This window comes from Streptomyces sp. NPDC045778 (genome assembly GCF_056431945.1).
Map to the genome: position 1 here is coordinate 225,857 of NZ_JBWKJZ010000005.1, position 57,671 is coordinate 283,527.

The 57,671-nt window shown below is 72.5% G+C and carries 41 protein-coding genes, 1 tRNA gene and 2 pseudogenes (2 of these 44 running past the window's edge); 25 read left to right on the forward strand and 19 right to left on the reverse strand.

Going from position 1 to position 57,671, the window contains the following annotated elements; translation table 11 throughout:
- The 13 genes and pseudogenes from AC07GB_RS09025 to AC07GB_RS09085 form a co-directional block, all read left to right on the forward strand.
- On the forward strand, positions 1–27 hold the 3' end of the coding sequence (locus AC07GB_RS09025; RefSeq protein WP_478843062.1) for a Gfo/Idh/MocA family protein. It extends 1,221 nt beyond the left edge of the window; 27 of the gene's 1,248 nt are visible here — the last part of the coding sequence; the start codon falls outside the window, past its left edge; its stop codon occupies positions 25–27.
- A gap of 126 nt (positions 28–153) precedes the next feature.
- Positions 154–1,152, forward strand: a complete 999-nt coding sequence (locus AC07GB_RS09030; protein ID WP_478843064.1) for a sugar phosphate isomerase/epimerase family protein — start codon at positions 154–156, stop codon at positions 1,150–1,152.
- A gap of 273 nt (positions 1,153–1,425) precedes the next feature.
- Positions 1,426–3,882: a PQQ-dependent sugar dehydrogenase gene (locus AC07GB_RS09035; RefSeq protein WP_478843066.1), complete on the forward strand. Its 2,457-nt coding sequence runs from the start codon at positions 1,426–1,428 to the stop codon at positions 3,880–3,882.
- 15 nt (positions 3,883–3,897) lie between these two features.
- The gene (locus tag AC07GB_RS09040; RefSeq protein WP_478843068.1) at positions 3,898–5,364 is read left to right on the forward strand and encodes a ThuA domain-containing protein; all 1,467 of its coding nucleotides are present in this window, start codon (positions 3,898–3,900) and stop codon (positions 5,362–5,364) included.
- Between the two features lie 133 nt (positions 5,365–5,497).
- Entirely contained in the window at positions 5,498–6,661 is a 1,164-nt protein-coding gene (locus tag AC07GB_RS09045) for an inositol-3-phosphate synthase (RefSeq protein WP_478843070.1), read from the forward strand.
- Between the two features lie 3 nt (positions 6,662–6,664).
- Positions 6,665–7,306 (forward strand): annotated as a pseudogene (locus tag AC07GB_RS09050) (UbiA family prenyltransferase); the annotation flags it as partial.
- Positions 7,307–7,957: 651 nt separating this feature from the next.
- Positions 7,958–8,110 carry a hypothetical protein gene (locus AC07GB_RS09055; RefSeq protein ID WP_478843324.1) on the forward strand — a complete coding sequence of 51 codons (153 nt, stop codon included), beginning with the start codon at positions 7,958–7,960 and terminating at the stop codon, positions 8,108–8,110.
- Positions 8,111–8,172: 62 nt separating this feature from the next.
- Positions 8,173–9,177: a sugar phosphate isomerase/epimerase family protein gene (locus tag AC07GB_RS09060; RefSeq protein WP_478843308.1), complete on the forward strand. Its 1,005-nt coding sequence runs from the start codon at positions 8,173–8,175 to the stop codon at positions 9,175–9,177.
- Positions 9,174–9,929: an EboA domain-containing protein gene (locus tag AC07GB_RS09065; RefSeq protein WP_478843072.1), complete on the forward strand. Its 756-nt coding sequence runs from the start codon at positions 9,174–9,176 to the stop codon at positions 9,927–9,929. The genes AC07GB_RS09060 and AC07GB_RS09065 overlap by 4 nt, the downstream gene beginning before the upstream one ends.
- Complete coding sequence (locus tag AC07GB_RS09070) at positions 9,929–10,777, forward strand: TatD family hydrolase (RefSeq protein ID WP_478843074.1); 849 nt, start codon at positions 9,929–9,931, stop codon at positions 10,775–10,777. The genes AC07GB_RS09065 and AC07GB_RS09070 overlap by 1 nt, the downstream gene beginning before the upstream one ends.
- Before the next feature lie 3 nt (positions 10,778–10,780).
- Complete coding sequence (gene eboE / locus AC07GB_RS09075) at positions 10,781–11,986, forward strand: metabolite traffic protein EboE (RefSeq protein WP_478843076.1); 1,206 nt, start codon at positions 10,781–10,783, stop codon at positions 11,984–11,986.
- Positions 11,983–13,383, forward strand: coding sequence for an alkaline phosphatase family protein (locus AC07GB_RS09080; RefSeq protein WP_478843078.1), 1,401 nt, complete (start codon positions 11,983–11,985; stop codon positions 13,381–13,383). Before eboE ends, AC07GB_RS09080 begins: the two co-directional genes overlap by 4 nt.
- A 198-nt stretch (positions 13,384–13,581) precedes the next feature.
- Positions 13,582–14,670 carry a sugar phosphate isomerase/epimerase family protein gene (locus AC07GB_RS09085; protein ID WP_478843080.1) on the forward strand — a complete coding sequence of 363 codons (1,089 nt, stop codon included), beginning with the start codon at positions 13,582–13,584 and terminating at the stop codon, positions 14,668–14,670.
- 152 nt (positions 14,671–14,822) lie between these two features.
- Here the strand turns inward: AC07GB_RS09085 and AC07GB_RS09090 are convergent, their stop codons facing one another.
- The 5 genes from AC07GB_RS09090 to AC07GB_RS09110 form a co-directional block, all read right to left on the reverse strand.
- Positions 14,823–16,325, reverse strand: coding sequence for an OFA family MFS transporter (locus AC07GB_RS09090; RefSeq protein WP_478843082.1), 1,503 nt, complete (start codon positions 16,323–16,325; stop codon positions 14,823–14,825).
- 1 nt (position 16,326) lies between these two features.
- Positions 16,327–17,715 carry an OFA family MFS transporter gene (locus AC07GB_RS09095; protein ID WP_478843084.1) on the reverse strand — a complete coding sequence of 463 codons (1,389 nt, stop codon included), beginning with the start codon at positions 17,713–17,715 and terminating at the stop codon, positions 16,327–16,329.
- Positions 17,716–17,835: 120 nt separating this feature from the next.
- Positions 17,836–19,992, reverse strand: a complete 2,157-nt coding sequence (locus tag AC07GB_RS09100; RefSeq protein ID WP_478843086.1) for an acetate--CoA ligase family protein — start codon at positions 19,990–19,992, stop codon at positions 17,836–17,838.
- On the reverse strand, positions 19,993–21,261 hold the full coding sequence (frc, locus tag AC07GB_RS09105; protein WP_478843088.1) for a formyl-CoA transferase: 1,269 nt from the start codon (positions 21,259–21,261) through the stop codon (positions 19,993–19,995).
- Positions 21,262–21,273: 12 nt separating this feature from the next.
- Positions 21,274–22,968, reverse strand: coding sequence for a thiamine pyrophosphate-binding protein (locus AC07GB_RS09110; RefSeq protein WP_478843090.1), 1,695 nt, complete (start codon positions 22,966–22,968; stop codon positions 21,274–21,276).
- A gap of 167 nt (positions 22,969–23,135) precedes the next feature.
- On the opposite strand from AC07GB_RS09110, the pseudogene AC07GB_RS09115 reads away from it, so the two are divergent.
- Positions 23,136–23,640: pseudogene (locus AC07GB_RS09115) on the forward strand (ATP-grasp domain-containing protein); the annotation flags it as partial.
- Between the two features lie 272 nt (positions 23,641–23,912).
- Here the strand turns inward: AC07GB_RS09115 and AC07GB_RS09120 are convergent.
- Positions 23,913–25,247 (reverse strand): DUF2254 domain-containing protein, encoded by a 1,335-nt coding sequence (locus AC07GB_RS09120; RefSeq protein WP_478843092.1) that lies wholly within the window; start codon positions 25,245–25,247, stop codon positions 23,913–23,915.
- A gap of 150 nt (positions 25,248–25,397) precedes the next feature.
- Here AC07GB_RS09120 and AC07GB_RS09125 point away from each other — a divergent pair.
- From AC07GB_RS09125 to AC07GB_RS09135, 3 genes are all read left to right on the forward strand, one after another.
- Positions 25,398–25,485, forward strand: a tRNA-Leu gene (locus tag AC07GB_RS09125).
- 471 nt (positions 25,486–25,956) lie between these two features.
- Positions 25,957–26,130, forward strand: a complete 174-nt coding sequence (locus tag AC07GB_RS09130; protein WP_478843094.1) for a hypothetical protein — start codon at positions 25,957–25,959, stop codon at positions 26,128–26,130.
- Positions 26,131–26,409: 279 nt separating this feature from the next.
- Entirely contained in the window at positions 26,410–26,958 is a 549-nt protein-coding gene (locus tag AC07GB_RS09135) for a hypothetical protein (RefSeq protein WP_478843096.1), read from the forward strand.
- A gap of 41 nt (positions 26,959–26,999) precedes the next feature.
- Here the strand turns inward: AC07GB_RS09135 and AC07GB_RS09140 are convergent, their stop codons facing one another.
- Positions 27,000–28,934 carry a glycoside hydrolase family 3 protein gene (locus AC07GB_RS09140; RefSeq protein WP_478843098.1) on the reverse strand — a complete coding sequence of 645 codons (1,935 nt, stop codon included), beginning with the start codon at positions 28,932–28,934 and terminating at the stop codon, positions 27,000–27,002.
- A 433-nt stretch (positions 28,935–29,367) separates the two neighbouring features.
- Here AC07GB_RS09140 and AC07GB_RS09145 point away from each other — a divergent pair, with 433 nt between their 5' ends.
- Complete coding sequence (locus AC07GB_RS09145; RefSeq protein WP_478843100.1) at positions 29,368–30,396, forward strand: zinc-dependent alcohol dehydrogenase; 1,029 nt, start codon at positions 29,368–29,370, stop codon at positions 30,394–30,396.
- 13 nt (positions 30,397–30,409) lie between these two features.
- Complete coding sequence (locus tag AC07GB_RS09150) at positions 30,410–31,399, forward strand: Gfo/Idh/MocA family protein (RefSeq protein WP_478843102.1); 990 nt, start codon at positions 30,410–30,412, stop codon at positions 31,397–31,399.
- A gap of 18 nt (positions 31,400–31,417) precedes the next feature.
- Here AC07GB_RS09150 and AC07GB_RS09155 read toward each other — a convergent pair whose 3' ends face one another.
- From AC07GB_RS09155 to AC07GB_RS09190, 8 genes are all read right to left on the reverse strand, one after another.
- Entirely contained in the window at positions 31,418–32,275 is an 858-nt protein-coding gene (locus tag AC07GB_RS09155; protein ID WP_478843104.1) for a phytanoyl-CoA dioxygenase family protein, read from the reverse strand.
- A gap of 180 nt (positions 32,276–32,455) precedes the next feature.
- The gene (locus tag AC07GB_RS09160) at positions 32,456–33,604 is read right to left on the reverse strand and encodes an acyl-CoA synthetase family protein (protein WP_478843106.1); all 1,149 of its coding nucleotides are present in this window, start codon (positions 33,602–33,604) and stop codon (positions 32,456–32,458) included.
- 10 nt (positions 33,605–33,614) lie between these two features.
- Entirely contained in the window at positions 33,615–34,832 is a 1,218-nt protein-coding gene (locus AC07GB_RS09165; protein ID WP_478843108.1) for a hypothetical protein, read from the reverse strand.
- Complete coding sequence (locus AC07GB_RS09170; RefSeq protein ID WP_478843110.1) at positions 34,829–36,973, reverse strand: aminotransferase class I/II-fold pyridoxal phosphate-dependent enzyme; 2,145 nt, start codon at positions 36,971–36,973, stop codon at positions 34,829–34,831. Before AC07GB_RS09170 ends, AC07GB_RS09165 begins: the two co-directional genes overlap by 4 nt.
- Before the next feature lie 164 nt (positions 36,974–37,137).
- The gene (locus tag AC07GB_RS09175; RefSeq protein WP_478843112.1) at positions 37,138–38,343 is read right to left on the reverse strand and encodes a radical SAM protein; all 1,206 of its coding nucleotides are present in this window, start codon (positions 38,341–38,343) and stop codon (positions 37,138–37,140) included.
- Positions 38,344–38,584: 241 nt separating this feature from the next.
- A complete protein-coding gene (locus AC07GB_RS09180; protein ID WP_478843114.1) occupies positions 38,585–40,186 on the reverse strand; it encodes an ABC transporter substrate-binding protein in 1,602 nt (533 codons plus the stop codon).
- 6 nt (positions 40,187–40,192) lie between these two features.
- Positions 40,193–42,349, reverse strand: a complete 2,157-nt coding sequence (locus AC07GB_RS09185; RefSeq protein ID WP_478843116.1) for an ATP-binding protein — start codon at positions 42,347–42,349, stop codon at positions 40,193–40,195.
- A gap of 291 nt (positions 42,350–42,640) precedes the next feature.
- Positions 42,641–45,865 (reverse strand): NACHT domain-containing protein, encoded by a 3,225-nt coding sequence (locus AC07GB_RS09190; RefSeq protein ID WP_478843118.1) that lies wholly within the window; start codon positions 45,863–45,865, stop codon positions 42,641–42,643.
- Between the two features lie 92 nt (positions 45,866–45,957).
- Between AC07GB_RS09190 and AC07GB_RS09195 the strand changes: the two genes are divergently transcribed.
- Positions 45,958–46,827: a metallophosphoesterase family protein gene (locus AC07GB_RS09195; protein ID WP_478843120.1), complete on the forward strand. Its 870-nt coding sequence runs from the start codon at positions 45,958–45,960 to the stop codon at positions 46,825–46,827.
- A gap of 101 nt (positions 46,828–46,928) precedes the next feature.
- The gene (gene qcrB / locus AC07GB_RS09200) at positions 46,929–48,572 is read left to right on the forward strand and encodes a cytochrome bc1 complex cytochrome b subunit (protein WP_478843122.1); all 1,644 of its coding nucleotides are present in this window, start codon (positions 46,929–46,931) and stop codon (positions 48,570–48,572) included.
- Positions 48,573–48,585: 13 nt separating this feature from the next.
- Here the strand turns inward: qcrB and AC07GB_RS09205 are convergent, their stop codons facing one another.
- Positions 48,586–50,820, reverse strand: a complete 2,235-nt coding sequence (locus tag AC07GB_RS09205) for a terpene synthase family protein (RefSeq protein ID WP_478843124.1) — start codon at positions 50,818–50,820, stop codon at positions 48,586–48,588.
- Positions 50,821–50,997: 177 nt separating this feature from the next.
- Between AC07GB_RS09205 and AC07GB_RS09210 the strand changes: the two genes are divergently transcribed.
- Together AC07GB_RS09210 and AC07GB_RS09215 are read left to right on the forward strand one after the other, a co-directional pair.
- The gene (locus AC07GB_RS09210) at positions 50,998–51,495 is read left to right on the forward strand and encodes a thioesterase family protein (RefSeq protein WP_478843126.1); all 498 of its coding nucleotides are present in this window, start codon (positions 50,998–51,000) and stop codon (positions 51,493–51,495) included.
- A 66-nt stretch (positions 51,496–51,561) separates the two neighbouring features.
- On the forward strand, positions 51,562–52,902 hold the full coding sequence (locus AC07GB_RS09215; RefSeq protein ID WP_478843128.1) for a 6-phospho-beta-glucosidase: 1,341 nt from the start codon (positions 51,562–51,564) through the stop codon (positions 52,900–52,902).
- Here AC07GB_RS09215 and AC07GB_RS09220 read toward each other — a convergent pair whose 3' ends face one another.
- The 3 genes from AC07GB_RS09220 to AC07GB_RS09230 are packed head-to-tail and all read right to left on the reverse strand — an operon-like array spanning position 52,903 to position 55,101.
- Positions 52,903–53,409 carry an FBP domain-containing protein gene (locus AC07GB_RS09220; RefSeq protein ID WP_478843129.1) on the reverse strand — a complete coding sequence of 169 codons (507 nt, stop codon included), beginning with the start codon at positions 53,407–53,409 and terminating at the stop codon, positions 52,903–52,905.
- A 13-nt stretch (positions 53,410–53,422) separates the two neighbouring features.
- Positions 53,423–54,184 carry a GNAT family N-acetyltransferase gene (locus AC07GB_RS09225; RefSeq protein WP_478843131.1) on the reverse strand — a complete coding sequence of 254 codons (762 nt, stop codon included), beginning with the start codon at positions 54,182–54,184 and terminating at the stop codon, positions 53,423–53,425.
- A complete protein-coding gene (locus tag AC07GB_RS09230) occupies positions 54,181–55,101 on the reverse strand; it encodes a quinone oxidoreductase family protein (RefSeq protein WP_478843310.1) in 921 nt (306 codons plus the stop codon). Before AC07GB_RS09230 ends, AC07GB_RS09225 begins: the two co-directional genes overlap by 4 nt.
- 233 nt (positions 55,102–55,334) lie before the next feature.
- Between AC07GB_RS09230 and AC07GB_RS09235 the strand changes: the two genes are divergently transcribed.
- A complete protein-coding gene (locus tag AC07GB_RS09235; protein WP_478843133.1) occupies positions 55,335–57,392 on the forward strand; it encodes a phosphocholine-specific phospholipase C in 2,058 nt (685 codons plus the stop codon).
- A gap of 148 nt (positions 57,393–57,540) precedes the next feature.
- Positions 57,541–57,671, forward strand: partial view of an LURP-one-related family protein gene (locus tag AC07GB_RS09240; protein WP_478843135.1) — the beginning only. It continues 736 nt past the right edge of the window; the window shows 131 of its 867 coding nt (coding positions 1–131); it begins with the start codon at positions 57,541–57,543; its stop codon lies beyond the right edge, outside the window.

Below are 57,671 nucleotides of genomic sequence, written 5' to 3' on the forward strand. Positions count from 1 at the left end.
GTGGCGGCCACGCCGGTCGCGGCCTGAGACCCGCGGCGGCGCGCGCCGCCCGGCTTTCGAGGCCCTGGGCCCCTGGACCCCCGGGCCCTTGAGGCCCCGACGCCCTACCCCTCCGACGCTCCGACCCCCTCCGACGTCAGGAAAGGACCGGTCATGCCCCGCTCGTTCACGCTCTTCACCGGCCAGTGGGCGGATCTGCCGCTCGAGGAGGTCTGCTCGCTGGCCCGCGACTTCGGCTACGACGGCCTCGAACTCGCCTGCTGGGGCGACCACTTCGAGGTCGACAAGGCCCTCGCGGACCCGGCGTACGCGGACGGCCGCCGCGCGCTGCTCGACAAGTACGGCCTGAGGTGCTGGGCCGTCTCCAACCACCTCGTCGGGCAGGCGGTGTGCGACGCCATCATCGACGAGCGCCATCAGGCGATCCTGCCCGCCCGCGTCTGGGGCGACGGCGAGGCGGAGGGCGTGCGGCGGCGGGCCGCCGCCGAGATGGCCGACACGGCGCGCGCCGCCGCGGCCTTCGGCGTGGACACGGTGGTCGGCTTCACCGGCTCGGCGATCTGGCATCTGGTGGCGATGTTCCCGCCCGCGTCGGAGTCGATGATCGAACGCGGCTACGAGGACTTCGCCGACCGCTGGAACCCGATCCTGGACGTGTTCGACGCGGAGGGCGTCCGGTTCGCCCACGAGGTCCATCCGAGCGAGATCGCGTACGACTACTGGACCACGCACAAGGCCCTGGCCGCCGTCGACCACCGCGCCGCCTTCGGCCTGAACTTCGACCCCTCGCATTTCGTGTGGCAGGACCTCGACCCGGTGTCGTTCCTCTGGGACTTCCGCGACCGCGTCTACCACGTCGACTGCAAGGAAGCCCGGCGCCGCCTCGACGGCCGCAACGGCCGCCTCGGCTCCCACCTGCCGTGGGGTGACCCGCGGCGCGGCTGGGACTTCGTCTCGGCGGGCCACGGGGACGTCCCCTGGGAGGACGTGTTCCGCATGCTGCGTGCCATCTCCTACGACGGCCCGATCTCGGTCGAGTGGGAGGACGCGGGCATGGACCGCCTCCACGGCGCCCCCGAGGCCCTGCGCCACCTGAAGGCGTACGACTACGAGCCCCCTTCGGCGTCCTTCGACGCGGCTTTCGCGAAGTAGCGCCAGCCCTGCGGCGGCGCCTCGGACCCGCCCCATCCCGATGCCCCGGTCCCCCCGGCCCGGGGAGGGACGGCTCCCGGGCGTGCCGCGTGGCCGCACCCACTTTGTCCCGCCCAAGGAAGAAGCCCCACACACCCTCCGCACAAGGGCTATCCGCCACGGACAAACCCGGCTACCGTCGCTGAGGTGTGCATGACATAACCCCCGGGGTGACGGCGCACCCCGGGCGCCAGGCATCAGCCAGCCCCACACGGCCCCCGACCGGAGGACCCCGTGCCCAGACCGCGCCCCACCACCCGCAAGGCCCTCGCCCTGCTCACCGGCTCCCTGCTCACCGCCGCCACCCTCACCGTCGCCGCCCCCCACAGCACGGCCCGCGCGCCGTCGCAGCCGCGCGCGGAGGACTTCCAGCAGGTCACCCTCGCCAAGGGCGAACCGGAGATGGGTGAGCCCATGACCCTCGCCGTGCTCCCCGACCGCTCGGTCCTGCACACCTCCCGCGACGGCACGGTACGCCTGACGGACGCCAGGGGAGAGACGAAGGTCGCCGGCAAGATCCCGGTGTACACGCATGACGAGGAAGGCCTCCAAGGCGTCGGCGTCGACCCGAACTTCCGCAAGAACAGGGCGGTCTACCTCTACTACGCCCCGCCCCTGAACACCCCCGCCGGCGACGCGCCCAACGACGGCACCGCGGCGGACTTCAAGAAGTTCGAGGGCGTGAACCGCCTGTCCCGCTTCGTGCTCAAACCCGACGGCACCCTGGACACGGCCGGCGAGAAGAAGATCCTCGACGTCCCCGCGAACCGCGGCATCTGCTGCCACGTCGGCGGCGACATCGACTTCGACAAGCAGGGCAACCTCTACCTGTCGACCGGCGACGACTCCAACCCCTTCGCCTCCGACGGCTACACCCCCATCGACGAGCGCGCCACCCGCAACCCCGCGTACGACGCCCAGCGCACCTCCGCCAACACCAACGACCTGCGCGGCAAGATCCTCCGCATCAAGGTCAGGAACGACGGCTCGTACTCCATACCCCGCGGCAACCTCTTCGCCAAGGGCACCGCCAAGACCCGCCCCGAGATCTACGCGATGGGCTTCCGCAACCCCTTCCGGATGAGCGTCGACAAGCCCACCGGCATCGTCCACCTCGGTGACTACGGCCCCGACGCGGGCAAGGCCGACCCGAAACGCGGCCCGGCGGGCCAGGTCGAGTTCACCCGCGTCACCAAGCCCGGCCACTACGGCTGGCCGTACTGCACCGGCAAGAACGACGCCTACGTCGACTACGACTTCGCCACCGGCGCCTCCGGCACGGCCTTCGACTGCGCCGCGCCGAAGAACACCTCGCCGCGCAACACGGGCCTGACCCAGCTGCCGCCCGCGCAGCCCGCCTGGATCCCGTACGACGGCGGCTCGGTCCCGGAGTTCGGCACCGGCTCGGAGTCGCCGATGGGCGGCCCGGTCTACCGCTACGACGCGAACCTGAACTCGCCGGTGAAGTTCCCGCAGGCCTACGACGGCAACTACTTCGCCGGCGAGTTCGGCCGGCGCTGGATCAAACGCGTCGACCAGGGCGCGGACGGCACCGTGAAGTCCATCAACGCCTTCCCCTGGAAGGGCACCCAGGTGATGGACATGGAGTTCGGCCCGGACGGCGCGCTGTACGTCCTCGACTACGGCACCGGCTACTTCAACGGCGACCACAACTCCGCCCTGTACCGCATCGAGAACGCCACCGGCGGCCACTCCCCGGTCGTGGAGGCCGCCGCCTCGGTGACCAGCGGCCAGGCCCCGCTGAAGACCCAGTTCACCGCCAAGGCCACGGACGCCGACGGTGACGCGCTGACCTACGCGTGGGACTTCGGCGACGGCACCACCTCCACCCAGCAGAACCCCGCGCACACGTACGACAAGAACGGCGTCTACACCGCGACCGTCACCGCCAAGGACCCGTCCGGCCGCACCGGCACCGCGAGCGCGCACATCACCGTCGGCAACACCGCGCCCACCGTGAAGCTGGAACTCCCCGGCGACGGGCAGCTGTTCACCTTCGGCGACAAGGTGCCCTTCAAGGTGACGGTGACCGATCCCGAAGACAGCGCGAACGGTTCCGTCGACTGCTCCAAGGTCAAGGTCACCCACATCCTCGGCCACGACAGCCACGGCCACCCGGTCACCTCCGCGAACGGCTGCGAAGGCACCCTCCAGACGTCCGCGGACAGCGAGCACGACCCCAACGCGAACATCTTCGGGGTCTTCGACGCCGAGTACACCGACAAGGGCGCCGCCGGCCAGCCCCCGCTGACCACCCACGACCAGAACGTCACCCAGACCCGGCACCGCCAGGCCGAGCACTACGGCGACTCCCAGGGCGTGAACGTCATCAGCCACACCCCCGCCCACGGCGGCAAGACGGTCGGCGACATCCACAACGGCGACTGGATCTCCTTCAAGCCCTACCAGCTGGGCAACGCCACCAAGCTGACCGCGCGCGTCGCCTCCGCCGGCACCGGCGGCACCTTGGAGATCCGCGCGGGCACGGCCGACGGCACCCTGCTCGGCAGCGCCAAGGTCGACCCGACCGGGTCGTGGGAGACCTACACCGACGTCAGCACGGCCCTCGCGGGCGCGCCGGCGGGCACCACGACGCTCTACCTGGTCTTCAAGGGCACGGGTACGGGCGCCCTCTACGACGTCGACGACTTCACCTTCACCACGAGCTGAGAGGGAGGCACCGCGATGCGCGCACGCGCGCGGCTCGCCGTCGCCACGGCGGCCGCCACCCTGCTGATCGGCTGCGTCTCGGGACCCGCGCAGTCCAGGCCGGGCCCCGACGACCGGCGCGAGGACGGCGAACGAGTGCTGGTCTTCTCCAAGACCGCCGGATTCCGCCACGACTCGATCCCGGACGGCGTCGCCGCCGTCCGGGACCTGGGCGCCGCCCACGGCTTCACCGTCGACGCGACGGACGACGCCCGTGCCTTCACCTCCAAGAACCTGGCCCGCTACGACGCCGTCGTCTGGCTCTCCACCACCGGCGACGTCCTCGACCCCGCCCAGCAGACCGCCTTCGAACGCTACATCCGCGCAGGCGGCGGCTACGCAGGCGTACACGCGGCCGCCGACACCGAGTACGACTGGCCCTTCTACGGCCGTCTCGTGGGCGCCCACTTCCAGTCGCACCCGGCGATCCAGCCCGCGAAGATCAAGGTCGAGGACCACGCCCACCCCGCGACGGCCCACCTCGGCGCGGACTGGGACCGCAGTGACGAGTGGTACAACTACCGCGCCAGCCCCCGCGCTCGGGCCCGGGTCCTGGCCTCCCTCGACGAATCGTCGTACAGCGGCGGCACGATGGGCGGCGACCACCCCATCGCCTGGTGCCAGAGCGCCACCGACGGCGGTGCCGGGCGCTCCTTCTACACCGGCGGCGGTCACACCAAGCAGTCGTACGCCGACCCCGCCTTCCGCCGCCACCTGCTCGGCGGCATCCAGTACGCCACCGGCGCCGCCCGGGCCGACTGCCGCCCCGAGCAGGGCTACACGCCCCTGTTCGACGGCACCGCCGCCTCCCTCACCCGGTGGAAACAAGCCGGGCCCGGCTCCTTCGCCCTCACGGACGACGGCACCCTCACCTCCGTCGGCGGCATGGGCATGCTCTGGTACGCGGACCGCTCCTTCGGCTCGTACTCGCTCAAGCTCGACTGGCGCATGTCCGGCCCCGACAAGGACGACAACTCCGGGATCTTCGTGGGCTTCCCGCCCTCCGACGACCCCTGGTCGGCCGTCGACCACGGCTACGAGGTCCAGATCGACGCCACCGACCTGCCGGAGAAGACCACCGGCGCCGTCTACGGCTTCAAGTCCGCCGACCTGGCCGCCCGCGACCGCGCCCTCAACCCGCCCGGCCAGTGGAACACCTACGAACTCCGCGTCGAGGGCGAACGCCTGCGGATCCTGCTCAACGGCACCCTCATCAACGACTACACCAACACCGACCCCGCCCGCAGCCTGCGCGACGGCCACATCGGCATCCAGAACCACGGCGCCGACGACCAGGTCGCCTTCCGCGACATCCGCGTGAAGACCCTGGCCGCAGACCGCGGCGGCGCCGCGCCCGACACCACGCCCGACACCACGCCCGACACCACGTCCAGCATCACGCCCGGCACCGCTCCCGTCGCCGGGGGAGCGGGCGCCCGATAGACGGCGGTGGGCGGAGGACGCCGGACCTCCGCCCACCGTCTCAACGTCTTGTCGCCGTCTTGCCTCTCCCGTGAGGCACGTGTGATGACTGAGCGCATACGCACCGACCGCGCGCCACGACAGGGAGGCAGCCGTGTCCACTACCGCTACCGAGGACCCCACGGGGGTGTGGCTGATCGGCGCCCGCGGGTCCGTCGCGACCACGGCCGTCGCGGGCTGCGCGGCGATGACGGCCGGCCTGCACCCGCCGATCGGCATGGTCACGGAGACCCCGCCCTTCGCCGACGCCGGGCTGCCCGCCCTGTCCTCCCTCGTCTTCGGCGGCCACGACACCGTCGAATGCCCCCTGCCCAAACGCGCCGAACACCTGACCGCCCAGGGCGTACTCCCCCACGGCCTGCCAGCCGCCGTCCGCGCCGAACTCGACGCCGCCGACGCCGAGATCCGCACCGGCGGCCCGCTCCCCGGTGACACCCGCACCGACGACGAACTCATCACTGCCTTCACCTCCGAGATCTCCGGCTTCCTCCACCGCCGCGGGCTCGCCCGCGCGGTCGTCGTGAACGTGGCCTCCACGGAACCCGCACCACCCCTGGACGAGGGGCCGCCCCGGAGCCGCCGCCTACCGGCCAGCTCCCTCTACGCCGCAGCGGCCCTGCGCGCGGGCTGCCCCTACGTGAACTTCACCCCCTCCACCGGCCTGCACCACCCGGCCCTCGCCTCCCTCGCCGCGTCCAGCGGCCTTCCGCACGCGGGACGCGACGGCAAGACGGGCCAGACCCTGCTGCGCTCCGTGCTCGGCCCGATGTTCACCCAACGGGCCCTGGACGTCCGCGCCTGGTCCGGCACCAACCTCCTCGGCGGCGGCGACGGCGCCGCCCTCGCCGACCCCGCCGCGGCCGCCGCCAAGAACGCGGGCAAGGAACGCGTCCTCGCCGACACCCTCGGCGCCGTACCCCAGGGCGAGGTCCACATCGACGACGTCCCCGCCCTCGGCGACTGGAAGACCGCCTGGGACCACATCGCCTTCGACGGCTTCCTCGGTACCCGCATGATCCTCCAGACCACCTGGCAGGGCTGCGACTCCGCCCTGGCCGCGCCCCTGGTTCTCGACCTGGCCCGCCTCCTCTCCAGTGCCCACGCTCACGGCCTCACCGGCCCCCGCCCCGAACTCGCCTTCTACTTCAAGGACCCCGACCCCGGCGCTCGCACGGCCCTCGCGGACCAGTACGCCGCGCTCACCGCCTTCGCGACCCGCCTCACCTCCGCGGCCCGTCCCCGGGGACGGGGTGAGTAGCCCGTGGTCTCCCTCCGCGCCCACGCCCGCGCCTGGGCCGAACTCCTCCGCCTGCCCGCCCTGTTCACCGTCCCCGGCGACGCCCTCGCCGGAGCCGCCGCCACCGGCCTGCGCCCCGGCCGGGGCACCGCCCTCGCCGTCACCTCCTCCCTCTGCCTCTACGAGGCGGGCATGGCCCTCAACGACTGGGCCGACCGCGCCGAAGACGCCGTGGACCGCCCACACCGCCCCATCCCCTCCGGCCGCGTCCATCCCACTGCCGCCCTCACGGCCGCCGCCGCCCTCACAGCGGCAGGCCTGGCCCTGGCCGCCCGAGCGGGCCGCCCCGCCCTCACCGTGGCCACCGCCCTCGCCGGCACCGTCTGGGCCTACGACCTGACCCTCAAGCACACCAAGGCAGGCCCCACCACCATGGCCACGGCCCGAGCCCTGGACCTCCTCCTCGGCGTGACCGCCACGGTGACGGGGGCGTACGGAGGGCGGGGGCAAGCGGGGGGAGGGCCTGGCGCGGGTTGGGCCGGGGCTGGGGTCGGGGCCACCGATTCCGGTGGGGGCGCCTCGCCGGGTGGCGGGTCCTCAAGCGCAGCCCCGCCCGGTGGCGCACCCGCAGACGCCGCCGCGCCGGGTAGCGGCCCTGGTGGTGTGGTCGGCCATACCTCGCGAGGAGGCGGCTCCGGCGGAGCGCGCAGCAAGGTCTCGGGCTTGGGGGCGGGTGGCCTCGGCGGGGAGGCCAGGGGCGCCTCTTGGGCAAGGGGGCCGATGAGGTGGCCAGCATGGCTGCCCAGGGCAGGCAACCTCGCTCGGGCCGGCGGCGGAGCCTCCGGAGTGGGCGGACCTGGTCGGGCTCCCGGCGATGCCCGCGGTGGGTGGGCTGTCCGGGAGGGGGCAGCGCGGGTCGGCTCCGCTTTGCCTGCTGCCCTGGCTCTTGGGGTACACACTCTCGCTGTCACCTCCGTCTCTCGTCATGAGACCCAAGGCGGGTCCACCAAGGCCCCACTGGGTGCTCTCGCTACGACTCTCGCGCTGGCCTACGCGGTGGCTCGACCGCAGCCTCTGCCGCAGTCCCGCCGCGGGCGCCGGCCCCGGCCCCGGCCCTGGCCCCGGTGGGCGGCGGGCGGGCCCCCTTCGCTCCCGGCAGGCCGGCCTCCGACGGTCAGGCTCGGCCTGCCGGGCACCACCCGCCTACCCCACCGGGCCGAAGGCGCCGACGCCCTGGCCCGGACAGCGTTCGCCCTGGCCTACACCACCACGGCCGGTCGGCCCTTCCTCCACGCGGCCCTCAATCCCTCACCTCCCTTGACCCAGCGCGCCGTCGGCGGCGGCATCCGTGCCCTGATCCCTCTCCAAGCCGCGCTCGCCGCGAGGTCCGGAGCCCTCGGCAGCGCCTTGGCCGCGGCGGCGCTGGCCCCGGCGGCCCGCCGCTTCGCCCGCCGGGTGAGCGTCACATGACCGCCCCGAACGAGCAGCGCCCTGCCGCCCCGGGTGCCGCCCTCCCTAACGGCGCCCCTGACATGGGCCCGGCTGCCAGGGAGGTCCCGGCCGTGGACTTGCTCGCCCACGCCGCCCCCGCCGGCCTCCGCTTCGGCTATGGCACCAACGGCCTCACCGACCTCCGTCTCGACGACGCCCTCGGTCTCCTCGCCGACCTCGGCTACTCCGGCGTCGGCCTCACCCTCGACCACATGCACCTCGACCCCCTCGCCCCCGACCTGGCCGCCCGCACCCGCAGGGTGGCCCGACGCCTGGACCGGCTGGGGCTGTCGGTCACGGTGGAGACGGGCGCCCGCTATGTGCTCGACCCCCGCCGCAAGCACGGCCCCTCCCTGCTCGACCCCGACCCGCGACTCCGTGCTGAACGCGTCCGCCTCCTCACCCGCGCCGTGCGGGTCGCCACGGACCTCGGCGCCCACGCCGTCCACTGCTTCAGTGGCATCACGCCGGAGGGCACCCCCGTGGAGACCGCCTGGTCGCGCCTCGCCGACGCGCTCCTCCCTGTCCTCGACGCCGCGTCCGAGGCCCGTCTGCCTGTAGCCGTCGAGCCCGAACCCGGGCATCTGCTCGCCACGCTCGCCGACTTCCACCACCTCCGTCATCTCCTCGGAGAACCCGAACTCCTGGGTCTGACCCTCGACATCGGCCACTGCCAGTGCCTCGAACCGCAGTCACCCGCCGACTGCGTCCGGGCCGCCGCGCCGTGGCTGCGCCATGTCCAGATCGAGGACATGCGCCGGGGCGTCCATGAACACCTCCCTTTCGGTGACGGCGAGATCGACTTCCCGCCCGTCCTGCGTGCCCTCGCGGACACCGGATACCAGGGCCTGACCGTCGTCGAGCTGCCCCGTCACTCCCACGCCGGGCCCCAACTCGCCGCCCAGTCGCTGGACTTCCTCCGCCGGGCCGTGTCTCTTGCACAGCCCGGCGCCTCCGGCACCCTCACCTCCCCTCGCGCTCTCTCCGGTCCCGCCACCGCTCCGCCGCTGCTCCGCGAGGCCTCACCCCGAGGAGGAACCCCGTGACCGACACGTCCGCCGTCGCCGACCTCCGCTCCCGTCTCGACGCCGCCCTCGGTGGTGCGGCCCGCGCCTGGCTCGACCAGGCCACCGCCGAAGCCGCCGCGCATTCCGCTGCCGAAGCCACGGCGAACCCGGCCGCTGAAGCCACGGACCCGGCCACCGAAGGCACCGCTGATGCCCTGACCGCCGCCCCTACCTGGGAGCTGCGGTTCGCCGAGGCCGGACGCCGCTGCGGGCCCGAGCACGCTGACGCCGCCCGCCTGCTGTTGCTCCACGCCGCCCGCGCTGACGTCGCCACCCTCACCCGCCTCTATGACCACGGGGCCGCCGCCGAACGCCGTGCCGTCCTGCGCTCCCTGCCCCTCCTGGTGCCGGGCCCTGAGGCGCTGCCGCTCGTCGAGGACGCCCTGCGTACCAACGACACCCGACTCCTCGCCGCCGCTCTCGGCCCCTATGCCGCCACTCACCTCCCCTCGCACGCGTGGCGGCACGCCGTCCTCAAGTGCCTGTTCACGGGTGTGCCCGTAGACGCCGTCGCCGACCTGGAGCGGCGTGCCCACGCCGACGCCGAACTGGCCCGGATGCTCGCGGACTACGCGGACGAACGCACCGCCGCCGGCCGCCCCGTCCCCGGCGATCTGCACCGCGTCCTGGCCCTGGCCGCCCCACCGGAACCTCCGGACCTCCAGGCTCCGGCAGCCTCCGTGACCGTCACGGCCCCTTCGACCCCCATCGGTGAGGAGCAGGAGTCCTGATGCGCATCTTCGACCCCCACATCCACATGACCTCCCGCACCACCGACGACTACCAGGCGATGCACGCCGCGGGCGTGCGCGCCGTCGTCGAACCCGCTTTCTGGCTGGGGCAGCCGCGCACCTCGCCCGCCTCCTTCGTCGACTACTTCGACTCCCTCCTCGGCTGGGAGCCCTTCCGCGCCGCGCAGTACGGCATGGCCCACCACTGCACGATCGCGCTCAACCCCAAGGAAGCGAACGACACGCGCTGCACGCCCGTCCTCGACCTGCTGCCCCGGTACCTGGTGAAGGACAACGTCGTCGCCGTCGGCGAGATCGGCTACGACTCCATGACCCCCGCCGAGGACGCCGCGCTCGCGGCTCAGTTGCAGCTCGCCGCCGACCATGGGCTGCCCGCGCTCGTGCACACCCCGCACCGCGACAAGCTCGCAGGCCTTCGCCGCACCCTGGACGTCGTCACGGAGTCCGCGCTGCCCATGGACCGGGTCCTGATCGACCACCTCAACGAAACCACCGTCAAGGAAGCCAAGGACGCGGGCTGCTGGCTCGGCTTCTCCATCTATCCCGACACCAAGATGGACGAGGAGCGGATGGTCGCGATCCTGCGCCGGTACGGCTCGGAGCACGTCCTCGTCAACTCGGCCGCCGACTGGGGAAAGAGCGACCCTCTCAAGACCCGCAGGGTCGGTGACGCCATGCTCGACGCCGGGTTCTCCGAGGACGAGGTCGACCGCGTGCTGTGGCGCAACCCCGTCGCCTTCTACGGACTCAGCGGCCGCCTCGCCCTGGACGTCGCGGACACCGACGCCACCCACGAGGGCAACTCTGTCCTCCGCGGTGGGGCGTGAGTCATGCGCTTCCGCCACCCCGATGGCTCCACCGTCCACCTCGCCTACTGCACGAACGTCCACCCCGCGGAGACCGTCGACGGCGTCCTCGCCCAGCTCCGCGACCACTGCGAACCCGTCCGCAAACGGCTCGGCCGTGACCGCATCGGCATCGGCCTGTGGCTCGCCAAGGACGCCGCTCGCACCCTCGTCATGGACCCGGCCGCGCTGCGCGGGCTGCGCACCGAACTCGACCGGCGCGGCCTCGAAGTGGTCACCCTCAACGGCTTCCCCTATGACGGCTTCGGCTCCGAGAAGGTCAAGTACCGCGTCTACAAGCCGGACTGGGCCGACCCCGAGCGGCTCGAGCACACCACCGCCCTGGCCCGCGTCCTCGCTCAACTGCTGCCCGATGACGTCACCGAAGGCACCATCTCCACCCTGCCACTGGCCTGGCGCACCGCCTTCGGCCCGGACCGCGCCCAGGTCGCCCGCACCGCCCTTGTCGCCCTCGCCCAGCGCCTCGACGCCCTCGCCGAACTCACCGGCCGGTCCATCCGCGTCGGCCTCGAACCCGAACCCGGCTGCACCGTGGAGACCACCCGCGACGCCATCGAGCCCCTCACCGGGGTCGGCCACGACCGCATCGGCGTCTGCGTCGACACCTGTCACCTCGCCACCTCCTTCGAAGACCCGCACACCGCCCTCGACGCCCTCGCCGCCGCAGGCATCCCCATCGTCAAGTCCCAGCTCTCCGCCGCCCTGCACGCCGAACACCCACACCTCCCCGAAGTACGCTCGGCTCTCGCCGCCTTCGACGAACCCCGCTTCCTGCACCAGACACGCACCCTGTCGCCCAGCCCCGCCTGTCCGGCGACGGCGGGAACCCCGGACACCGCCCTGTGCGGCACCGACGACCTCGGCGAGGCCCTCGCTCCCGGGGCCCTGCCCGACACGGCGCCCTGGCGCTCCCACTTCCACGTACCGCTCCACGCGGCGCCCTCGCCGCCGCTCACCTCCACGCTCTCCGTCCTCAAGGACACGCTCACCCTGATGGTGGGCGGACCCCACCCGCGCACCCACCACCTGGAAGTCGAGACCTACACCTGGGAGGCCCTCCCGCCCGAGCTGCGCCCGCGCGCCCGCCCCCAGCTCGTCGACGGCATCGCCGCCGAACTCACCCTCGCCCGCGACCTCCTGACGGACCTCGGCCTGAAGGAACTGCCATGACATTTCCTGTTCCGGGCCGACCGACCCCACTCCTCGTCCTCGATGTCGTCGGCCTCACCCCCCGTCTGCTCGCCCATATGCCGCGCCTCGCGGCCCTCGGTGAGACCGGCTCGCGAGCACCCCTCGGCACCGTCCTGCCCGCCGTCACCTGCGCCGCCCAGTCCACCTTCCTCACCGGTACCACCCCCGCCGAGCACGGCATCGTCGGCAACGGCTGGTACTTCCGTGAACTCGGTGACGTCCTGCTGTGGCGCCAGCACAACGGCCTCGTCGCGGGCGACAAGCTCTGGGACGCCGCCCGCCGCGCCCACCCCGGCTACACCGTCGCCAACATCTGCTGGTGGTACGCCATGGGCGCCGACACCGACGTCACCGTCACCCCCCGCCCCGTGTACTACGCCGACGGCCGTAAGGAGCCCGACTGCTACACGCGGCCCCCGGCCCTGCACGACGAACTCACCGAAAAGTACGGTACGTTCCCCCTCTTCCACTTCTGGGGTCCCGGAGCGGACATCGTCTCCAGCCGGTGGATCGTGGACGCCACCCGCCACATCATCGCCACCCGGCACCCTGACCTCGCCCTGTGCTACCTCCCTCACCTCGACTACGACCTACAGCGGTACGGACCTGACGACCCGCGCTCCCACCGGGCCGCCGCCGACCTGGACGCGGTGATCGCCCCGCTCCTGGCCGACGCCAGCACCGAGGGCCGTACCGTCGTCGCTCTGTCCGAGTACGGCATCACCCGGGTGAGCCGCCCCGTCGACATCAACCGCGCGCTGCGCCGCGCCGGACTCCTGGAAGTGCACACCCAGGACGGCATGGAGTATCTCGACCCGATGGCCTCCCGGGCCTTCGCCGTCGCGGACCACCAAATCGCCCACGTGTACGTGCGACGTCCGGAGGACCTGGAGGCCACCCGCGCGGCACTCGACGGCCTGGCCGGCATCGATCAGCTCCTCGACGACGAGGGCAAGAAAGCCCATCACCTGGACCACCCCCGCTCGGGGGAACTGGTCGCCGTCGCCGAACCGGACGCATGGTTCACGTACTACTACTGGCTCGACGATGCCCGCGCGCCCGACTTCGCGCAGCTCGTCGAGATCCATCGCAAACCCGGTTACGACCCGGTCGAGCTGTTCATGGACCCCGAGGACCCCTATGTCCGGCTGAAGGCCGCGGGTGCGCTCGCACGCAAGAAACTCGGCATGCGCTACCGCATGGCGGTGGTGCCCCTCGACCCGTCACCTATTCGCGGCAGCCATGGCCGCCTTCCGACGAGCGAGGATCCCGATTCCGGACCGCTCATTCTGTGCTCCACCCCCCGCGCTGTCACCGACCGCGTCGCGGCCACCGATGTGAAGTCCCTGCTGCTTCGACTCGCGGGACTGCAATGAGGACCGCGAGCGCTCACGCGGACGCGGCACCATGCGCGCCCCGCTCTGCGGCGGCGTCGTCCGAGCCACCTCGTCCGCGTGGTTTCCACTGAACCAGAGAGCGCGGGCGCTGCCATCAGGGTTCGCCCCTGACCTCACCCCGAGGCGTTCTTCGAACCCATCCCTGACACCACCCTGACCTCACCTTGGGAGGCCCGTATGAGCCGCAAGCCCACGCCCGACGATCCGGAGCTGACCCTCCGACTGAGCAGGCGAGGCATGCTCGGCGTCGCCGCGGGCGCCACCGCGGCCGCGCTCGCCGGCACTGCTGCCACGGCAGGCCCGGCCTCGGCCGCCGCCACCTCAACCTCAACCGCGGCCTCGCCCTGGGACAAGCCGTCAGGCAAGAGGCGCGGGCGCCCCGTCCTGCCCCCCGGCCGCCTCGGCGTCCAGCTCTACAGCCTCCGTGACAAGGTCTCGTCCCTCGGGTTCGCCGCTGTCTTCGCCGAGCTGGCGAGGTACGGCTACGACGAGATCGAGTTCGCCGGCTACAGCCAGGGCTCGGCGGGCGCCATCACCCTCGCTCAGCTCAAGAGACTGGTCCGCGACCACGGGCTCACCGCCATCGGCAGCCACGTCGGCTACTCCTCCGACGGCGACCCGAACGCGTACACGTTCGCGCAGAACCTCACCAAGGTCCTCGACGACGCCCAGGCCCTCGGCCTGAAGCACATCGGCACCGCCTCGGGCCCCTTCCGCCACGGCACGACCGTCGACGCCTTGAAACGCGCGGCCGAGGACTTCAACACCTACGGCGAGGCCGCCCGCGCGCGGGGCATGAAGTTCTACCAGCACAACCACGCCGAGGAGTTCTCCTTCGCCACGGACAAGCCCAGCGTGCGCCTCTACGACGTCCTGCTGGCCGAGACCGATCCCGAGCTGGTCTACCTGGAGATGGACATCTACTGGGCCTACAGCGCGCAGTTCCGCTTCGGTAAGCAGCCGGACGGCACTCCAAGGCCCTTCGACCCGATCGCCTACGTCCTGCGGAGGCCGCACCGCTATCCGTTGTTCCACGTCAAGGACGGCATCCGTGACGACTCCGCCCGTGACGGCTACCGCATGGTGGACGTCGGTGACGGTGACATCGACTACAAGAGGTTTCTGTCCAAGGTGACCTCCCGTACCCACGGAGGGCGTCGCTACCACCACTGGCAGGCGGAGCACGACTCCCCGGCCGACTCGTTCGCCTTCGCCCGCAAGTCCAGTGCCCACCTGCACGCGCTGCGAGAGCGCTGCGGGGACTGACGGGGCCGCCGAGGCCGCGGCCGTGGCCCGTGGAGAACGTACAGGCGACGACCGACCCCATGAGGGCCCACCGACGGCCAGGGCAGGCCGTCCGACGCCGGGAGCCCCGCCCGCCACAAGGGGCTGCCGGGGCTCCTCCCTCCGGCCAAGGCTCAACCAGGCTGCACCAGTTCCCCACGCGCGCGTGGGGCTCCCGGCTGGCGCAGCAGCAAGGAGAGGCCCGCCGCGAGCAGCGACACCGCCCCCGCTGTCGTGTAGGCGCCGACATAGCCCCAGGAGTGCACGACCATCGCGCCGACGCCCCCGCCGAACAGGCCGCTGACCAGCTTCGCGCTGTAGACCATGCCGTAGTTGGAGGCGTTGTTGTTCTCCCCGAAGTAGTCCGGCACCAGGGCGGCGAACAACGGGTAGAAGGCGCCGCCCGCGAAGCCCGACAGGAAGGCGAAGACGAGGAACAGGGGCTCGTTGCGGATCTCACCCGCCCACAGGACGCCGAACTGCGCCACTGAGAGGGCCAGGCACACGTACGTCAGCGTGGGGCGCCGTCCCAGCCGGTCCGAGAGCCAGCCCACGACGCCGCGCCCCGTGCCGTTGATCACCGACATGACGCCCATGGAGGACGCGGCGATCATCGGGCCGAACCCCATCTCCTTGGCGAACGGCACCTGGAACGAGATCCCGAAGATGGACACTCCCGCGCAGCAGAGCATGCACACCCACATCAGGGGCACGACACCGGTGCGTAACGCCTCTCCTGGAGTGAACTGCGCGGCGGCGGGCGGGTTCTTGACCAGTGCGACGGCCGTACGCGTGCCCGTCGCGGACCGCAGTGGATCGACGCTCTCGGGCCACCAGTTCTTCGGCGGGTCCTTGAAGTACAGGCCCGCCACAAGGGTCACGGCGAGCACATAGAAGCCGACGACATCCAGGACGGTGCGGTAGTTGGAGGTGTCGAAGCCGTAGGAGAACAGGAAGATGAACGGCACCGCTCCGTAGGCGAATCCGCCGTTGACGAAGCCTGTCTTGCCGCCGCGCCGCTCCGGATACCACTTGCCGACCATGTTGACGCACGTCGAGTAGATGAGCCCCGCGCCGACGCCGCCGAGCAGTCCGAAGCCGACCATCGCCACCGCGATGTTCGGGGCGTGGCTGAGGCTCACGAAACCGAGCAGTGACAGGACGGAACCGGTGAGCATCGCGGCTCGGCTGGTCAGGATGCCCTTCTCGCGCAGCTTCCCGGCGGGGAAGGAGACACCCGCCTGGAAGAAGATCCACACGCTCAGCACCCAGAACGTGTTGGACGACGTCCAGTGGTGCGCGTCCGACAGGGTGTCCTCGGCCGCTCCGTAGGCGTACTCGAAGACACTGATGGCGATCATGGCCACCCAGGGGAGGACGACCATCGTCCAGCGGGGGCGCCCGAGGATCTGCCGGTCGCTCTCGCCGACCCGGTAGACACGCCCACGCGCGTCCGTGAGCACCCGGTACGGCCGGTCCGGGGCGTCCCGCCCGTGCGTGTCGGCTCTGTGGGTGTCCGGCCTCTGTGAGCCGGGTCCGTGCGTGTGAGGTCCCGGGGGCTCCGGTTCCGGGGCGTCCGGTCCGTGCGGGCCGGCACGGCCGGACGCGGGGTGCTCGGCGAAGGGCTCCGCCGTCATATCAAGCCATCTCCTCACCTAAAGGGTGCGGGTTGGGTACGACGCGCCGGGCCTGGGGCCTGCCCGGTGACTTCAGGAACAGTGCGAGCACGGCCGAGCAGATGCCGATGCACCCGGCGATGACGAACGCGCCTTCGTAGTCCCACGCGTCCACGACGACGGCCCCCATGCCGGAGCCGACGAGTCCGGAGATCAGCTTCGAGCTGTAGACCATGCCGTAGTTGGTGGCGTTGTTGTTCTCGCCGAAGTAGTCGGCCGTCATCGCGGCGAACAGCGGGAAGATCGCGCCCCCGCCGAACCCGGAGACCATGGAGCAGAACAGGAAGAAGGGCATGCTGCCCATGGAGCCCGACACCAGGACGCCGAACTGGGCGGCGCCGAGGACGAGACAGACGATGATGAGGGTGTTGCGCCGGCCGCAGCGGTCCGAGATCCAGCCGATCACGCCCCGGCCCGTGCCGTTGACGAGCGCCTTCAGGGACATCGCGGTGGCCACGACGCCGCCCGCGAATCCCATGTCCTTGCCGAACGGCACCTGGAAGGCGATCCCGAAGATGTTGATCCCCGCCGTGCACAGCAGGCAGAACCACATCATCCACAGCACCGGGGTGCGCGCGGCCTCCCGGGGGGTGTACTGCTTCACGGCAGGCGGGTTCTTCTCCAGGGCCCGTCGGATGCGCGGGTCGGCGGACACCTTCAGGGGGTCGACGTGGGGCGGCCACCAGCCCTTGGGCGGGTCCTTGAAGAACCATCCGGCGAACGCCACGACCGACGCGCAGACGACGCCCACAAAGATCAGGACACCGCGGTAGTTACTCAAGTCCATGTACGACGTGAAGAGGAAGACAAACGGCACGGAGCCGTAGGCGAAGCCGCCGTTCACCAGGCCGGTCTTGCCTCCTTTGCGCTCTGGATACCACTTGCCGACCATGTTCACGCAGGTCGCGTAGACCAGGCCCGCGCCGATGCCGCTGAACATGCCGAACCCGATGTACGCGACCGTCACGTGCGGCGCGAAAGCGAGGGAGAGGTAGCCGCAGACCGTGCCGGCGGCACCGAGAAGCATCGCGTACCGGGCGGGGAGCCGGCCACTCTCGCGCAGCTGACCGGCCGGGAAGGCGACGGCGGCCTGGAAGAACACCCAGACACCCATCAGCCAGAAGATGTGCCCGCTGCTCCACAGGTGCGCGTCGTGCAGAGTGTCCTCGGCGGAGGTGAACGCGTATTCCGAGGAGCTGATGCCCAGCATGCCCATCCAGGGGAAGAGCACCATCGTCCAGCGTGGTCGCCCCATGATGTCCAGATCGGTCTCACCGATGCGGTACAGGCGGCCGTGGCGGTCCGTCACCTCCCTGAAGGGGACGGAGGTCGAGAGGTCGGTGGTAGTCATGGTCGAGTCGCACCCCTTGCGTCGAAAGAGCTGGCCAGCGCCCCCTGTCCGGTCCTTCGCGCGCGCACGGGTCCTGGGGCGGCCGACGCGCGCCGCCGTCCGCCCCGAGCGCCGGTCACCTCATCGGCCGCCCTCCAGCAACCCCGCGGCGCGGGCCCACCGGTACTTCGCCCCGAGGACCTCGACCGGCCTCTCCGTGGTGTACGGGTAGGCCACGACACCGCGTTCGAAGAGGTACTGGCTCGCTTCCTCCACCTCGACGTCGCCCGCGAGCGAGGCGACGACGGGCTTGTCGATGCCGCGTTCGTGGAACTCGGCGATCACGCGGGCCGTTAGTTCAGCGAAGACCATGGGAGGGGTGACGATGGTGTGCCAGTAGCCGAGGACCAGCGCGTGGACGCGCGGATCCTCCATGCCGAGCCGGATCGTCGCCTCGTACGTGGACGGGGGCTCGCCGCCGGTGATGTCCACCGGGTTGCCCGCGGCGCCGAACGGCGGGATGAAGGCGCGGAACGCCGCGTCCAGGTCGGGCGGGATGTCCATGAGCCGCAGGCCGTTGTCGGTCACCGCGTCGGAGAGCAGCACTCCGGAGCCCCCTGCGCCGGTGATGATGACGACGTTGTCGCCCCGGGGCGTGGGGAGGACGGGCAGGGCCCGCGCGTACTCCAGCATCTCGTGGAGGCCCGGGGCTCGGATCACCCCTGCCTGCCGCAGGACGTCGTCGTAGACGGCGTCGTCGCCCGCCAGCGCGCCCGTGTGGGACCCGGCGGCCCGGGCGCCCGCCGCGGTGCGGCCCGCCTTGAGGACCACCACGGGCTTCTTGGGCACGGTGGCGCGCGCGGCCTCCACGAACGCCCGGCCGTCCTTGAGGTCCTCCAGGTGCATGGCGACGCACTGGGTGCGCGGATCCTCGCCGAACCACGTGAGCAGGTCGTCCTCGTCGAGATCCGACTTGTTGCCGAGCCCCACGATCGCCGAGACACCGGTCTTCGTGGCGCGTGCGAAGCCGAGGACGGCCATCCCGATGCCGCCCGACTGCGAGGTGAGCGCCACCCCGCCCTTCACGTCGTACGGGGTGCAGAACGTGGCGCACAGGTTCTGCCACGTCGAGTAGTAGCCGTAGATGTTCGGCCCGAGCAGCCGCACTCCATGGTGACGCCCGATGGCCACGATCTCGTCCTGGAGGGCCTGCTGCCCGGTCTCGGCGAACCCGGAGGGGATGAGGACCGCGTTCGGGATCCCCTTGCGGCCGACCTCCTCCAGCGCCTTCGCGACGAACGCGGCGGGGATCGCGAAGACCGCCACATCCACCTCGCCAGGCACATCCGTAACGCTCTTGTAGGCCTTGCGGCCCAAGATGTCATCGGCCTTGGGGTTCACGGGGCGGATCTCACCCGGGAAGCCACCGTCGATGAGGTTGCGCATCACCGAATTGCCGATCTTCCCCGGCTCGTTGGAGGCGCCGATGACGGCGACGGAGCGGGGCCGCATCAGTCGCCGCATCGAAGCCAGCATCTCCGCACGCGTATAGGTGGGGCGCTCCTCAGGGGCCCGGTCGCCGAGGATGACACGGACGTCCGCGGCGAGCGCGCCTCGGGGAGTCGCGACCACGGGGTTGAGGTCGACCTCGGCGATCTCCGGGAAATCCGTGACGAGTTGGGAGACACAGCGGATCTGCTCCGCCAGCGCCCGGCGGTCCACGGGTTCCGCTCCGCGCACACCGCGCAGGACGTCGGCCGCACCGATCGAGTCGAGCATCGAGACCGCCTCGTCGTCGTCGACGGGCGCGAGGCGGAACGTGACGTCCTTGAGGACCTCCACGAGCACCCCACCGAGCCCGAAGGCGACGACCTTGCCGAACGTCGGGTCGGTGACCGCGCCGACGATCACCTCCCGCGCGTCCGCGCCCGACGGCAGCAGCTCCTGCACCTGTACGCCGTCGACCCGCGCGGTCGGCTTGTACGCGCGCGCGTTGTCGACGATGCGGTGGAACGCCGCACGGACGTCCTCGGCGCCTTCCACGCCCACCACGACACCGCCCGCGTCGGTCTTGTGGAGGATGTCCGGTGACACGATCTTCATGACGACGGGACCGTCGAACCGGGCCGCGTGTGCCACGGCCTCGTCGACGTCCCGGGACAGCTCCTCACCGGGCACGGCGATGCCGTACGCGTCCGCGAGGACCTTCCCCTCCGGAGCCGTCAGCGAGGTGCGCCCCTCGGCGCGTACGGAGTCCAGCAGCGCGCGCACGCGCTCCAGGCGGTCGTCGGCCGGCAATCAGATCACTCCGTTCGACTTGAGCACGCGCAGCTCGTCGTCATCCAGGCCGAGTTCGCCGACGAACACCTCTTCGTTGTGCTCCCCGAGCAGGGGCGAGGTGACGACGTCGACGGGCGAGTCGGAGAGCTTCAGCGGCGAGCCGACGGTGGTGAACGTGCCCCGCTCGGGGTGGGCGACCTCGACGACCATCTCGTTGGCGACGAGCGAGGAGTCCTCGATGATCTCCTTGGTCGACAGGATCGGGCCGCACGGGATGTTGTGGGCGTTGAGCCGCTCCAGGACCTCCCACTTGGGCAGGGTGGAGGACCACTCCTCGATCAGCTGGAACATCTTGGACAGCTGGGGGAGTCGGGCCTCCGGAGTGGCCCACTCGGGGTCGTCGGCGAGTTCGGGGCGGCCGATCAGCTCGGTCAGGGGCTTCCAGCCGACGGGCTGCACGATGACGTACACATAGTCGTTGGGCCCGCCCGGCGCGCACTTGACGGCCCAGCCGGGCTGGCCGCCGCCGGAGGCGTTGCCGGACCGGGGAACTTCGCCGCCGAAGTCGTCGTTGGGATATTCAGCGAGCGGGCCATGGGCCAGGCGCTGCTGATCGCGCAGCTTCACCCGGCAGAGGTTGAGCACGGCATGCTGCATGGCCACGTTGACCCGCTGACCGCGCCCCGTGCTCTCGCGCTGGAAAAGCGCCGCGAGAATCCCCGCCACGGCGTGGATGCCCGTGCCCGAGTCCCCGATCTGGGCCCCCGTCGCCAGCGGCGGCCCGTTCTCGAAGCCCGTGGTCGCCATCGACCCGCCCATGGCCTGCGCGACGACCTCGTACGCCTTGAAGTCGGTGTACGGGCCGTCCCCGAACCCCTTGATGGAGGCATAGACGATACGCGGATTGATCTCCTGGATGCGTTCCCAGGTGAAGCCCATGCGGTCGACCGCGCCCGGGCCGAAGTTCTCGACCATGACGTCGGAGCGCCGGATCAGCTCGGTGAGGAGTTCCTTGCCGCGCTCGGTCTTGGTGTTGAGGGTGATGCTCCGCTTGTTGCAGTTGAGCATCGTGAAGTACAGCGAGTCCACGTCCGGGAGGTCACGCAGCTGCTTGCGCGTGATGTCGCCGGTCGGTGCCTCCAGTTTGACCACGTCGGCACCGAGCCAGGCGAGCAGCTGGGTGGCGGAAGGGCCGGACTGGACGTGCGTCATGTCCAGGACGCGGATGCCGTCGAGAGCCTTGGCCGCCGACCGGGCTGGGGGAGTGGTGTGAGCCTTGTGAGCCATGGCAGGAACACCTCACTTGTACATGGTCTGGTTCATGGTTCCGGGGGCGTAGGCGTCCGGGTCGACCCACACGTTGATCAGGGAGGGCTTGCCGGACTCGCGTGCGCGGCGCAGCGCGGGGCCGATGTCGGCGGGGTCGCGGACCTCTTCGCCGTAGCCGCCGAGCATCCGCGCGAACTGGTCGTAGGGGACGTCTCCGAGGGTGTTGCCGACCCGCTCGCGCTCGGCGCCGTACTTGGCCCGCTGGCCGTAGCGGATCTGGTTCATGGAGGAGTTGTTGCCGACGATGCCGACGAAGGGGAGGTGGTAGCGCACGAGGGTCTCGAAGTCCCAGCCGGTGAGGCTGAAGGCGCCGTCCCCGAAGAGGGCCACGACCTCCTTGTCGGGCCGGGCCTGCTTGGCGGCGAGCACGAAGGGGATGCCGACGCCGAGCGTGCCGAGCGGCCCCGGGTCCATCCAGTGCCCAGGGGCCTTGGGCTGGACCACCTGGCCGGAGAAGGTGACGATGTCGCCGCCGTCGCCGATGTACAGCGAGTCCTCGGTGAGGAAGTCGTTGATCTCGCTGACCAGTCGGTAGGGGTGGATGGGCGAGGCGTCGGAGCGCAGTTGCGGCAGCCGCTTCTCGACGGCCGTCTGCTCGGCCGCCCGCAGTTCGTCCAGCCATTCCTTGCGCCGGGAGGCCCCGCCGTTGATGCGCCCGGAGGCCGCTTCGGTGACGGACTTCAGGACGAGCCCCGCGTCGCCCACGATGCCGAGGTCGATGTCGCGGTTCTTGCCGACGGTGCGGTAGTCGAGGTCGATCTGGACGACCGTGGCCTCCGGAGAGAGGCGTTTTCCATAGCCCATGCGGAAGTCGAAGGGGGTGCCGACGATCAGGATGAGGTCGGCGTTGGCAAAGGCGTAGCGTCGCGAGAGCTGGAAGTGGTGGGGGTCTCCCGGGGGCAGCGTGCCGCGGCCGGCGCCGTTCATGTACGCGGGCACGTTGAGGGCCCGGACCAGGTCGACGGCCGCCTCGGTGCCGCGTGTGGTCCACACCTGGCTGCCCAGGAGGATGGCGGGTTTCTCGGCGTGCACCAGGAGGTCGGCGAGCTTCTCGACCGCCTCGGGGTCCCCGGCCGACCGGGTGGAGGCGCGGTAGTGCCCCGCACGCGGGATGCGTGCCTCCTCCAGGGGCACCTTGGCGTCGAGTACGTCGCGCGGTATCTCCAGGAAGGACGGGCCAGGGGCGCCGTGATAACACTCGCGGAAGGCCATGGACACCATGTCGGCCGTGCGTGCCGTGTCCGGCACGGTGGCGGCGAACTTGGTGATCGGCGTCATCATGTCGACGTGCGGCAGGTCCTGAAGTGAGCCCATCTTGTGCTGGGTGTGGGCTCCTTGGCCGCCGATCAGCAGCATCGGGGACTCGGCGCGGAAGGCGTTCGCGACCCCTGTGACGGCGTCCGTCGTGCCGGGCCCGGCCGTCACCACGGCGCAGCCCGGTTTGCCGGTCACGCGTGCGTAGCCGTCGGCGGCGTGGGCGGCGACCTGTTCGTGGCGTACGTCGATGACGTCGATGCCTTCGTCGACGCACCCGTCGTAGATGTCGATGATGTGGCCGCCGCACAGGGTGTAGATGACGTCGACACCCTCCGCCTTGAGGGCTTTGGCGACCAGATGTCCACCGGAGATGAGGGTGGTACTCGTGTCGCTGCTGTCGTCGGGCATGACGAAGTCCTGTCCCTTCGTAGGGGAGTTGGAGCGCGCTCGCACGTAGCGTGGGGCGCCCTCGCAGTGCATTGCATACAGTCGACGAATACTGTATGGACCTTGTTATCCCTCATCCGGTGGAGGGTGTCCAGGGGGCGTGCGGCACTTTCGGACAGGGGCCGGACATGGGCCTGTACGAGCGCCAGGCAAGGGAACTCTTGGGAGATCACGGCATCTTGGTGCCGCGTGCCGAGGCGGGCCTTGGGCCCGGCCGCCGCAGAGCTGGTGGGACGCCAGCTCCTCGATGGACATTGAGGGCTGCACCGTACGCGCGGTGATGTTGGCCGAACTCGCCTTAGTAGAGCGAGGGTTCTACGTCTCGTACGTACTGGACTGGGCTGCGGGCCAGTTCCTCGCGACCGCCTGCGCAGAAGGCGGCGTAGACACGAGGGTGACGCGGCGACCGGCCCCGGGGCGGTGGTGCGCCTTCCTGTCGACCCCGCCGAGGGTGTGCCCCGGCGCAGGGCGGACGCGCTGCTCGTCGAGGTCAATCCGCTCGTACGCACACCCCGGAGGCGGCTGATCGCACTTGACGCGAAAGTGACCCTCGATGACGACGCGCGCTTCCGGCAGGCCTGCTGGGGTGCGCAGGACACGTACGACGACGAGCGCGAGGCGGCCGCGGTGGCCGGGTCCTGAAGCTCTGGCGCGGCACCTGGCATCTCGACGGCCGCGCCCAGCCCGCCACCAGCCCGGTCGGCGCGCGCCCGGCTCGACGCCAGCACCGCCCGCCAGGCCTGGCTTGGTGCGCCCCAGCCCGGGGCGCCGTCGGCCCGAGGGCGTCGGTCGGGTGCGCCCCCGCTCGTGGCGGCGCAGGGCGCGGGGTGTCTCAGCCCGTGTGCCCTCCGTCAGGTGTGCCCCACCCCGGGGCGGGCTCGAGGCCGAGCGCGTACGTGCTTCCCTCAGCCGATTCCCTGGCGGTCCGGCAGGAGGGCGAACTCGCGGTCCGCGGTCTCGGGTACTACCCGCTCCACCGCCTGCTCGAGCAGCGCCCGGTGCCGCAGGAGAGGCGTCCTGCGCTCCTCGGGGGCCAGGAGCAGCAGGTCGTCGATGCCGGCCAGCATGCGCCGGGTGACCTGGGGGTTGCCGGGAGCGCAGCCGCGGATCTCGGTCAGGCCGAGGTCGACCAGGTCCGTCCAGTCGGGCACGGGCTGGATGAGCCGCACCTCGCCGCGCCGGTCGCGGTGGCGCAGCGCGCCCAGGGGGTACGGGGCGAGCACGGCGAGGAACTGCACGATGCGGTCCAGGGCCTGCACGGCAGTCGTCGGGTCGTTCACGGCCGGGGACAGCGCCCGCAGCGCGATGTCGGACAGCTGCCGCAGACCGAAGCCCAGATCCTGGTGGAACGTACGTTCTACTCCGACGTACACGGTGTACCGGAGGGCGCGGCGCCCCGGCGGGAGGCCGCCGTGCACCGTGAACACGGGCGTGCCCGGCACCACGAAGTCCCCTGTGCGCGGCAGCAGCCGCAACACCACGCCCTGACGGCGCGCGGCCCGCACCGCCCGCGCGATGTGTACGTCCCGCAGCACCCCGGCCGGGCCCTCGTGCGTGATCCGCGCGGTCTCCGGGCCGAGCCGCTCGTCGTCGACCTGCCCCTCCGCCGGGTGCTTCGCGGCCACGCGGAACGCCTCCCGGGCGATCCGGTCGATGACGAAGCCGATCCGCATCATCCGCAGGGTGCCGTTCACATAGGCCACGAAGAGCAGGAGGCTCAGAAGGACCATGGCGAGGGCGAGCAGCCCCTCGACGAGCGGGACGTTCGTCACGAGCCGCGGGTCCTGCTCACTGTCGAACGACGTCAACGTCATCAGGGAGAACAGGAACGTCGCGAGGAAGACCGTCAGCGTGGCCTTGGTGATCCGGGAGCGGACGTAGAGCCGCACCACCCGGGGACTGAACTGGCCGCTGGCCATCTGCACGGCGACCAGCGAGATGCTGAAGACCACACCGATGAAGGTCATCATCGCCGAGCCGATAGTGCTGATGACCACCTTGGTGTCCTCGGCGAGCTGGTTCAGCTCCTTGATCGTGTCGTACTCCCCGTGGTCCTGGAGGATCCGCACCCACTCCGTGTCCACCTCGGCGGCGATCCACCACAGCACCAGGGACCCCACCAGGCCCGCCGTCGGCGCGAACCACATCGTGTCCCGCAGATGCTCGCGCAAGGGAGACAGCACCCGCGGCCGCCGGACCCGCACGTCACCCAGTGAACCTGTAAGCAAACCGTCACTCATGGTGAAACTCTAGGCGCGGGGCCGTGGGCCGGGGGGTGACGCGCGGCGGCGCGGCGTACCCAACGGATACGCAGGTGAAAGGCACTCCGAAACCTTGGTATTGTTGTCCTCGTCGCCGCGGGAAACACCCCGCAAGGCGGCAGACACCTAGTCCGGGTGGCGGAATGGCAGACGCGCTAGCTTGAGGTGCTAGTGCCCTTTATCGGGCGTGGGGGTTCAAGTCCCCCCTCGGACACCAGCAAGAACAGCCCCTCACCAGGGGCTTTCTTCATGTCTGGGCACTGGCGTGATCAGCCGTGTGACCAACGGCCCAGGAAGTTGTCCGGTCGGGGCGGGGGTGTGAGGCCGGTTCGGGCCGCGCTGGACGCGGTCAGCTTCGTCCGGCGGTGGGGCCCCGTCCGCCCAGTGCTGCTGGCGGACCCGTCGGCTCCCGGGGCCGGGGCGTCGTCGAGCTGCCGTTCGTCGGGTCATGAGGACCACCTCCCAGGCCCCCATGCTCGGCCCGGAACGACACCGCTGTGGATCTTGGTGGATAACGCCTGAGCTGTGGACAACTTCGTCACCCGTACGGCCCACGGGCGCCGGCTGTCGAGATGCCGGGCAGCTGCCGCGGAGTCAGCGTTGCAAGGGTGCGCCGTGAGGACTCCGGCGTTCTTCCTCGGTCTCTGCGCAGCTATGGCCGGAGGCCCGACCAGACAGGGTTCACTTCATGGCGAAGAAGCAGCAGTACAGGAACCAGCCCAGCGAGCGCGCTGCCGAGCAGCAGGAGAGGGCTCAGCAGCAGAGCGGCAAGAACCCCGCGGACTCGGCGGAGGCCGTCGGTAGCAGTGCCGGTGACTCGGGGGCGAACGCTGAGGGAAAGGGCAAGCGTAAGAAGGGTTAGGCGAGGGCGACGCGGTTTTTCCAGACTGATTTTTACGAGGGCCCCGGCACTCATTTACGGTGCCGGGGGCTTCTGCTGTCCAGAGACTTGGTGGTCAACTCCTGGGCCGTGGGCGACCTCGCCGCCCTCCTGAGGGAGCGGAGTCTCGTGTCGCCTGCCTGAACCGCTAATTCCCCGGGCGCTTGGGAGCCTTCAGGGGGCGCGTAGAGGCAAACCGAGGACAGCGCATCTGGTCTCTGCTCTATTGGGCTCCTGCGAGGCGAGGGGGGAGGCCTGTAGATGAGCAGTCAGAAATGTCCTCAGTGTCGACGCGGCGATCAGGTCGCCAAGGTGGCGGCGATCGTGTCGGCCGGCACGATGAGCACGCACGGCTCCAGGGGCTGGTCGGCAGGCTTCTCCAGCGACGGAAGCCTCTCGTTCTCACAGCCGTTCGGTGGGCACCGGCAGGTTACTGCTACAACACTGAGCTTCAGGCTGATGCTGATCGCGGAAGAAGAGGGAAGCGCGTCCGACGCATTCTGGTCGATCCTCTTCGCGGGGGCTTCAGCGGTCATCGCCTGGGTGATCGCCAACGAGCCGATTGCGGAGAATGGGCTCAGCCTGTACCTCGTTATGGGCTTCTTCGGTGCCTGCTTCCTTCTCGCCGGCCTCTCGTTCGGCAGCGATTTCCTCGGGCGCCACAAAGCGAGAGAGCGTAACCAAAGGATCCGCGCCGTATGGGAAACCCTCTACTACTGTCACCCTGACGATGTGGTGTACATCCCTGGTCGGCCCGGCACCTGTGTCCCTGCCGATCGCATGCCGGCCCTCCTGCGGGGCGAGCTGTGACACGTCTCTCTCGGACACGTGACCTGTGCTCGTGATCTCGGTCAGGTGCCTCCGCCGACGCCCGTGAAGACCCCGGGTGAGCTGGGGTTTTCTGGGGTTTGAGGGGTTGGAGCGGTTTGCGGGGTGGGGGCGCGGCCCGTGAGGCGTTCTGCTGCCGCGATTCCTGAGACTCGGGTCGCGCCGTGGGTGATCAGGTGGACGGCGTCGAGGGGGACACCCGTCGGTACGCCCATTTCCACGACGAGCGCGTCGGGGCGGGTGCGCAGCAGGCGGGCGAGGGCCTCGGTCATCCAGCGGTGGCGGGCCGCGTCGCGGACGACCACCACGAGGGCGCGGCCGAGTGCCGGAGTGAGGGCCGCGCGGTCGAGGACGTCGTCGAAGCCGTCCAGCTCGGCTTCCGTCAGGCGTACGGACGTCGTGTCGGGGCGTATGGCGCGCAGCGGGTCGGCGACGCCCCAGGGCGTGCCGCCGTCGACGGCCGGGTTCATGACGGGGGACAGCTCGACGACGTGCGAAGCGATGGTCGGGGGGAGGAGGGGCCTCGCCGCCTCCGCCGACCCCGCGGCCTCCGCCGACCCCGCCGACCCCGCGGCCTCCGCCGACCCCGCGGCCTCCGCCGACCCCGCCGACCCCGCGGCCTCCGCTGTCCCCACCGGCCCCGCGGCCTCCGCTGTCCCCACCGGCCCCGCGGCCTCCGCCGTCCCCACCGGCCCCGCCGCTCCCGCCGTCCCCACCGGCCCCGCCGCTCCCGCCGACCCCGCGGCCTCCACCGTCCCCACTGCCTCCGCGACCCCCGCCACCCCCACCGACCCTGGCGATTCCGCGGCCCCCGCCACCCCCACCGACCCCGGCAATTCCCCGCTCCGCGCCATACGCTCCCCCCTCCGCGGCCGCACCCGCACCGCCCGGCGCGCCGCGACCAGGCCGATGTCGGAGCGGAGCCCGGCGCGCGTGGCGGTCCGTGCGCGGGTCGCCGACCAGGCCGTGAAGTCCCGTACGCGGGTGGCCGCCTCGGTGAGGCGGTCCTCGGGCAGGGTGCCGTCGCGTACGGCCTGGACGAGGGCGCCCGTGAGCAGGGTGACGGTCGACTCCTCGGCGCGTTCGCCGCCCACGCACACCGCGTCGACGCCGCCGGCGACGGCCCGGACGGTGGCGCCCTCGATGCCGTAGCGGTCGGTGACCGCGCCCATCTCGATGCCGTCGGTGACGACCATGCCGTCGAAGCCGAGTTCGCCGCGGAGCAGGTCGTTCAGGATGCGGGGGCTGAGCGTCGCGGGCAGGGCGGGGTCGTAGGCGGGCACGAGCAGGTGCGCCGTCATGACGGCCCGTACGCCCGACTCCATCGCGGCGATGAACGGCGGAAGGGCGGTCCGCGCGATCTCCTCGGCGCCGCCGGTGACACGGGGCAGGCCGAAGTGCGGGTCCACCAAGGTGTCGCCGTGGCCCGGGAAGTGCTTGGCGCAGGCCGCGACCCCGGCGGACTGGAGCCCCCGGATCCAGGCGGCGGTGTGCCGGGAAACGATGTCAGTGCGGGCGCCGAAGGAGCGCACCCCGATGACGGGGTTCAGGGGGTTGGAGTTCACGTCGGCGCTCGGCGCGTAGTTGAGGGAGACGCCCGCCGCGTGCAGTTCGCGCCCGATGTCGTGGGCGACGCGCTCGGTGAGGTCGATGTCGTCGACGGCGCCGAGCGCGAGGTTGCCAGGGCGGGACGCGCCCGTCCAGGCCTCCATGCGCGTCACGTCGCCCGCTTCCTCGTCGATGGCGACGATCAGGTCGGGGTTTTCGGCGCGCAGGGCGGCGGTGAGGGCCGCGACCTGCGGCGGGTCGACGATGTTCCGGCCGAAGAGGACCACGCCCCCGAGCCCGGCGGCGATCCTGCGGCGCAGCCAGTCGGGGACCTCGGTGGTGCCGACGAAGCCCGGCTGGAGCACGGAGTTGGCGAGCTGCTCCAGCCTCGGGGGACTGCTCGAAACCATGCCGGGACCTCCGGGGGGGACAGGGGTGCGGGGGGTGGGAGAGCGGGCCGACACCGTGCTGGGCGACTTGGTATAGGCCAATCGGATGTTGGCTCAGGGCATTTGGCACTGTCAAGGCATCCGAACCACCGGGAAACGGAGGGTGAACCAGCACATGGCACAGCGGCCTGACCTCGCCCGAAGCGCGCCCGGCCCGCTGGCTGAAGCGCACCCCGCCTCCTCGGCCCAAGTGCACCCGGCCCCCTGGCCGAAGCACGCCCCGCCTCCTCGGCCCAAGTGCACCCGGCCCCCCGGGCCCAAGCACCCCCCAGAGGCCACCTTGTACGACTCGCGTTCGCGCGATGGAATTCGTGTACGAGCCAGGGAGTGGACTCTCGCCGTGCGGTGGCGGGCCGCCCCGGGCCCGAACGAGGCCGAGCTGAGGAGGAACCCCTTGCGGCGGTACGAACTTGTCGGACGGCGTGACATCAGGCTGGTCACCGACGCGCCGGTGCCGGAGCCGGGCCCGGGCCAGGTGCTCGTCCGCGTCCGCGCGTGCAGTGTCTGCAACCGCAGCGACCTCGCGTACTACCACTACTACGGCCTCAGGGAGCACTGCGCGACGGGCTGTTACGGCCACGAGATCGCCGGCGTCGTCGAGGCCGTCGGGCCCGGAGTCACCCGCGTGGCGCCGGGGCGGCGCGTGTTCGTGCGGACCCCGCTGACGTCGGGCTACGCCGAGTTCGCCCTCGCGCGGGAGATAGCCGTCGGCGCGCTGCCCGACGCCGTGCCCTTCGAGCAGGGCTCGATGTTGCAGCTGCTGCCGCTCGCTGTGCACGCCACGCGCGGGGTGGGGCTCGGCGACCGCGTCGTCATCATCGGGCAGGGGCCGGTCGGCCAGATGGCGCTGCGGATGGCCGCGCGGCGCGGCGCCGCGCACATCACCGCCGTCGACCTCGACCCGTGGCGCCTTGAGCGCTCCACCCGGGCGGGCGCCGACGCGGTGCGCCACGTCGACGGCAGCGCGTCCCGACTCGCCGCCCTCAAGGAGGAGTTCGCCCGGGGTGCGGCAGGGGAGGAGTACGACGTCGCGATCGACGCCGTCGGCACCCCCACCACCCTCAACGCCTGCGTCGGCCTGGTCCGGCAGAACGGCCTCGTCGTCATGCTCGGCACCCACCACGTGGACACGCACGTCACCGTCGACCTCGTGACGTGGGAGCGCAAGGGCCTGCGCGTGCACAGCTCCGCCGAGCCCGTGGACACCGCGCGCGCCGAGGCGCTGGCCGTCGCCGAACGTCTCGTCCACCGCGACCCCGACCGGCTCCGCCTGCCCGACCTGCACACTCATACGTACGCCCTCGACGAACTCCCCAAGGCCATGGAGCAGTTGTCCGCCAGCAGGTCGCTGCACCCCGACGCCGAACGTGCCCCGTACGACGGGCCACCGCCCGAGACCCTGAAGGTCGTCATCGTCCCGTGACGGCGGCCGGACGGTGAGGTGGGCGGTCGCCGGGTACGGCGACGTCGTGGAGCGCCGGGTGCTGCCCGCCCTGCGGGCGCTCGGCCAGGAACCCGTGTATCTGTGGGGACGCGATCCGGACCGGGCGGCGCACCTCGCCGCCCGGCACGGCGTACGGGCCTCCGGCAGTGACGAGCGCGGGCTGTTCGGCGACGAGGTCGAGGCGGTGTACGTCGCCACACCCGTGGTGCGCCATGTCCCGCTGGCGCGCGCCGCGTTGGCGGCCGGGCGCCCGGTGCTCGTCGAGAAGCCGCTCGCCGGGGGCCTTCACCGGGACGCGGCCCCGGACGCGGACCAGGACACGGCCCAGGCCCCAGACCTGACCGCGGACCTGGACGGCGGCCCGACCGCCGCCGTCGCCTACTACCGCAGACTCGCCCCGGCCGTACGCCGCCTGCGCGAGGAACTGGACGGCTGGACACCCGCGCGCGTGGACGTACGGTTCCGCTGCGCCTTCGCCCCGGGCCCCGGCCACCCGATGCGCTGGCGCACCGACCCGGCCGTCGCGGGCGGCGGGGTGCTCGCGGACGCGGGCAGCCACCGGCTCGACCTGCTCGTCATGCTGTTCGGCCGCCCGGACGGCGTGCGCGGCCGGCTCACGGACCGCTTCCCCCGGGGCGCGGAGCGGCGGGCCGACGTGGAGCTGACCTGGGCGTCCGGCGTACGGGCGCGCGTCGTCGCGGAGTGGGGCGACGCGCCGTCCGTGGACCGGATCGAGGTCGTGGGCGAGGGCCGGTCCCTGACGCTCGATCCGCTCGACGCGGGTCACCTCCGCGTGCGCACCCCGTACGGGACGAGGGAGATGACGCTGCCGCCGGTGGCCAACCCCCACCAGCCGCTGATCGCCGACTTCGTCGAGGCGGTCGCGGCCGGCCGGCCGCCCGCGTGCCCGGTGCCGGACGCCCGGATCGTGGACGAGATCATCGTGGCGGCGGGCCGCCCGGACCCCACCCGGCCCGCCTGAACGTTCCTGCCGGGTTCTTCAGGCGCCGTCATCCGCCGACCAGGGCCGCAGCCAGCGTGGGTCGGGGGTGTCGCCCGCCCGGATGAACCGCGCGTCGATGGAGAGCCGCATCGCCTCCGTCGTCGTGTCCAGGGACGCGTGGATGACGTTCGGCAGGTGCACCATCAGGTCACCGGCGGCGAAGTCCGCGTGCAGCCACCTGCGGCCCAGGGTCCGTGCGGTGAACTCCAGGTCGTGGCAGATCTGCCGCCGGTCGTCCGGCCGGTCCGTGGTGTCGCGCAGCGGCTCGTACTCCTCGGGGGTGAGCGTGTGCGAGCCCTCCAGGTACACGAGCGCGCCCGAGCGCGGCGGACAGTCGCCGACGGGGATCCACATCGTCACGACCCGGGGCGAGCCCTCGTCCATGTAGTCGAAGTCGACGTGTGCGCGGGAGGCGCGACGGGTGCCCCGGTGGAAGTGGCGCAGGATGCGGCGCGGCAGCATCCGGGCGTCGCCCTCGAGGAGGTCGGCGGCCAGCTTGGCGAGCCGGGGGTCGTCGAGGAAACGGTCGAAGGTCTCGGAGCGCACGAAGGCGTGCGCCGGGTGCCCGGCCACGCCGTGTTCGGGCAGCTCCGGCGGCACCCGGCCGGAGAACACGCCCTGCCGGGGTGTGGTGCCCGGCGCGAGGTAGCCGCGCGGAAGCAGCGAGAAGTACGCGGAACGCAGCCGGAGCACCTCCTCCGGGTCGAGGAACCCCGGCAGATACAGATAGCCGTCCGCGCGCAGCCGCTCGCGCAGGGCGGCGGGGCCCGGCAGCGGCGTCGTACCGGTGGCGCGCAGCGGGCCGAAGAAGTCGGGGGAAAAGGGTATGGGTACGCCGTTCGACGAGAGGTTCACGAGGGAGTCCTTACGCCAGGGTCGACAGAGGGAGTCCTTGGGGCAGGGTCGGCAAGAGGCAGCGGCGGTGTGCGGGCCCCTGACCCTCAAGGTGGCGCCACCCGGAGGGCCGAGGCCGGCAAGTCGGCGTAACCGGCGGCGAGGTGATGAGCCGTCAGTGACAGACGCGCCCGGAGTACGTCAGTACACGCCCTCCACGGCTTCGTCGGCCCCCGCGAGGCCGTCGTGGAAGGCCCTGACCGCGGCCACGCCGTCCCAGGGGAACCACGGGTGCGGCCCGGTCCTGATCGCGCTGTCCCGTTCGAGGAGATTGGGCAGGAAGAGGTCTTCGAGGAGGGTGGTGACGCGCACCCGGCCGCGCTCGCCCTCGGCCACCTCGCGCCAGGGATCCTGCGGGTCGACGACCTGGAGGACCGCGAAGGGGGGTGGCAGATGGTACGAGTGGCCGGTGCCCTCGGGCAGCCTGGGCGCGCCCGGCACCGCGTCGGCCTGGAGCGCGTGGCCCGCCAGCGTGTTGCCGTACGTGTCGATCCACTGCACGCCGTCGAGGTGCTCCTGGCGCAGGAAGGCGGCCTCGGCCGCGCTGCACGTGGTGCCGCCGGTGCACACCGCGCGGATGCCGTACGTGTGCAGGGGGCGCGGCAGGCGCATGGCGAGTTCGAGGAGCAGCCGCGAGGTGGTGAAGAGCAGGGCGGGACGCTCGGCGGTGAGCAGGGTCAGGGTCTGCTCCACCAGGTGGGAGGTGTAGGCATCGGCCTCGCCGCCCGCGCGCAGCGACGCCTTCACCCAGCGCGGGTCGAAGTCGATGGCGAACACGGCGCCGTGCCAGCTGTCCGCGAGGCCCTCCACGAAGTGCCCGTACGCGTGCGGGCCGCTCGGGGTCATCGCGAGCACGTCACCGCCCGCGACGCCGCGTGCCTGAAGGACCGTGCGGTAGACCTCGACGTCGTAGGCGAGGCGCGTGACGTTCACGATCCGGCAGGGCGCGCCGGTGGTGCCGCCCGTCTCGAACACGCGGAACGGGCGGTCGTGGTAGCCGCGCGGGCGCAGGTCGAGGGCGCTCGCCGCGCGCAGCTCGCCCTTGTCGAACAGGCCGAAGAGTTCGAGCGCGGCGAAGCAGTCGACGTCCTTGAGCGGGTCGAAGCCGAGCCGGGGCAGGCGGGCCACCCAGAACGGCGAGCCCGTCTCGGGCGAGAAGTGCCAGCGCATCATGCGCCGCGTCCACGTATCGAGATCCACGGCGAGCTGGGGCAGACGCCCACGCAGCGTGTCGTACAGGGTGGCGAAGGTGACCTGCGGGGTGTGCCCGTCGCGGGCCGTGGTCGTCATGGGCCTCCTCCTAGGAGTGCGGGGTCGGTGGCCGGTGGACGAAGAGGGAGTCGTCGGCGATCGCGCGGGCGGCGTCGGCGCTGGCACCGAGCACGGCGGCGAACGGGAAGGGCACCTCGTGCCCGACGAGCGGATGCGTGTCGTCGGATGCGGTGAAGTGGCCGTCGAGCAGCACGAGATGGGGGCGTACGAAGACGTCGCCGCGCGCGCTCTCGACCACGGCCGGCTCGCGGGTGAGCAGCCGGTCCCCGGCGCGCAGCAGGGCGCGGACGCGAGCGGTGGCGCGCTCGGCATCCCCGGGGTCGCGGAACGCGGTGAGGGGCCAGTCGGGGGCGGCGGGGTCCGGCGCGGGCCCCGGGTGCAGCGCGTCGAGCGCGGCGGCCAGGGCCTTCGCCACCGGCTCGGGGTCGGCGTCGAGGCAGACGACCGTGCGGACGTTGCGGCAGAACCGCCCGGAGTCGGCGGCGACCAGCGGCAACAGCCAGGCCACCGCGTCGTCGACCGGCAGCCCCGCGGGCACCAGGGCGCAGCCGCGCCCCGGCCCGTGCAGGGTGAGGGTGGGCGCGTCCCGCATCGAGGCGGCGAGCCCGGCGCCGCCGTACACGACGTGCCGGTCGGTGAGCTTCACCAGGCCGTGCAGGCCGTGCCGCTCGGTCGGGTACAGGCCGATCCGCTCCGCGGGCCAGTCCACCGCGAGCAGGGCCGCGACGAGGCGGGCCGCCGACAGCGGCTCGCGGCGGCTCGGCCGCACCCACACCGCCGCCGAGCGCTCGGCCTGGTCGAGCACGGAGTCCAGGCAGGTGAAGGTGTTGCCGGGCAGGGCCACCAAGGCGAGCGCGTCGTCGGCGTCCGGGACGGCGCGCCCGTCCAGACCCTCGGACAGCATCGCGCACCAACGCTCGACGAGCGGACCCGGAAGGCCCGCGCTTTCCCACACCGCCGCGCGGAACGCCGCCGCGCTCTGCGGGCCGAGGCCGCCCACCGTCACCGTGCCGTGCGCGAAGAGGTCCAGGGCGGCACGCAGCCGCGCGCGGCGCTCGCCCAGCGGAGCGAGGGCCGTCCGGGCCGACCGCCACCAGCGGCGGTCGGCGTGCGCCACGATCTCCGGTACGAGCGCGAGGCGGCGCGCGGGCGCACCCGGCAGGGAAGCGGTGTCCAGCGACTCCTGCCACGCGCCCCTGCGGAAGGCGGAGACCACGGGAGGGCAGCCCGGCGCGGCGGCGGTCACGACAGCTCCTCCCGCAGGGCGGCGACCACCCGTACCTGCTCGGCCCGGGTGAGCGTCGGGTACAGGGGCAGGGCGATGTGGTGGCGGGCGAACCAGCGCGCCTGCTCGTAGGGGCCCTCCGGGTCCGCGTGCGGCGCGGTGTCGGCGAAGTAGGGCTGGTCGCACAGCAGGTGGTCGTACACCTCGCCCGCGAGGGCCACGCCGTGCCGCTCGCGCAGCCGCTTCTTCAGCAGCGGCCGGTCGACGGGGGCCTGGGGGTAGGCGAGGTACTTGTAGTAGTTGCTGCGCGCCCCGGACGGCACCGCGTGCGCCCGCACGCCGGGTACGTCGGCGAGCAGCTCGTCGTAGCCGAGGGCGAGGTCGCGCCGCGTCGCCAGGGTCCGGCCGAAGCGCTCCAGGTCGACCGTGCCGACGGCGGCGTGCAGCTCGCTCATGCGCCAGTTGCCGCCGGGCCGGTCGTGCAGGGTGGAGCCCTGCGCGCTCTTGCCGTGGTCACGCCAACGCCGCACCTGCTCGGCGTCGTCGGTCGCGGCCGGCGCGGAGGCGTCGGAGGCGTCAGGGGCGCCGGGGCGCGCGCAGGTGACCAGGCCGCCCTCCCCGCTCACCGCTACCTTCGTGGGGAAGAAGGAGAACGCCCCGAACCGGCCGAAGGAACCCGCGAACCGGCCGTCCAGGGTGGCACCGAGCGCGTGCGCCGCGTCCTCCACGACCGGCACGCCCCGCTCCGCGCACAGTGCGAGCACCTCGGTCAGGGACGGCGGCACGATGCCGCCGATGTGGACGGGCAGGACCGCCGCCGTGTCCGGGTGGCGGTCGAGCGCGGCGCGCAGCGCGTCCGGGTCCAGGCCGAGGCCGTCCAGTTCGATGTCCACGAACCGCACGGCCGCGCCCGCCCGCACGGCGGCGGCAGCCGTCGCGAAGAAGGTGTTCACCGGCACGAGGACCGTGCGGCCCGCCACGCCGATGACCCGCAGGGCGATCTCCAGGGCCGCCGCACCGGACGCCACGGCCACGCCCTCGGCGCCCGTCCAGGTCCGCGAGAGTTCCTCGAAGCGGGCCAGCTCGGGACCTTGGGTGAGATGGCCCGAGGCGAGCGCCGCGTCCACACGGTCCAGGACCGCGCGCCGGTCGGCGACGTCGAAGTGGATGCGCTGCGCGGGGACGTCGGCGGGCGCCGCGGCGGGACCCGACAGGATCCGCGTGAAGAAGGCGGCGGCGTGGCCCACGTGCGTGCCGTGGCCCATCGCCAGTTCGTGGACCTCCAGATCGCCCCCGGCCGACGCGTAGGCGCGGCGCACGGCGTCGGCCGCGGCGCGCGCGTCCGCCGGTTCCAGGTAGGAGTCGGCCGTGCCGTACTGGAGCTGGAGCGGGGCCGGGGCGAGCGCGCCGTAGAGGTCGGCCAGGTCGGCGTACTCCAGGATGCCCGGCAGGACGGCGCCTTCGTAGCCGGTGAGCAGGCGGGCGAACAGGGCCGGGTAGCTGCCCAGATGGCTCGCCGCGCACACCGGCAGGTGCCGGGGCGCGAGCAGCGCGGAGTGCAGCGCGACCGCCGCGCCCAGGCTGTGCCCGAACAGCCCGACGCGGCCGGGGTCGGCCCACGGATGCCCGGCGAGGACGTCCAGGGCGCCGAGCGCGTCGCCGACGAGCGCGCCGAGGAGGGAGCGGCCCGTGAGCGCGAAGGCGTGCGCGAGCAGGGCGCCCTCGTCCCGCCCCGCGCGGCGCTCCTCGTCGAGGCCACCGCCGATGCCGTGCTCGAAGGACAGCGTGACGAACCCGGCGCGGGCGAGGTGCTCGGCGACGTTCCGGTCGGGAAAGTCCGGGGGCGTCTCGCCGGTGAGCTGTTCCATACGAGCGTTCTTTCCGCCGAGGACGAGGACCGCGGGGAGGGGCGGTGTGACGTCCGCGGGGGCGGTGACGGTGCCGTGGAAGGTGCCGCGCAGGGGGGAGGCGAAGGCCAGCCGCTCGCGGCGCAGGCCGTCCGCGGTGGTCGTGGCGGTGGTGGTCGTGGTCAGGGGCGTCCGCTCGACGCGGGCGAGGCGCTGCACGACGGCGCGGAGTTCGCGGGACCAGGGGGTGTGGGGCGGGGCGAAGCGCAGGGCCGGCCCGGTGGCGAGCAGGTGGCGCAGGTGGGTGGTCTGCATGCGGGTCTCGTTCGCTCCTGTGGGTGCGGGTGGTGGGCCGTCGCGGGGCGTTCGGCTGCGTCCGTCGGCGCGCTCCTCGCGCGGGCGCCCCTTCCCGGACCGAGGGGCCGGCCCGACCCGCCCGGCCGAGGGCGGGCGGGTCGGGTGGGGTGGCGGAGGGCGGCTCAGACGAAGTCGGCGTGCAGGGTCTCGGGCACCTCGACCGCGTACGCGTCAAGGGCCTCGTCCAGCTTGATCTGGCCGCGCTTGAGCAGTTCGAGCAGCTCGTTCTGCGGCCGGTAGAAGCAGGACTTGCACAGGTCGGTGCGGCGCGGGTTGGAGGCCTCCCACTCCGCGCGCGGACCGCCTTCGAGGACCGTCGGGTAGCCGAGGTCGACGACGTCGCCGATGCGGTAGCGGCTGTTGAGGTGCACCTGCGGGCAGGGGTACAGATGGCCGTCGGCGCCGACGGCGGTCACGAAGCGGCTGTAGTGGCAGCGCTCGAAGTCGCCCTCGACCTCCTCGACCTGGTCCATCGGGCCCCGGTCGAGCTTGGGCACCGACACCTCGAAGGAGTCCGTGGACAGGGCGGCGGCCGCGACGAGGGAGTCCGAGATCTCCGCCATGACGGTCTCGATGGTCTCGTGCCCCATCGCGCTGTAGAACTCGGGCTCGAAGCGGACGTAGTGCGCGCCGGACTCGTGGGCGATGCGGGCCGCGGACAGGATCTCGCGGTAGTTCTGCATCGTGATCACGTAGTTGAAGCCGATGCGGAAGTCCGGCGCGACGGCGTTCTGGCGCAGATGGCCGATGTTGTCGATGAACTTCGAGAACGTCTGCTCGCGGTCGCGCGTGATGTCGTTGAACGTGGCCTCCGTGCCCGCGTTCATGCCGACCCGCACCCAGGTGTGGGTGTTGATGACGGTGTCGGCGACCTTCGGGCGGCCGAGCCGGGAGCCGTTGGTGATCAGGCCGATGTGCAGGCCCACCTCGTGCCCGGCGTTGCAGATGTCCGCGTAGCCCGGGTGGATGGTGCACTCGCCGCTGCCGCAGAAGGTCACGGCACGGCCGTCGTTCTCGGCGAACTCCTTGAGCAGGTTGATCGCCTTGTCGGTGGTGATGGAGTCCTTGAACGAGAACAGGTCGTAGAACTGCTCCTCGTTCGGCGAGTGGAAGTTGCAGAAATTGCAACGCATATTGCAGGCGCCCATGATGCCGATCCGCATGTGGACCGGTTTGATCTCCTCGTCCGCCACGAATCGACGCAGCAGATCGCGGTGGGCCAGGACCTTTTGTGGGGAGTGTGCTTGATCGAGGCTGACCTCGGGGAGGCCTTCGCCGTTCCGGGGCGCGGCCATTTTGATATCGCGGGCACCTTCAGTGCTGTTCACGAACCCCTCCACGCGCTTTTGGCGGTGTTTAGCGTTGTCCGAGCGACCTTGGTGACGGTAGGAGAGCGCTTCCAGAAGTGTCAATGGGTCTAGACAACCAGGAAGTTGAGTAAACATCTACCGCGCCATCGATTCCGGCCAAATGTGCCAAGCACTTGTTCGTGTCATGTGCCAATGACGGAAGGGCTGGTGAGGCGATGTCACTTAGGCGGGCCTAAGCGCGGTGGATGAGCGGTCAACTTCAGGGGCAGGGGGAGGCGAACGTGTCCTCGAAAGTCCGGTACGCCTTCCCCGGGCCGCCGCGCCCTTGCGCCGGGTACTCGATCACCGGTATGGGCTTGCAGATCGGCCACTGGCGCGTCTCCGGCGACTGCTCGAAGGCGTACGTGCCCGCCGCTCCCTGAAGGCAGTTGACACACAGCAGGCGTCCGTCCCGCTCGACGATGCCCGCGTTGATGAGGGTGTTGTATACGTCGTCCTTCGTGGGCGTACGGGTCGGCGCGGGCGTTCCGTCGCCGCCGCCGGCCTTGTCGTTTGCTTCGGAGTACGACCTGTCGTACGCGTTGGACAGCAGGGTGAACGCGTCGTGGTACATGATCGCGTAGCCGTCGTCGAGGGGCTTCTCGCCGATGTCGTAGCGCTCGTCGAGGTCGTTGAAGACCCGCAGGAAGCCGGCGAGGCCCGCGGGGGCGCCCTCGGCGGGCAGCCCGCGCGGTGTCCACCAGGCGGGCGTGACCGAGGACGCCGCGACGATCCGTGTCCTCGTTTCCCGCAGCATCCCGGTGAGTTCATCCGTGGTGAGCGTCGGCTCCAGACCGATGCCCACTTTCAGGATGCGCACGGGGCTGCGGCGGTCGCAAGAGGGCTCCTGTGACAGGCGTTTCACCAGAGCGGGCAGGTCCTGGTCGCGGCCCGCGAAGAACACCGTGTCGGATTCGGTCAGGCAGATCTTCTGCGCGGCGGACTGGAATCGCTGCGGGATGCCGGCTGCGGGCCCGGTCGAGCCGAGGTAGGAGGCCGAGCGCCGGCGCAGCCCGTACTCCTTGCCGAATTTCTTCTGCAACAGCCGGTGGAGATTGCGGGAGTACACGTCGTCCGGACGGCTGTCGTATACAAGGAACCCTTTCCCGGCGCCCCGGTTCTTCTTCAGATAGTGACCGAGCGCGTCCACGAACATGCTGTTGTTCGGTGAGGTCTTGAAGAAGTACGAGGCGTTCATGTCGGCGGAGGTGATGACCGGGCCCACGGTCGCGATGCGCCGCTCGCTCAGCGCCTTCATCGCGTCCCGGGTCTCGGGCGTGCTGCTCGGCAGGCCCATCACGCCGACGAGCGGCGCGCGCCGCTCGTCCACCAGGCCGGCCAGATCGTCCACGACGGGCCGCCACTGGTCCAGGTCCTTGCCGTCGGGGGCCATCAGGAGCTGGTAGTGCGGCCCGCTGCCGCTGTTGGCCCGCAGCTGGGCGGCGTGCGCGCCCGCGAGGGCGCGGCGGATCATCGCCGCCGTCATGGCGCTCGCGTCGTCCGACGTGAACGGCATCATCAGCGCGATCCTTCCGTACGGCATGGGGGCCTGCCCCTGCTCCGGGTCCTCCCAGGCGCGCTCGACGCGGGCGTTCTCGTCGGCGACGGCCCGGATGAGCCCGTCGAGGTCCTCGTCGCCGTCGAACGCGCCCGCCGTGACGCCCACGCACTCCCCGCCGTGCTCGGCCAGGCCGCCCGGGCAGGCCTCGGGGCGCAGGAGCAGGTAGACGACCACTCCGCCGGCGATCAGGGCCAGCGGCACCAGGATCGCGACGATCTTGTCGAGGGGGCCGAACCCGTTGCGGCGGCGGCTCAGGCGCATGCTTCCTCACAGTTCCGGCAGCGGCAGGGGGCGCTTGTCGCGGGCGGCGGCCGGCCAGGTCCGCGCGGCCTGGCCGAGCACGGCGCGCCACGTCTGATGGCGCAGCGAGAGGAACGCCAGCTCGACCCCGATGTCGTCGCACAGGTCGGCTTCCGGCTCCGCCGTCGCGTCGGACAGGTACCACAGGCCGTGCAGCAGCCTGTTGACGCAGCGGTCGATCTCGTCTATGTCGCGGTAGCGGTCGTCGTGCGCGCCCGCGGCCGTCGCGGCCCGCTCGTCGTCCCAGTCGGCCGCGGGCGGCGCCGGTGCCGTCGCCGCGTACCGCAGACAGGTCAGCCAGCGCAGCGCGCTGGGCCGGTCCTGCTCGGACTGGAACTCCTCGGAGAGCGCGGCCACCACCGTCTTCGCGTCCCCCGCGGCGAGCGTGTGCCGCAGCGCGTCGGCTTCGCTGTCCTCGCCGCGCGTGGTGTGGTGGCGGCGCAGGAAGCCGTGCATCTCCTGCCAGCCGCGGCGCGAGTCGGTGCCCTGCGAGGTGCGCCGGGCCTCGTGCACGAGCAGCGTGTGCAGCAGCGGATCGGCGGCGAGCGGCCGGTCCTGCGGCGTGTCCCGCTGCCAGTGCTCGGCCTCCAGGTAGTCCGCGGCGGCGTTCGCGGGCAGTTGCTCGGGGCCCTCCAGGCGCAGATGCGCGGCCAGGGCCTGCGCGGCCGTGCTGTCGCGGGCAAGGGAGAGCGGTACGAGCCGGGCGCGCTGGTGCGGTGACGGGAGCAGGCGCTCCAGGATCGCCTCGCTGACCGGGCGGCCGTCGCCGGTGGTCAGGTCGAGCAGCGCGCGCGGGGCGAGCGGGGGCGTGGCGGGCCCCGCGCGCGAGGCGTGCTCCAGGACGGCGTCGCACAGCACCCGGGCGGCCAGCGGGTGCCCGCCGGTCAAGGTGTGCAGGGCGGACGCCAGGTACGGGTGCGGGGGGACGGCCGCGGCGTCCAGCATCAGCAGGACGTCGTCGCGGCTGAGCGGCGTGAGCGGCACCACGACCAGGCCCGCGGACGGCGCGTGCCCCGTGCGCCGCCAGCCCGTGGTGGTCACCAGGTCGGGCAGTTCGCGGTGGAGGGCCTCGCCGGTGTCCGGGGGCGCGTCGCCGAGGCGGGTGGCGACGACCACGAGCGGATCGTGGCGGTCGCGGCCGGGCCGGGCGCGGTACTCCAGGACGAGGTCGAGCAGGCGTGCCCCGGCGGGGGAGTGCGTGTTGTCGAGCAGGGCCAGCGGGCGCGGGTCGCGGTTCAGGCGCTGCCACCGGGTGCGGGCCGCGGCGACGTCCTCGAGGAAGGCGTGGACGAGGGTCTGCTCGGCGGCGCGCCGGTAGTCGCCGCCCCGGTGGAACCAGTCGGCGAGGCGGACGAGCCCGTCGAGGCCACCGGGCCCGTCGGCCTGCCCTCCGGTTCCTTCGGGGGCCGTGCCGGGGCTCTCACGCGTCTCGGCGTACCGGTCCTGGTACCACTGGCGCAGGGGGGCGGTGCCGCGGGCGCGGGTGTACCGCTCGAAGTACTCGGCGAGCGCGGCGTGCACAACGGCGCGGAGGCCCCCGCCCGCGCCCGCCGCGGGCCCCGTGCCTGCTCCGGGCCCCGCGCCCGCCCCGGATCCCGCGCCTGCTCCGGGCCCCGCGCCCGCCCCGGATCCCGCGCCCGCCCCGGGCAGCCGCGCCCCCACCCGCCTCTCCCACGCCTGCGCCACCGCAGGCTCCGGCCCCGACTCCAGCCGGCAGGCGAGCAGCAGCCGGGCGACGCGCGCGGTGGCGCGGGCCCGCTCCGCACGGCTCTGCGCGTACCCGCCGTAGACGGCGACGAGGCCCGGAAGCAGCAGCGGGAAGCGGCGGCTCACGTCGGGGGCGAGGGAGCACACCAGCTCCGCGAGCAGCTCCACGACGAGGTCCTGCGCCGCGGTGTCGACGCGGGCGAGCGGAAGGCGCCCCGCATAGTGCCGTTCGAGCGCCGCGAGGACGGCGGTGCGGCCCATGCCGTGCCGCCCGGTGAGCAGCACCACCGGCAGGTCCTTGTCGTACTCCCAGGGCACGCGGGCGCGTTCGGCGTAGGCGAGGCCGGTGAGCCGCGGGACGAGGTGGTGCAGGAGCGGGTCGCGTGCGTACAGCCGAGGCGTTTCGGATCTGTGCATCTCGCCGGAAACCGCTCCTGTCCGTCGCTGCCTGCCGATGCCGTCCGCCGCCTCCCGCCGGGGCCGGCCGAACCCTCCTTGCCGGTGTCAACCACCCGGTGTCAACTGCCGCGAAGGCCAAAGAAGTTACACCCCCCACACTTCCCTGGCCAGGGCTTTCGGAGCAGGGGATCGGGCATATTACGGTGGATTGCCCCGATCGCGCGGTATACGGGCGGTGACGGCGGGGCACACCCGGGTGACGGCCGCGCGGGGCTGCCCGGCCGGGGCGGCTCCGGAGCGCGCCTCCCCTCAGGAGCGCGGCCGCAGCGTCAGCTCCACTCCGGCGGGCGGTTCCCCGGTCACCTCGCCCGGGTAGTCGAGCCGCACCCGGCGCAGCGCGCGCAGCCCTGCCAGGTGCGCCAGGTCCACGGTGTCGAAGAGCGTCAGATGCAGCTCCTCAAGTCCCGGGAGGCGGCGGGCGATCCGCCGCAGTGACACCGCGGCGCCCGGGCGCGCCCGCACCTCCAGGCGCGTCAGCTGCGGGATGCGCGCGCCGGGCGGGAACAGCATGATGCTCAGCTGCTCGTGCGACAGGCGCAGCGAGCGCAGCGCGGGGAGCCGCGCGAGGAGCGCGTCCCAGTCGTCGGGCCGGAGCCGGTCACTCGCGTTGTGCAGGCGCAGCTCGCGCAGCTCGGTCAGGCCGGTGACGTCGGCCAGCTCCACCGCGTCCGGGGGCAGCGCGAGGAGCCGCAGCGCGCCGGGCCGCGGCAGGTCGCGCAGGCCCCGCCAGGGCACGGCCGCGCCGAGCAGCAGCTCCTCCAGGCACGGGCAGGCCGAGAGCCGGGCGAGCGGCTCCAGTTGGGGCAGGTCGGCCAGGGTGAGCCGGCGCAGGCGCGGAAGGCGGGTCAGCGGCGCGGTGTCGCTGACGGCCCGGCAGCCGTGCAGCGCGAGGGCCTCAAGGGCGGGGAAGGCGGCGAGGAAGTCGAGGCCCGTGAGCCGCAGATTGCCGCGCAGGCGCAGCTCACGCAGGGCGCCGGGGGCGAGCGCGCCCAGAATGTCCTGCTCGCTGAAGTCGCCCTGGAGCGCGACGTGTTCGTACCCCGACAGGGCGCTCAGCGCTTTCAGCTCGGCGGGCGAGCGCACGGTGACGACTTCGGCGGCCCCGGCGGCGAGCAGCGGGCGCACGATCTCCTCGGCGTAGGCTTCGGTGTCGAAGCGGTCCCAGTGGGCGAGCAGCTGGGCGCGGACCGCGGGCTGCGGGCTGGCCAGGAACTCGCGGAGCCGGGCGAGCGCCGCGTCGCCGCCGATACGGCAGATGGCGTGCACGGTCGTCACCTCGGCGTCGCCGCTCAGCGTGCCGGCGGCGGGCAGCAGGCCGAGCAGCAGCGTGCCCGTCTCGGCGAGCGCCCGCGCCTCCCGCATGCCGCGCGGCGGAAGCAGCTGCGCGGCCCGCTCCTCCACGGCGGCGCGGACGTCGGGGTCGAGCCGCGTGGCCTGGCCGAGCGAGGCGAGGGCGAGGAGGCGCAGACGGGTGCGCACCCCGTCGTCCTCCTCGCGGTCGGCCCGGCCGGTCAGGCGCGTCAGCAGCTCGGCGCGCTCGTCGGGCCTGGCCTGGGCGACGGCCATCTGCACGACGTCCTCCCAGGGGTCCAGGTGCGCGTGCGCGACGAGCGCCCCGATGTCGTGCTCCTCCAGGGCGGCCTTCGCGCCGAGGAAGTCCTGGAAGGTGCGGTGGATGAAATCCACCGCGCCGTCGGCCGGTTCGCGCAGCAGGCCCGAGCGGTCGAGGAGCAGCCGCAGCACGTCCTCCGCGCTCCCGGCCCGGGCCAGCTGCGGCACCGAGGGGCGCAGCTTGTCCAGCAGGTCGACGGCGGTCTCCCGCTCAAGCCGGGTGCGCTCGTTGCGGATCAGCCAGTACGCGAACCGCTTCAGCGGCTCCGTCGCGGACTTCTCGTCCAGCTTCGGCGGGAGCCTGCCGTACAGGTCGCGCTCGCGGTCGCGGCGCTCCAGGAGCATCGAGAGCGCCGCCTCGTACAGCGCCACCCGCCCCTGCGGCAGAAAGCCCCTGCGCTCGCGGTGCAGCGCGCAGATCAGCGCGCACAGCAGCGGGTTGGTGGCGAGGTGGCTCAGCTCGGGGCTGGCGCGCACCGACCGCAGCAGGGTCGCGCCCAGCTCCTCGTCGGCGCCCGCCGCCTCGTGCCAGCGCCGCACGAAGCGGCGTACGTCACCGGGCCGCATCGGCGTCAGCGTGAACTCGCGGAACCCCTCGCGGCCCAGCCAGTCCCGGGGCAGCGCCGACGGCCGGGTGGTGACGAGCCACAGGTTGCCGGGGAAGGCCGCGTGCAGCTTGGCGAGCCAGGCCCGCGCGCGGGGGCGCTCCGCCTCCGGGATCTCGTCCACGCCGTCGATCAGGAGCACGCCGCGCCCGGCCTGGAGGACCCGCACCGCCCAGCCCGCGGGCTCGCTGCCCGCGAGGGGGCAGCCGATCCAGCGGAGGAAGCCGTCGGGCAGGGGCAGTTCGGCGTCCTCGCGGGCAAGGGTGCGCAGCGGCAGCACGAACGGCACGCGGCCGAGGAGCTGGGGCAGGTGTCCGGGCACCGCGTCCTGCCGGGCGGTGGTGAGGGCCAGCCACTGCACCAGGGTCGTCTTGCCGGTGCCCGCGACGCCGCGCAGCAGGACCCGGTCGTGCCCGGCGAGCGCGGTCTCGACCGGGCCCGTGGCGCGCTCGGAATCGGGGTCGGCGCCGCCGGGGTCGCCGTCGGCGTAGCCGTTGCCGGACCCGGGCACCGGCTCGGCCGGGTCGCGCGCGGGCACCGCCTCCAGGCTCAGATAGGCCGTCTCCAGGGGCCAGGCCTGGCTCCGCGCGTCGGGCAGGTCCACGCCGTGGATGGTCAGGGTGCTGTGCTGGCCGACGACGTAGTGGGCGTAGGCCCGCTCGAAGCCGGTGTCCTCCACGGTGGTGGCGGGCAGCCGCTCCAGGAGCAGCCGCAGCTGTTCCTGCTGCTCGCTCAGGGCGCGGCGCAGCTCGACCTGGGTGCGGGCCGCGAAGCCCGGGCGCTTGCTGAACTGGTGGATCAGGTGCAGGCAGGCGGTGACCAGCAGCCGGTCGTGCAGGTGCGCGGCGTCCGCGCTGAGCAGGGCCCGGGTCTCCGGGGCGCTGGCCCGCACCAGGGCCTCGGCGAGCCGCCGCGGGCCCAGGCCGAAGGCCTGGACGTCGTCCATGTCGAGGTCACCGAGCGCGCGCAGGGTGTGGCCGAGGGCGTAGCCCACGGCGTTCTGCTCGTCGGGGGTGATCGGCGGGTCGTGCGGGCCCGCCGCGCGGACCGCGCGGCGCACCAGCTCCCGCGCGAGCTGGTAGAGGTCGGCCTCGCTGAGGGTGCGGCGCTCGCCGGTGAACGAGAGCAGCCGGCCGAGCCGCACCGGCTGCTCGCCGAACTCCGCGCCGGGGCCGCCCTTCGGCAGCAGGAGGCGCTTCACCAGCGGCACCATGACCGACGCCGCGATCCGTAGGCCCGCCGTCGTGCCCGCGTCCACGCCAGCCCCCTCTGCGGTCGCGCTTTCGGGTCCCCGGCCCACTATCCCGGCCGGGCTAGGGGAGATCCAGCCCCTTCGGTTAGCCTCACTTGGTGACGACATCTGCATCACCGCGGAGGGCACCGAGGCTGTTCGCCATCAGTGACCTGCACGTGGCCTATCCCGAGAACAGGAAGTTCGTCGACGAGCTGTGGCCGGAACACGAGGGCGACTGGCTGATAGTCGCCGGTGACGTCGCAGAGATGGCGGCCGACATCGAGTGGTCGCTGCGCACCCTCGCCGAGCGGTTCGACACCGTGATCTGGTCCCCGGGCAACCACGAGCTGTGGACGCCCCGCGACGACCCCAACCAGCTGCGCGGCGAGCCCCGCTACCGCCACCTGGTCGAGCTGTGCCGCCAGTTGGGCGTGCTCACGCCGGAGGACCCCTTCCCGGTGTGGCGCGGCGAGGGCGGCCCGGTGACCATCGCGCCGCTCTTCCTCCTCTACGACTACACGTTCCGCCCCGAGGGCACGTACGCGAAGCGTGACGCGCTGGAGTACGCGTACGAGACCGGGGTGGTCTGCACGGACGAGGTGCTGCTGCACCCGGACCCGTACCCCAGCCGCGAGGACTGGTGCCGGGCCCGGGTCGCGATCACCAAGGAGCGGCTCGACGCGGTCGACCCCGGCCTGCCGACGGTCCTGATCAACCACTGGCCGGTCGTGCGCGAGCCCACCCGGATCCTGCGCTACCCCGAGTTCGCCCTGTGGTGCGGCACGGAGGCCACCGCCGACTGGCCGGTGCGCTACCGCGCCGCGGCGGTGGTGTACGGACATCTGCACGTGCCCCGCACCACCTGGCACGACGGGATCCGGCACGAGGAGGTGTCGGTGGGCTACCCGCGCGAGTGGAAGCGCGACTGGCACCCGTCTCCGAAGCTGCGGCAGATCCTCCCGGCACCCGACCGCGCCGCGCGGTGACGGGCCGGTCCGGAGCCGTCCGCGCGGGGTAGCGCGCGTACGCACTGTTGGCCCCGCCCGGGCGCGCGCCTACGCTGGTAGCCGCCCGAGGGGGGAGCCGCATGAGCGAACGCACCCAGGACCACGGTCAGGACGGACGCCCGACCCCGCCCGCCAGGGGCGAGCGCGTCGCCGACTGGGCGGACGCCCGCCTCGGCATCCACACCCTCGGCAAGTCGCAGCTGCGCAAGGTCTTCCCGGACCACTGGTCGTTCATGTTCGGCGAGATCTGCCTCTACAGCTTCCTGATCCTCATCCTCACCGGCGTCTGGCTGACCCTGTTCTTCGAACCGAGCGGCATGGAGGTCGAGTACAACGGCACGTACGAACCGCTGAAGGGCGTCCTGGTGACGCGCGCCTACGAGTCGACCGTCGACATCAGCATGGAGGTGCGCGGCGGCCTGCTCATCCGGCAGATCCACCACTGGGCGGCGCTCGTGTTCGTCGCGGGCATGCTGGTGCACATGATGCGGGTGTTCTTCACCGGCGCCTTCCGCAAGCCGCGCGAGCTGAACTGGCTGTTCGGCTGGACCCTGTTGATGCTCGGCCTGATCACCGGCCTGACCGGCTACTCGCTCCCCGACGACCTGCTGTCCGGCACCGGCGTGCGCTTCGCGCAGGGCGCCATCCTGTCGATCCCCGTCGTGGGGACCTACCTCTCCTTCTTCCTCTTCGGCGGGGAGTTCCCCGGCCACGACATCATCCCGCGCCTGTTCGCGGTGCACGTGCTGCTGCTGCCGGGGATCATGCTGGGCCTGATCGTGGCCCATCTGATCCTGGTCTTCTACCACAAGCACACCCAGTTCGCGGGCCCCGGACGCACCGAGCGGAACGTCGTCGGGGCGCCCTTCTTCCCCGTCTACGTCGCCAAGGCGGGCGGCTTCTTCTTCCTCGTCTTCGGCGTCCTCGCGCTCATGGGGGCCATCGCCACCATCAACCCCGTGTGGGCGCTCGGCCCCTACCGGCCCGACCTGGTCGGCACCGGCGCCCAGCCCGACTGGTACCTGGGGTTCTCCGAGGGGCTGATCCGGGTGATGCCGAGCTGGGAGATCAACGCCTGGGGCCACACGCTTGAACTGGGCGTCTTCATCCCGTTCGCGCTGTTCCCGCTGATCATGATGGTGATCGCGGTGTACCCGTTCGTGGAGGCCTGGGTCACCAAGGACCGCCGCGAGCACCACATCGCGGACCGGCCGCGCAACGCGCCCGCGCGCACCTCGTTCGGCGTGGCCTGGCTGTCGCTGTACGGCGTGCTCATGGTCGGTGGGGGCAACGACATCTGGGCGACGCACTTCCACCTGTCCATCAACGCCATCACCTGGTTCGTGCGGATCGCCTTCTTCGTGGTGCCGCCGCTCGCCTACGTCGTCACGTACCGGATCTGTCTCGGCCTCCAGCGGCGCGACCGCGCCAAGGTGCTGCACGGCAGGGAGAGCGGCGTCATCAAGCGCCTCCCGCACGGCGAGTACGTGGAGGTCCACCAGCCGCTCAGCCAGGCCGAGCGGTACACGCTCACCGCGCACGAGCAGCCCGTGCCGTACGAGATCGGGCCGCTCGTCGACGCGAACGGCGTGGTCCGCAAGGTCCCCCGCGCCGAGCGCCTGCGGGCCCGGCTCTCCCGCGCCATGTACGGCCCCGGCACACAGGTGCCGAAGCCCACGGCCCAGGAGTACCGGGAGATCCACAGCGGGGACGGCCACCCCTGACGGCCGCGCCCGGTCAGGCCGTCAGGGGCCGGGGCGTGGCGGCCAGCTCCCGCAGCCAGGCGGGGCGCACCACCTCCATGCCGAGCCCCGTCGGCACCGGCAGGGGCCCGCGCGTGAGGTACTCCTCGCGGTAGCGGCCGCAGTCGACGTGCCAGCGGTGGATGCCCGCCAGCCAGTCCTCCAGGCGCCGCACATGGTCGTCGAGGGCGTCGCGCGCCCGCTCGTCCAGGCCGAGGTCGGCGCAGAGGACCGGCAGTTCGTGCGCCACCACGTGCTGGAACTGGCTCAGGCGCGAGCGCATCAGGTCGTCGACGATGTGCAGCGCGGTGGGGTAGTCGCAGTCGAAGAAGTGCTGCACGACGAGCACGGCGTTGTGCAGCTCGCCCTCGTACTCGATCTCCTTCTGGTACGAGAAGACGTCGTTCATCAGCGCCGCGTAGTCGGCGGCGGCGCTCTCCAGGGTGCGCAGCGGACCGCTGTCGAGGACCTCGCGCGGGATCGGCTCGCCGTGGGCCAGGCGGCTCAGGTTCATCGTGAACTCGGCGCCGAAGGTATGGCGGCGCATCTCGATGTAGTCGACCGGCTCGGGGACGCGGTGCTGCGCCTGGTTGGCCAGCTCCCACAGCCAGCTGTCCGTCATCTCCACCAGGGAGCGGCGCAGCGCGGCCCGGGCCTCCGCGCCCATCGGGGCGGTCGCGCGCGTCCACAGGTCCGCGAGGCCCCGCTCCAGCGCGTTGGCCGGGGGCGGGGGAGGGGAGCCGTCGAGCGGCATGAACAGCGTGAGGCGGTCCGTGCACACCTTCGCGCCGAGCAGGTCGCGGGACCTGCCGAACACCGCCGGGTAGTAGTCGTCCGCGTACGTCCCCCACGCCAGCCAGCAGGTGTCCAGGTCCAGCTGCTCGGCGGTCGCGTCCGGGTGGATGCCCGCCGCGCACAGCGCGAAGTCGAACCGGGCGAGCTTGTGCGCGTCCCAGACGTGCGAGGCGGGCACGCCCGGCTGCGGCTGGAGCATGCCCATCCGCAGACACCAGTCGACGACCTCGCGCCGGGAGCGCTCCAGGTGCGGGGAGAGCGACGTCGTGAACGGCAGGTCGAAGTCCGGGATCCGGGAGGGGCCCACGCGCGCGAACGGCACGTGCGTGAAGCGGCGCTGACGCTGCGCACCGGTCGCGGACAGCAGGTCCTTGACGCCCGTCGCCGCGGTGCCGATGCCCGAGGGGCCGGACAGCGGCGAGGCCGTGGCGGTGGCGCCCTCGTTCATGTAGCGGCTGGAGCGCAGATGCCACTCGTGGCCGCCGGACTGCCAGTCCTGGAGGCCCTTGGCGTACGCGAGGACGTCCGCGCACGCGCCCGGCAACAGCGCCTTCTCGGCGAACAGCGGTGCCAGCTCCGTGAACAGCGTGTCCTCGAACTGCTGCATGCGTGAGGTGAGCAGCTCGTTCACGGCGTCCGCCGCCTCCTGCGTCGTACAGCCGAGGAAGGTCTCCAGGACCAGCACGCCGTTGCTCAGCTCGCCCTCGTCCTGGACCTCGCGCTGGTACGAGAACAGGTCGTTGCGCAGGTGCACCGCGTCGGCGAACGTGTCCTTGAGCACGCGCAGCGGGCGCGCGTCCGCCACGGCGGCCGGCACCTCGGCCCCCGTCGCGTACTCGATCAGACCCGCCGACCAGGGCGCGCCGCCCACCTTGCGGCGCATCTCGATGTACTCGACGGGGTTGGCGACCCGGCGCGCGTTGATGTTGGACAGCTCCCACAGCGACTCGTCGAGGAGGTTGCGGGTGCTCTCCGCGAAGCGGGCCCGCCAGTCGAGCGACATATGGGGCACCGTGCGCCGCCACAGGTCGGCGAGGCCCGCCTCCACGGGGTTGGTGGGCTCCGGCATCGGCGTCGCCAGGTCCATCGGCATGAAGGCGGGCAGCCGGTCCAGGTAGGCCTTCCCGCCCTCGCGGTCCTGGGTGCGCTTGAACAGCTCCAGGAAGTGGTCGTCGAAGAAGAACACCCACACGTACCAGTCCGTGACCAGCGAGAGCGCGGGCCCGTCGCAGTCCGGGTGGGTGTAGGCGCACAGCAGCGGATAGTCGTGCGCGTCCAGGTCCGCCTGCTCCCAGACGCCCGAGCCCTCCAGCATCCCCATCCCGCGCGCCCACCGCAGGGAGTGCGAACGTGCCTCCTCCACATGGGGATTGAGGCGTGCCGGATGCACCATGTAGAAGTCCGGCAGTTCGAAGGGGCGTGTCGGCCGTGGCATACGGAGGTCTCCTCGGACAGGGGGCGTACGGCAGCCAGGCACTACCCCCGGCGCGCCGTTCGATGCGGCGCGGGGTCCGCGGTCACACCATCGCGTGATACGCCGATGCGAAAGTGTGGAGCGACCCAAACGCCCGTACGAGCCGCCGTGCGCCGGAGCGAACCGTGAGGAGACCGCATGACCAGGGAAGTGCGCCATCCGCTGCCGCTGTGCCGCCAGGTCGCGCGGCCCGAGTGGAGCGACGGCGACGGGCTCCTGAGCGAGGGCCACTACGCCGTCGTGTTCGCCTTCGCCACGGACAGCCTGATGGAGGCGACGGGGCTGCACGCCGACTACCGCGCCGCCACGGGCGCCACCCTGCGCACCGTCGAGGCCCAAATGCGGTTCCTGCGCGACGTCGCCGAGGGCGCCCACCTGGCGATCCGCAGCCGCGTCCTCGAATCCTCCGCGCGCGGGCTGCGCTTCGCCCACGAGATGTACGTCGTCGAAGGGCCCGCGGCCGAGCCGGCGCGGGACGCCGAGCCCGTCGCGACCAGCGAACAGCTCGCGCTGCACGTCGAGGGCCGCCGAGGCCGCGCGGTGCCGTTCCCCGAGCCGGTGCGGGAGCGGCACGCGGGCCTCGTCGAGCAGGCGCCGCCGTGGGCGGGCGGGGCGGTCGGCGCGCCGCCCCGCTGAAGTGGTAGGAGTTCAGCAGAGCGTCCTCCGTGGGGAGGGGCGAGGAGAGAGCAAGGTGGTGCTGACGTGAGGCTGACGATTCTCGGCGGCGGAGGGTTCCGCGTACCGCTCGTGTACCGGGCGCTGCTCGACGACCACGAGGAGGGCCGCGTCACCGACGTGGTCCTGCACGACGTGGACGCGGGGCGGCTCGACGCGATCGCGCGGGTGCTCGCCGAGCAGGCCGAGGGCGTGCCGGACGCCCCGGCGGTGCGGGTCACCACCGACCTCGACGAGGCGCTGCGCGGCACCGACTTCGTGTTCTCCGCGATCCGCGTCGGCGGCCTGGAGGGCCGCGCCGCCGACGAGCGCGTCGCGCTCGCCGAAGGCGTGCTCGGGCAGGAGACCGTGGGCGCGGGCGGCATCGCCTACGGCCTGCGGACCGTGCCCGTCGCCCTCGACATCGCCCGGCGCGTGGCGCGGCTCGCGCCCGACGCGTGGGTCATCAACTTCACCAACCCCGCCGGGCTCGTCACCGAGGCGATGTCCCGCCACCTCGGCGACCGGGTCATCGGCATCTGCGACTCGCCGGTGGGCCTCGCCCGCCGTGTCGCGGGCCTGCTCGGCGTGGCGCCCGGCCGGGCCTGGGCCGACTACGTGGGCCTGAACCACCTGGGCTGGCTGCGCGGCCTGTGGGTCGACGGCCGGGACGAGCTGCCGCGGCTGCTCGCCGACCGGGACCTCCTGGAGTCCTTCGAGGAGGGCAAGCTCTTCGGCGCCGACTGGCTCCGGTCGCTCGGCGCGATCCCCAACGAGTACCTGTACTACTACTACTTCAACCGTGAGGCCGTCGCCGCCTACCAGCGGGCCGAGCGGACGCGCGGGGCCTTCCTGCGCGACCAGCAGGCGCGGTTCTACGAGGCCGTCGGCGGGCCCGGCGCCCCCGCGTTCCTGACCTGGGACACCACCCGCGCCGAGCGCGAGGCGTCGTACATGGCCGCGAGCCGGGAGGCGGCCGGGGCCGGGGAGCGCGCCGCGGAGGACCTGGTGTCCGGCGGCTACGAGCACGTCGCCCTGGCCCTGATGCGGGCCGTCGCCCGCGACGAGCGCACGACGCTCATCCTCAACGTCCGCAACCGCACGACGCTTTCGGCGCTCGACGCGGACGCCGTGGTGGAGGTCCCCTGCCTCGTCGACGCGAGCGGGGCGCACCCGGTGTCCGTCGACCCGCTGCCGGGGCACGCGGTGGGGCTCGTCTGCGCGGTGAAGGCGGTGGAGCGCGAGGTGCTCACCGCCGTGGAGGACCGCTCCCGCGCGGCGGCGGTCAAGGCGTTCGCCCTGCACCCGCTGGTCGACTCGGTCACGGTGGCGAGCCGCCTGACCGCCGCCTACCAGCAGGCCCACCCCGCCCTGGCCTACCTGGAGTAGCTAGGCGGGCCCCGTCACCTGGTCCAGGAAGCCGTGGAGGTTGCGGAGCGTCCGCTCGTTCTGCTCCTGCGGGCTCAGGCTTTCCTCGAACCGCCGGGCCAGGGCCGACGTCTTCTTCCCCCGTACGTACAGCGAGCAGGCGAGGTCGGCGCAGATGTAGAGCCCCACCGAGTTCCCCTGGCGCCCCGCTTCGCCCGCGCGGGGCGCCACGAACAGCGTGATCCCCGACCCGGCCTGCGGGGTCACGCACACCGAGCAGATGCTGGACTTGAGCAGGCTCCGGCGCGCCCCGGTGGACGCCCGCAGCGCAACGCCGAGCAGGTCGCCGCCGTCGCGCCGCGCCACCACATAGCCGCGGTCCGGCGCCTTGGGGTCGCGCCAGCCGAGGAAGTCCAGGTCGTCCCAGGGGGTCTCGGCGAACCCCGGGGGCAGCGTCAGGCGCCGCGCCTCGCCCTTGGAGCAGTTCACGAAGGACGCGCGGATCTCTTTCTCGCCGACTGGTTCCATGATCCGGAAGTTATCAACCGGACCGGACGGCCGTCCTCCCATTTTCTGCCGCCCTGGTCGCCGCCGACCCCGCCGTCAGCGGTGGCCGGGCCGCCCGGAACGGCACGGAGCGCCGGAGTGCGAAGCCGAGGGACTCGTACAGGCGGATCGCCCCGGTGTTCCGCGCCGAAGTGTGCAGGAAGGGGGTGTCACCGCGCTCCCGGATCCCGTGCGCGACGGCGCGCACGAGCCGCGCGGCGAGCCCGCGCCCCCGGTACGCCGGGTCGGTGCACACCGCGCTGATCTCCGTGAACCCCGGCGGCCGCAGCCGCTCCCCGGCCATCGCGACGAGCACGCCCCCCTTCCGCAGCCCCAGATACGCGCCGAGTTCGACGGTGCGGGGCAGGAAGGGGCCGGGCCGGGTGCGCGCGACGAGGTCGAGCATCTCGGGCACGTCGGCAGGGCCGAGCCGCACCGCCTCGGCGTCGGGCGCGGCGGCCACGCCCTCGTCGACGAGCTGCACGCCCGCCACGTCGAACGTCAGCTCCCAGCCCGCGGGCACCCGCGCGGTGACCCCGGGCAGCGGCACCGACCCGTCGGCCCCCGCGAAGGCGGCCAGGTCCCTCCAGTCCGCCGCGTCCGGCTCGGCGGGCAGCCCGAGCCAGGGCGAGACGTCCACGGGGTAGCGCACCACCCGCCCGCGCCGCTCGGCGAATCGCGCGTGCGGGCCGGTCAGCGAGGCGAGCCCCGGGTTGTCCAGCGGGCCCGGGGGCCGGGCCGCCGCGCCGCCCGTCACCGCCCGACCTCGATCACGACCTTGCCGCGCGCGTGCCCCGACTCGACGGCCCGCAGGGCCTCGCCCGCCCGCTCCAGGGGGTAGGTGGCCGTGATGTGCGGGCGCAGCACGTCCGCCGCGGCGAGCGCGGCCACCGCGTCCAGGACCTCGGCGGTGCGGGCCCGGGCGACGGGGGAGCCGCCCAGCTCGCCGACGATTTGCTTGCCGCCCGCGGTGATCAGCTTCGTGCGGTCCGCCACAAGGTCGGCGACGGTCCGCAGGTGGTCGCCGCCCACCAGGTCGAAGACGCCGTCGACGCCGTCCGGCGCCAGGGCCCGGATCCGCTCCACCAGATCGGGCCCCGGCGCCACGTGGGTGACGCCGAGCGACTCGACGTACTCCTTCTTGGCGTCGCTCGCGGTGCCGATGACGCGCAGCCCCTCGTGGCGCGCGAGCCGCGCCGCGTAGCCGCCGACGCCGCCGCCGACGCCCGTGACCAGGAGCGTGGCCCCGGCGGGCAGGGCGAGCTGGCGGACGCCGTCGTACGCGGTCGCGGCGGCGACGGGCAGGGCCGCCGCCTCCGCGAACGAAAGCCCTTCCGGCTTGTGCGCGGCGACCTCCACCGGAAGCAGCGTGTACGCCGCGTACCCGCCGGTGAGCGTGGACCCGAACACCGCGTCGCCGACGGCGAAGCCGGTGACGCCCGGGCCGGTCTCCTCGACGACGCCCGCCGCCTCGCTGCCCAGGACCTCCGGCAGCGCGGCGGGCGCCTGGCCCGGCCTGCGGTAGCCGCCGCGCAGCTTGTGGTCGACGGGGTTGACGCCCGCGGCCCGTACGGCCACGAGGAGCTGGCCGGGCCCGGGGCGCGGCGGCTCCCGGTCGATGAGGGCCTCCACCTCGGGTCCGCCGTGCCGGGTGTACACATACGCCTGGGCCATGCGCTCCTCGCTCTCCTCGTCGGCCGGGCCGCGCGGCACCGGGGCGCCGCACCAATGATCACAAGGCCGGCCGTCGTACGGGCATTCCCCGGCCGCGGAGTGTTCACGGGGCCGCAACGTTGGCCCTCCCGTCACGCGGCGGTCACCGCGCCGCCCGCCTCTTCCGTCAGCCTGGCTCCGCTTGACACACTGCATCCGCCCACGCCCCCCACGTCACGTGAGGTCCCTTTCGCATGCCCGACATCAATCGGCGCCGCTTCCTGCAACTCGCCGGCGGCACCGCCGCGTTCTCCGCGCTCTCCGAGAGCATCGGCCGGGCCGCCTCGCTGCCCGCCCGGCGCCGCTCCGGCTCCATCGAGGACGTGGAGCACATCGTCGTCCTGATGCAGGAGAACCGTTCCTTCGACCACTACTTCGGCACCCTCAAGGGCGTGCGCGGCTTCGGCGACCCCCGCCCGGTGACGCTGCCCGGCGGCAAGCCGGTGTGGCACCAGAAGGGCGGCGGCAAGGAGGTCCTGCCGTTCCACCCGGACGCGGCCGACCTGGGCATGCAGTTCATCGCCGGGCTCGACCACGACTGGGCGGGCGGCCACCGGGCGTTCAACAACGGCGCGTACGACCAGTGGATCCCCGCCAAGTCCGAGCGGACCATGGCCTACCTCACGCGCGGGGACATCCCCTTCCACTACGCGCTCGCCGACGCCTTCACCATCTGCGACGCCTACCACTGCTCGTTCATGGGGGCCACCGACCCCAACCGCTACTACATGCTCACCGGGCACGTCGGCAACGACGGCACCGGCGGCGGCCCCGTCCTCGGCAACCAGGAGGCGGGCTACGGCTGGACCACGTACGCCGAGCGCCTGGAGAAGGCCGGGATCTCCTGGAAGGTGTACCAGGACATCGGTGACGGTCTGGACGCGGCGGGCAAATGGGGCTGGATCACGGACGCCTACCGCGGCAACTACGGCGACAACTCCCTGCTCTACTTCAACTCCTTCCGCGGCGCCGAGCCCGGCGACCCCCTCTACGACAAGGCCCGCACCGGCACGAACGTCAAGGCGGGCGACGGCTACTTCGACCTCCTGAAGGCCGACGTCAAGGCGGACCGGCTGCCGCAGGTCTCCTGGATCGCCGCCCCCGAGGCCTTCAGCGAGCACCCCAACTGGCCCGTGAACTACGGCGCCTGGTACATCGCGCAGGTCCTGGACGCGCTCACGGCCAACCCCGAGGTGTGGGCGAAGACCGCCCTGTTCATCACGTACGACGAGAACGACGGGTACTTCGACCACGTCGTACCGCCCTACGTCCCGTCCTCGGCGAACCAGGGCCTGTCCACCGTCGCCACCGCGCTCGACCACTTCCCGGGCAACGCCCAGTACGCCGCCGGGCACTACGGCCTCGGCCAGCGCGTGCCGATGGTGGTCGTCTCGCCGTGGAGCACCGGCGGGTTCGTCTGCTCGCAGGTGCTCGACCACACGTCGATCATCCGCTTCATGGAGCGCCGGTTCGGCGTGCGCGAGCCGAACATCTCGCCGTGGCGCCGGGCCGTCTGCGGCGACCTGACCGCCGCGTTCGACTTCGCGGGCAAGGACACCGCCCCGGCCGCGCTGCCGGACACCTCCGGATACCGGCCGCCGGACCACGCGCGCCACCCCGACTACTTTCCGAAGGCGCCCGCGAGCCCGGCCCTGCCGAAGCAGGAGCGCGGCACCCGGCGCACCCGCCCGCTGCCGTACGCGCCGCTGGTGGACGGCATCGCCACGCCCGCCGACGGCAAGTTCCGGCTCACCTTCGGCGGCGGCGACGCGGCGGGCGTCTGCTTCCACGTGCGCTCCGGCAACCGCGGCGACGGGCCCTGGACCTACACCACCGAGGCCGGCAAGACGCTCTCCGACGCCTGGAACTCGGCGTACTCGGGCGGCAGCCACGACCTGTCCGTGTTCGGGCCCAACGGCTTCCTGCGCACCTTCAAGGGCCCCGGCAAGAAGGCCGGGCCCGAGGTCACGGCCCGTCACGACCGCACCACCGGCAACATCGAGCTGACCTTCACCAACGCGGGGGCGGTCGCCTGCGTGCTCACGGTCACGAACGCCTACGGCGGCCGCAAGGACGCCTTCCGGGTCAACGCGGGGGCGACCGTCCGGCACACGGTCGACCTGCGGGCGAGCAAGCGCTGGTACGACCTGACGGTCCTGGCCGACACCGACGCCGGCTTCCTGCGACGCCTGGCGGGCCACGTGGAGACCGGCGAGGCGGGAGTGAGCGACCCGGGCCTGGCGACGGCCTGACCCGGGGCGCCCGGGCCACGGGGCGGGTGAGGGCGGTGCCGACGCGCGGGGCCGGCGGTGAGCCGCGCGCGGAGGTGCTGCTCACACCGTTCCACTGAGCGGAACACGGGGCTGGGGAGCCCCTGGGGTGGCGCGGTAGTGTGCCCGGGTGACAACGCAATCGAACACTCCTGCAGGCTGGTACCCGGATCCCCAGGGTGCCGCCCAGCTGCTCCGCTGGTGGGACGGCTCGCAGTGGACCGACCACACCACGGCGGACCAGCAGGGCACGCCGGGCCC

Coding starts and splice junctions, on each gene's coding strand:
- AC07GB_RS09080 (WP_478843078.1), top strand. CDS start 11,983: ATGACATTTCCTGTTCCGGGCCGACCGACCCCACTCCTCGTCCTCGAT.
- AC07GB_RS09030 (WP_478843064.1), top strand. CDS start 154: ATGCCCCGCTCGTTCACGCTCTTCACCGGCCAGTGGGCGGATCTGCCG.
- AC07GB_RS09230 (WP_478843310.1), bottom strand. CDS start 55,101: ATGGCCCAGGCGTATGTGTACACCCGGCACGGCGGACCCGAGGTGGAG.
- AC07GB_RS09110 (WP_478843090.1), bottom strand. CDS start 22,968: ATGCCCGACGACAGCAGCGACACGAGTACCACCCTCATCTCCGGTGGA.
- AC07GB_RS09160 (WP_478843106.1), bottom strand. CDS start 33,604: ATGACGACCACGGCCCGCGACGGGCACACCCCGCAGGTCACCTTCGCC.
- AC07GB_RS09060 (WP_478843308.1), top strand. CDS start 8,173: ATGGGCCCGGCTGCCAGGGAGGTCCCGGCCGTGGACTTGCTCGCCCAC.
- AC07GB_RS09135 (WP_478843096.1), top strand. CDS start 26,410: ATGAGCAGTCAGAAATGTCCTCAGTGTCGACGCGGCGATCAGGTCGCC.
- AC07GB_RS09095 (WP_478843084.1), bottom strand. CDS start 17,715: ATGACTACCACCGACCTCTCGACCTCCGTCCCCTTCAGGGAGGTGACG.
- AC07GB_RS09120 (WP_478843092.1), bottom strand. CDS start 25,247: ATGAGTGACGGTTTGCTTACAGGTTCACTGGGTGACGTGCGGGTCCGG.
- AC07GB_RS09180 (WP_478843114.1), bottom strand. CDS start 40,186: ATGCGCCTGAGCCGCCGCCGCAACGGGTTCGGCCCCCTCGACAAGATC.
- AC07GB_RS09205 (WP_478843124.1), bottom strand. CDS start 50,820: ATGCCACGGCCGACACGCCCCTTCGAACTGCCGGACTTCTACATGGTG.
- AC07GB_RS09140 (WP_478843098.1), bottom strand. CDS start 28,934: ATGGTTTCGAGCAGTCCCCCGAGGCTGGAGCAGCTCGCCAACTCCGTG.
- AC07GB_RS09070 (WP_478843074.1), top strand. CDS start 9,929: ATGCGCATCTTCGACCCCCACATCCACATGACCTCCCGCACCACCGAC.
- AC07GB_RS09170 (WP_478843110.1), bottom strand. CDS start 36,973: ATGCAGACCACCCACCTGCGCCACCTGCTCGCCACCGGGCCGGCCCTG.
- qcrB (WP_478843122.1), top strand. CDS start 46,929: ATGAGCGAACGCACCCAGGACCACGGTCAGGACGGACGCCCGACCCCG.
- AC07GB_RS09235 (WP_478843133.1), top strand. CDS start 55,335: ATGCCCGACATCAATCGGCGCCGCTTCCTGCAACTCGCCGGCGGCACC.
- AC07GB_RS09130 (WP_478843094.1), top strand. CDS start 25,957: ATGGCGAAGAAGCAGCAGTACAGGAACCAGCCCAGCGAGCGCGCTGCC.
- AC07GB_RS09220 (WP_478843129.1), bottom strand. CDS start 53,409: ATGGAACCAGTCGGCGAGAAAGAGATCCGCGCGTCCTTCGTGAACTGC.
- AC07GB_RS09040 (WP_478843068.1), top strand. CDS start 3,898: ATGCGCGCACGCGCGCGGCTCGCCGTCGCCACGGCGGCCGCCACCCTG.
- AC07GB_RS09090 (WP_478843082.1), bottom strand. CDS start 16,325: ATGACGGCGGAGCCCTTCGCCGAGCACCCCGCGTCCGGCCGTGCCGGC.
- AC07GB_RS09085 (WP_478843080.1), top strand. CDS start 13,582: ATGAGCCGCAAGCCCACGCCCGACGATCCGGAGCTGACCCTCCGACTG.
- AC07GB_RS09185 (WP_478843116.1), bottom strand. CDS start 42,349: ATGCACAGATCCGAAACGCCTCGGCTGTACGCACGCGACCCGCTCCTG.
- eboE (WP_478843076.1), top strand. CDS start 10,781: ATGCGCTTCCGCCACCCCGATGGCTCCACCGTCCACCTCGCCTACTGC.
- frc (WP_478843088.1), bottom strand. CDS start 21,261: ATGGCTCACAAGGCTCACACCACTCCCCCAGCCCGGTCGGCGGCCAAG.
- AC07GB_RS09210 (WP_478843126.1), top strand. CDS start 50,998: ATGACCAGGGAAGTGCGCCATCCGCTGCCGCTGTGCCGCCAGGTCGCG.